This window comes from Mycobacterium sp. SMC-18 (assembly GCF_045310895.1).
Taxonomy (GTDB): domain Bacteria; phylum Actinomycetota; class Actinomycetes; order Mycobacteriales; family Mycobacteriaceae; genus Mycobacterium.
In genome coordinates this window covers 1-46,156 of record NZ_JBJIAL010000043.1, presented here as the reverse complement: position 1 = coordinate 46,156, position 46,156 = coordinate 1, and the positions used below count along the sequence as shown (strand labels likewise).

The following is a 46,156-nucleotide window of genomic DNA, read 5'->3' as shown; positions in this document are numbered from 1 at the left end:
CAACAGAACCTGGCAGCCCAACACGCCTCAGATCACCACTGCGGCGGCTTGACAGGCTCATTGAGAGTCCTTTCGGTGGAGGGGGTGAAGGCCGGCGCGGGGACGTCAACTGCAACCTCTTTCAGCGACGCCCCCGCCCGGCGGGAAGGGAGTCACGCCAGACGGCGCACTCCGAGGTATTGCAGCCAGGCGCAGCCCAGGCCGACGGTCATGACGGCCAGCACCAGAACGTTGCCCGCCGCGGTCAGCGGCAGCACTCCGGAAGCCAGCACGCCGAGCACCGCGACGGTGCCGATGAGATTGCCGATCAGCACGCCGGTCCCGACGCGCCGAATCCTGGGCACGGCGGCCATGACGTACAGAGCAAACCCCCAGACGACCAACACCGCGCCGATGATCCATTCGGATGTCGCCGAGAGCCCCGACAAGCGGGACAGCGGGTCAGCGGTGAACGCCATCAGCAGGCCGGTGAGCGAGCACAGCGTGCCGTCGACGCGGAGGGCGAAACGGAGCAGGGAATCGGAACTGTCGGACAGTGGGCGGGTGTGGAGCCCGGGATTGATTGCGGTCATGGCGGTCGCTCCTTGCGGTGCCGGTTGGGGACACCCACGACACTGCTCGAACCGGGCCGCCCGGTCTGCACCAAACGCTGCCGACTACTGCCAGGCACTGCCAACCGCAGGTCAGCGAGGTGAAGTGCCTAGGTCAGCGTCGACACCGGGCTACCGCGCAAGTCGGCGGCGATGACCCGCGCCGCCGCGTTCTGCCAGTTGTGCAGCGACCGCTGCGGCACTTCGGTGACGAACCACTGCCACGCCTGACGGGCCACCGGGTCGAGCCCGGCCGCGGTGGCGTTCTGCGCGTAGGCCCGTACCCCGACGACGTACGGGAAGTACAGCGAGTTGTAGTAGCGCCACTGCTCGGTGGTGCCGAAGTCGCCGCCGTCCCGCGGCTTGAGGGCCGCGATGCGGTCGGCCAGCAAATCCTTGAGTTCGTTGGCGCGCTCCAGCGGCTGGTCGGGTGCGCCACGGCGGGCCAGTCTTTCGTCGATCACGGGGAGGGTCGTCAACGGTGAGGCGACGAGCTTGGAGAGGTCGGCGTAGTGGCCGAGTGCCCGCCGGGTCAGGCGGACGAAGGTCTCGTCGTCGACGTGGTCGAGCGGGTTGGTGGCGCGCAGCGGCAGTGCCGCCTCGGTACGGCGCAGCGCGGCGCGGTCGGCCCGCAGATCGGGCTCGCGGGCGAAGGCCAGCCGGTCCAGCAGCCCGGACAGCGGATCGGCCAGCACGTTGATGGCGATCGCCACCGCGAGGCTGGTGAACAACAACACCATCAGTGCCAGATGCTCGCCGGTGACCGCCAGGCCGATCAGCACCTGGCCACCGAACAGCACCGCCACCGCCATGCTGCCGACCAGCGAGCGGCGCATCCCCGCGCGCAGCGCCTGGCCCTCGTCGAAGGCGTCCCACCAGGCCACCGCGATACCGAGCAGCAGCACGTCGAAGGCCGCCGACGCCAGCACCAACCAGCTCGGCAACAGCCCCAGCGGAATCAGCAGAATCGCGTTGCCGAGCCCGAAGAACAACGTCGCCGCCACCACCGGCGGGACGATCTTGCGCGACGACGCACCACGGCGCAGCCGTCGTACCGCCAGCACGAGCGCACCGAACGCCGACAGGGCGATGGCCCCGACCATGACCCAGTGCCCGGGGCTCAGCGGCGGGTGCACGCCACCGGAGATCCCGGCGCCCACCAATGCGATGGCTGCCACCGTCGCCACCGCGACGAAGCCCCACCGGCTCCGCGCCGAGTCGACGGGCCGGGACAATTCGAGCAGCACGGTGAGCCAGGCGATACCGGGCAGCACGGCCAGATACGCCTCGATGTGACTGAGCGGGCCGGTCGGTGCGTCGCCCGCCAGCCGGACGGCGTCGACCGCGACCACCACGGCGAAGCTGCACAACCCGACCGCGGACCACGCCAGGATGGGCTTGCGGGGATCGCGCGCCAGGAGATACAGCCCCAGCCACCAGCTCAGGGCGAAGACCACTGCCGACAGCGCAGCCATGGCTTCAGTCTGGCACGAACGCTATTTCCCGTAGCGGCGGTTCCGCAGCGTGTAGTCACGCAGGGCGCGCAGGAAGTCCACCCGCCGGAAGGCCGGCCAGTGCGCATCGGTGAACCACATCTCCGAATACGCGCTCTGCCACAACAGGAATCCGCTGAGCCGCTGCTCCCCCGACGTGCGGATGACGAGGTCGGGGTCGGGCTGGCCCGAGGTGTAGAGGTTCTCGGAGATGCCGTCGACGGTCACCGCCTCGATGAGTTCCTCGGCCGTCGCACCGTTGGCGAGCTCCTTGCTCAGCAGGGTGCGGACCGCATCGGCGATCTCCTGGCGGCCGCCGTAACCGACGGCGACGTTGACGTGGAACGAACCGTCACCGGTGTGCTCGGCGGTCGACTCGACGGCGTCGCGCAGCCGCTTGGCCGGTTCCTCACCGAGCAGCTCGAGGTCGCCGACGGTCCGCACGGTCCAGTTCTTGTCGGGCGCGCAGATCTCCTCGACGACGTCGGTGATGATCTCGATCAGCGGCGCCAGCTCCTGCGGGTCGCGCTGCAGGTTCTCGGTGGAGAGCAGGTAGATCGTCGCCATCTCGATGCCGGCCTGCTGGCACCAGCGCAGCACCTCGGCGATCTTGGCGGCACCCATGCGGTAGCCGTAGCTGACGTCGTCGTGACCTGCCTCACGGGCCCAGCGCCGATTGCCGTCGCACAGCACCGCAATATGGCGTGGCAGTTGCGCTTTCGAGTGCGCAAGCTCCTGACGCAGCCGCAGCTCGTAGAGCCGGTATGCCGGTTCCTTGAGGCGCGGGGGAATGATGTCCACGAGAAACCAGACTACTGTGGACTTCTGGGTATCCCATGGCTGTTAGTGGAGGAACGTTGACCGCTCCGAGCAATACAGATCCGGCTGCCTCCGAGCGGGCTGAGGCACCGTCGAACATGACCAAGCCGTACCGTGCCGCCGCGGTGCTCCGCCATTCGGAAACGCTTCCCGACGTGGTCGTGGAAAGCGTCGTCGAGTTTTTCGGCAAGCCACGCGCCCGCGGTTGGATCCACGTCTACTCGGCGGTCGTTGCGTTCTTTGCCGGCGCTGCACTGGTTTCCGTGTCGTGGGCCATGCAGGGCACGCGCGCCGGATTGGCGACGTTGCTGTACACCTTCACCATCGTGGCGATGTTCACCGTCAGCGGCACCTATCACCGGGTGAACTGGAAGTCGCAGAACGCCCGCATCTGGATGAAGCGCCTCGACCACTCGATGATCTTCATCTTCATCGCCGGCAGCTACACGCCGTTCGCGCTCCTCGCGGTCCGCACCGACGGCTGGCTGTTGTTCTGGATCGTGTGGAGCGGCGCGCTGGCCGGCGTGGCCCTGAAGATGCTTTGGCCGACGGCACCGCGCTGGCTCGGTGTGCCGCTGTACATCCTGTTGGGCTGGGTGGCGGCGTGGTTCATCGGCCCGATCCTCGACGGCGCGGGCGTCACGGCCGTCGTGCTGCTGATCGTCGGTGGCGCGCTGTACTCGATCGGCGGCGTGCTCTACGCGCTCAAGTGGCCCAACCCCTGGCCCCGGACGTTCGGGCACCACGAGTTCTTCCACGCCTGCACCGCGGTGGCGGCCATCTGCCACTACATCGCGATGTGGTTCGCGGTCTTCTCCTGAGGGATTTGTGCACGATTTTCCGCGGTAGGCGCGGAAAATCGTGCACAAATCGCTAGAGCTGAGTGACGTTCGCGGGGCCCCAGTACGCCTTCATCGACGTGATCTTGGCGTCGGCGTCGAAGTTCATGGTGCTGATGATGTCGATGCGCATGGCACTGTTGACGGTCAGGCTCCAGTAGAACGCGGCCTCGTGGCCGCAGACCCGCAGCGTGTGCAGTTCGTGGGAGTTCTTCGTGCCGGCGATGTTCGAGTAGAAGCCGTGAATCGTCTGACGGCCGACGTGCACCTCACCGCCGACCGGGTCCTCGATGGCGGCATCGACGGCGTACAGCTCCGCGATCCCGTCGGCGTCGGCGACGTCGACGAGGTCCAGGTAGCGGTTGACGTTTTCGGTGATCTGCTCAGCGCTGGGCATGCGCCGCACGCTACACGGCCACCCCGAGGGCAGCGGCGAGATCCCCCGCCGTCGTCACCGGCAGGTCGCACACCTGGCCGCGGCAGACGTACGCGGCGTCCTGGCCGTTCACACGGCCACGCCCGTCGAGCAGCACCGATGACCCTTCGGCACCGCCGACGACGATGGCGCCACCGGGCGCGAATCTGCGTGCCGCACCGAGCAATTCCGAATCCGGCCCGGTGCTCGCCACCGCGATCTGGATGGGTCCGCGGACGGCTGCTTCGGTGACCGCCAGCCAGTGGCCGCCGCCGCGCGGCGAGCGGGCCAGGATCGGGGTCGCCGCCGCCAGTGTGGCAGCGGCCGCATTGACGTACCGCTCGGGTTCGGCGGCGAGGTGGGCGAACGTCAGCAGCGCCTCGGCGACCAACGACGCGCCCGACGGCGTCGCCCCGTCGACCGGGTCGGCGGGGCGCACCAGCAAGGCCTCGGCATCGTCGGCGGTGTCGAACCAGCGGCCGCCACGGTCGGGATCGGTGAAGTGCGTGAGCGCGGTGTCGAGGAGGGAGTGCGCGGCAGTCAGCCAGGACGGGTCGCCCGTCACCTGATGCAGCGTCAGCAGCCCCGTCGCCAGCGCCGCGTAGTCCTCCAGGATTCCGGCGCTGTCGCCGACGACGCCGCCGAGGCTGGCTCGGCGCAGCCGGCCGTCGACCAGATGCAGTTCCAGCAGCCGGCGGGCGCAACCCGTTGCGGCGTCGAGGAATTCGAGTTTACCGAGCGCGATCGAGGCTTCCGCCAGCGCCGTGATGGCGAAGCCGTTCCAAGCCGTGACGACCTTGTCGTCGCGCCCCGGCTGCGGCCGCAACGCCCTTGCCGCCAGCAACTTCGCGCGAACCTGCTCGAAGCGTTCAGCATCGTCGGGGTCGGCCAGCAGTTGCAGCACCGAGCTGCCATGTTCGAACGTCCCGGCTTCGGTGACTTCGAAAAGCGCTGCGGCCCAACGGCCGTCGTCGCCGCCGAGCACCGACACCAACTCCGCCGGCGTCCACACATACGTCAGGCCCTCATGTCCCGCCGTGTCGGCGTCGAGCGACGAGACGAACATGCCACCGTCACCGAGGTCGTCGATGATGAATCGCGCGGTCTCGTCCGCCACCTTGCGCGCCAGCGGATTTCCGGTCAGTCGCGCCCAGTGTGCATATACCCGGAGCAGCAAAGCGTTGTCGTACAACATCTTTTCGAAGTGCGGCACCACCCACGAGGCGTCCACGCTGTATCGGGCGAAGCCACCCGCCAGTTGGTCGTAGATGCCGCCACGCGCCATCGCGGTGCCGGTGCGCTCCACCGCGTCGAGCGCGGACCCGGTGCGTTCGTGGTGTCGCAGCAGCGCTTCCAGCAACGCCGACGGCGGGAACTTGGGCGCCCGACCGAAACCGCCGCGTGCATGGTCTTCGTCGCGCAGCACCGCGGCGACAGCGTGGTCGCACAGTTCCGGCGACGGTGCCGGCCCACCCGAGGGCAGCCCGGCCGACATCTTGCGCAGCTCGGCGGCGATCTGGTCAGAAGCCTGCTCGACTTCGTCCCGCCGGTTCTGCCAGGTATTGGTGACGGCCGAAAGCAGCTGCAGGAAGTTGTCTTTCGGGTAGTAGGTGCCGCAGAAGAAGGGCCGGCCGTCGGGCGTCAGGAAGCACGTCATGGGCCAGCCGCCCTGGCCCGTCATCGCGACGGTGGCGCTCATGTAGATGGCGTCGAGGTCGGGACGTTCCTCCCGGTCGACCTTGATGCAGACGAAGTTCTCGTTCGCCACCGCAGCCACGTCCGAGTCCTCGAACGACTCGTGCGCCATCACATGGCACCAGTGGCAGGCCGCGTAGCCGATGGACAGCAGGATCGGCACGTCGCGGGCCGCGGCTTCGGCCAGTGCCTCCGGTGTCCACTGCTGCCAGTGCACCGGGTTGTCGGCGTGCTGGCGCAGGTAGGGGCTGGTGGCCGAGCCGAGGGTGTTCATCGGGCGCCGATCAAGCGGTGAGGTACGAGCCGCGATGAGAAGGCCGGTGCATCAGACGTTGCCATACCTGGAGTCTTACCCAGCTTCTGGCTTTGTAGTGCTGCCAGGCCCAGTGTCGCCCGTCGGCGCATCGTGCGGAACACCGCCGACGGTGCCGTCGTCGACCGCCTGATCTGGCTCGGGATGCGCGGGGTCGAAGGATTCGGGCAGCCTGCGTAGGTGCCGGTTCATCGACCAGACCAGCGCCACCACGGCGATCAGCAGGATCAGCGTGATCACCAGCCCGGCCGGGCTGGCCTTGCCGAAGTCGGGACCCGTCTGGCGCGGACCTTCGGCCAGCAGGATGGTGAGCGGAACAGAAATCACAGCGATACTCCCGTGAACAGATCGGTCTCGGGCAACGTCACCGGAACCCTGGATCGGGCCAATTCGTACTCCTCGGTCGGCCAGAGCCGCTGCTGCCATTCGATGGGCGCGCGGAAGAAATCGCCGTTCGGGTCGATCTGCGTGGCGTGCGCGAGCAATGCCCGGTCCCGCTGCTCGAAGAACTCGGCGCACTCGATACGGGTCGTCACCCGGTTGGCGAAGGGATCGTGCTCGGGGTCCCAGTGCTGCAGCCACTTCTCGAACGGCCCGACCTCCCCGTGCTTGGCGAACTCGTCCTGCAGCAGCTGCATGCGCCGGCGCAGGAAGCCGTGGCCGTAATACAACTTCGAGATGCTCCAGGGCTCGCCCTCGTCGGGGAACTGCACGTGGTCTGCGGCCGCCTCGTAGGCGGCCATCGACACCTGGTGGCAGCGGATGTGGTCGGGGTGCGGGTACCCGCCGTTCTCGTCGTACGTGGTGATCACGTGCGGCCGGAACTCGCGGATCACCCGAACCAGCCGACGGACGGGCTCCTCGATCGGCACCACGGCGAACGAGCCCTCGGGCAGCGGCGGCAGCGGATCGCCCTCCGGCAGTCCGGAGTCGACGAACCCCAGCCAGTGGTGCTCCACCCCGAGGATCTCGGCGGCCCGGGCCATCTCGTCGCGGCGGACCTCATGGATGCGGCCGTGCACCTCGGGCAGGTCCATCGCCGGGTTCAGGATGTCGCCGCGTTCGCCGCCGGTCAGGGTCACGACCATGACCCGGGCGCCGTTGGCCGCGTACTTGGCCATGGTGGCCGCACCCTTGCTCGACTCGTCGTCGGGGTGCGCGTGCACCGCCATCAACCGCAGTTCGCTCACGTGTGCCTTACCTACTGTCTCTACTCGGTGGGACAACTCGGTGCAGTCCAACCATGTCGCTGCGTCCTATAGTTCCAGTCCAAGCAATCCGAACCGACCGATGGGGCACCCAAAGCAGCCATGATCGAGCGTCCCACCGCCCGCTACGGGCAGCAGCGCATGTCCCGGCTGACCCGTCGCCGTATCGCGATCGGCCTCACGCTGCTCATCGTCGTCGCTGGTGTGGCGCTTGCGTTCGTCGGTTTTCAGCGCCTGGGGACGTCCCCGGTCAAGGGTGAGTTGAGCACCTACAAACTCATCGACAATGAAACGGTTGCGGTGACGATCTCCGTCACCCGCGAGGACCCGGCCCAACCCGCGGTGTGCATCGTGCGCGCCAGGGCTCTCGACGGCAGCGAAACCGGACGACGCGAGATCCTCGTCGCGCCGGCAGAGGCCAAAACCGTCCAGGTGACGGCGATCGTGAAGTCCACAAAACCGCCGGTCGTCGGCGACGTCTACGGCTGCGGCACCGACGTGCCGTCGTACCTCGTCGCGCCCTGATCGTCGGCCCGGTGACCAACCATCCGGCGAACTCCGAACTGCGAAATCATGACCGTTCGGAGACGGCCAAGTGGTACGCTTGCTCAGTACACGGTTCCGACTGGGGCCGTGTATTGCTGCATTAGCGGGCACCTGCTGGCACCTTCTGGGGGGACCTGGACCTGCCCTCGCGATCGCAGCACCGCCGGCCCCAAGCAACGGGGCAACCCCGGACAAAACGCCCGGGCATACACGCACGCTTACAAACGACAGGAGAGCAGCAGACATGACCGATACCCAGGTCACCTGGCTCACCGAAGAAGCATTCGAGCGCCTGAAGGCCGAGCTCGATCAGCTGATCGCCAACCGTCCGGTCATCGCTGCCGAAATCAACGACCGCCGCGAAGAGGGTGACCTCCGCGAGAACGGTGGCTACCACGCGGCCCGCGAAGAGCAGGGCCAGCAGGAAGCCCGCATCCGTCAGCTGCAGGAACTGCTCAACAACGCCAAGGTCGGCGAGGCGCCGAAGAAGTCCGGTGTGGCGCTGCCCGGCTCTGTCGTGACCGTCTACTACGACGATGACAAGAACGACACCGAGACGTTCCTGATCGCCACGCGCCAGGAAGGCGTCACCGACGGCAAGCTCGAGGTGTACTCCCCCAACTCGCCGCTCGGCCACGCACTGATCGACGCCAAGGTCGGCGAGGAGCGCAGCTACACCGTCCCCAGCGGCGCCACCGTCAAGGTCACGCTGGTCAAGGCTGAGCCCTATCACGCCTAGCCCTGCGACGGCCGGCGCTACCCCGCCGGCCACCAGCTGACATTCATGGCTCAGATCGCCGAAGACCTGTATCTGCTGCTCCTCGACAATTCGTCCGCACAGCCGGGTCTGGATCAACCACGTCGGCACCGGGTGTTGTCCGGTGCCGTTCTGCTGGACCTGGCGCTGGCGTGCCGTATTCGGCCCGCCGCGCCAGGTGACGGCGCACCCGACGGCCACCTGGTCGCCCTCTCCGGCGACGGCGCCGTCGACCCGGTGTCCGCGCCGGCACTGGAACTGCTCCGGCAGCGGCCGCGACGACCCGCGGCGGTGTTGTCCAAACTGCGCAAAGGCACCGAGGACAGCCTCATCGACCGGCTGGAGCGCGCCGGGCAACTACGTCGTCAACCGTTGGGCGGCAACAGGTTCCGGCCGCACTATGCCTTGCCGCTGACCGACCGGGGGCGAGTCGGCCAGGCCCGCGCGCAGATGCTGTCGGCCTTGTTCGACCGCAGGCCGCCTGCTCCGGCGACGGCGGCCATCGTGACCTTGCTGCACACCGTCGACGGCCTGGGCTCGCTGATGAGCCTCAACGACCGCGGCTGGCGGTGGGTGCATGCCCGCGCCGGCGACATCGCCAGCGGCCACTGGGTCAACGAGTACGAGACCGGCGTCGCCGAGGTGAACCTCGCCGTCACGGCCGCCGCGGTGCGGGCTGCCCTGGTCTAGCCCAGGGCCTGCTCCAGATCCCCGATCAGGTCGGCCACGTCCTCGATGCCGACCGACAGCCGGACCAGATCGTTCGGCACCTCCAGCTGCGAGCCGGCGGTGGACGCGTGCGTCATGGCGCCCGGGTGCTCGATCAGCGACTCCACGCCACCGAGTGACTCGGCGAGGATGAAAATTTCTGTGCGCGAGCATAATTCGCGTGCGGCCGGCTCGCCGCCGTGCAGCCGCACCGACACCATGCCGCCGAAGCCGCTCATCTGCTTGGCCGCCACCTCGTAGCCCGGATGACTCGACAGACCCGGGTACAGCACCGTCGAGACGGCCTTGTGGTCGTTGAGGAATTCGGCGACCCGCAAGGCGTTTTCGCAGTGCCGCTGCATGCGCAGCGGCAGCGTCTTGAGGCCGCGGTAGGTCAGATAGGCGTCGAACGGGCCGGGCACCGCACCGGCACCGTTCTGCAGGAACCCGAACTTCGCGTCCAGCTCTTCGTCATTGGTCACCAGCGCGCCACCGACGACGTCCGAGTGGCCACCGATGTACTTGGTGGTCGAGTGGAGCACGATGTCCGCACCGAGAGACAGCGGCTGCTGCAGCGCCGGTGAGGCAAAGGTGTTGTCCACCAACACCTTTACGCCCGATGTCGCGGCGATCTGCACGATGGCCGAGATGTCGGCGATGGACAGCAGCGGGTTGGTCGGGGTCTCCACCCAGATCAGCCGCGTCTTCGAGGTGATCGCCGCGCGCACCTCGTCGAGGTTCGACAGCTGCGCCGGCGTGTGAGTGATGCCCCACTGCGTGAAGACCTTGTCGATCAGCCGGAAGGTGCCGCCGTAGGCGTCATCGGGGATGACGATGTGGTCGCCCGGGCGCAGCACGGCGCGCAGCGCGCAGTCGGTGGCCGCCATGCCCGAGCTGAACGCGCGGCCGTAGTGCCCGCCCTCGACTGCGGCCAGCAGCGCCTCCAGCGCCGCCCGGGTCGGGTTGCCGGTGCGGGCGTACTCGTAGCCGCCTCGCAGCCCGCCGACGCCGTCCTGCGCGAACGTCGAACTGGCGTAGATCGGGGTGTTGACGGCGCCGGTCTGTGGGTCCGGCCGGAACCCGGCATGAATGGCCCGGGTCGACGGTCCGTAGGCGCGGTAGTGGTCTGCCTGGCTGCGCTGCTCACTCACAGGCGCCAGCCTAGTGCGATCACGTCAACTGCGAAGCGGGCGGCCTTGCGGGTCCTTGACTGAGCCGGTGAAGATCATGATCGCGTCAACAAGAGCCCACACACCGACCGCGAACAGCGGCACGAGCCCAATAATGAGCCATGAAGTGAGGAAGCCGATTACTCCCAGGCACAGCTGAACGACTGCGATTGTCGTCGTTCCGAGATAGAAACGACCGATTCCGAATGTGCCGAAGAACAGCTGCAGCAGCCCGGCCGTCACCTTGGACTTGTCCGACAGCGGCAGTCCCGTCAGGGGGTCGCGGCCCCACGGCGCGGACGGATCGGCCGCGTACTGCGGCACATAGCCGTAGCCCGGCTGCTGCGGGTACCCCGGCGGTGGGTAACCGGGCTGTTGGTAACCGGGCTGCTGCGGGTAACCCGGCGGCGGGTAACCGGGCTGCTGCGGATAGCCCGATTGCTGCGAGTAGTCCGGCTGCCCGAACTGCGGTTCACCCGGCTGTTGCTGGGCGGAACTGTCGCCGGGTTCGTATGCGTTCGACGCCGGCTCGTATGGATTCGTCATTGGTGGTGTCCCCGTCTAGTACGTACTCGTACCGCTGCTGCCCACGATGAGCGCGATCAGGCCGAAATAGAAGATGGCAATCAGCGCGAAGACGGCCAACCCGATGTAGCCGACGATCAAGCCCGCGAGAGCCATGCCCTCGCCTTCCTCACCGCTCTGCTTGATCTGCGACTTGGCGAGGTGCCCGAAGATCACGCCGAGGATCGAGGTGCCCGCACACGTCACCAGCCCCAGCAGCGAGCAGACCAACGACGCGATGGCCAGCCCGTTGGTCTTCGGCACCGGCGCGTAACCGAACGGCATCATGCCCGGCATCGGCGGCATACCCGGATATCCCTGGGCCGCAGGCGGATACGGCCCGACCGGCGGCGGGTAACCGGGGGCCGGGAAACCCGCGGCCGGCGGCGGGAACGGCTCGGGCGCAGGCATGGACGGGTAGGGCTCCGCGCCGTAGGCCGGGAGCGGCGGCATACCGTAAGCCGGGGTCGACGCCTCCGGCTCGTCCGCGCCCTGGTTGTGTTCCTGCTCAGTCATCGTCCACCCCGTCTGTCCCTGAGCGACCAGCGTAGCCGGGGCCTGCTCTCGCTTTACGCCGAACTCCCGGTGTAGAACTGCACCATGACAGCCTCGATCGACAATCTGCTCGGCACCGACGACCTGCTGAGCGCCGAGGACATCGAATTGCGCACCATGGTGCGCCAGTTCGGCGAGCAACGGCTGCGTCCCTACATCGCCGAGTGGTTCGAGAACGGTTCGGTTCCGGTGCGCGAGATCGCCGCCGAGGTGGGCAAGCTGGGTCTGCTCGGCATGCACCTCACCGGGTACGGCTGCAGCGGTTCGACGGCGACGGCCTACGGGCTGGTGTGCCAGGAGCTGGAGGCCGTCGACAGCGGCATCCGGTCCCTGGTGTCGGTGCAGGGCTCGCTGGCGATGTTCGCGATCCACCACTGGGGCAGCGAGGAGCAGCGCGAGCAGTGGCTGCCCGGCATGGCGGCGGGCGACCTGATCGGCTGTTTCGGTCTCACCGAGCCGGACTTCGGATCCAACCCCGGTGGCATGCGCACCACCGCGCGCCGCGACGGCGACGACTGGATCCTCAACGGGTCCAAGATGTGGATCACCAACGCCTCGGTCGCCGATGTCGCGGTGGTGTGGGCCCGCGCCGAAGAAGGCGTGCTGGGCTTCGCCGTGCCCACGGACACACCGGGTTTCAGCGCCCGCGAGATGACGCGCAAGATGTCACTGCGGGCCTCGGTGACCTCTGAATTCAGCCTCGACGACGTCCGGCTGCCCGAGTCCGCGCGGCTGCCCGGCGCGCGCGGCCTGTCCGGCCCGCTGAGCTGTTTGTCGGAGGCGCGGTTCGGCATCGTGTTCGGCGCGGTGGGCGCGGCGCGCGACTGTCTGCAGGCGACGCTGGACTACGTCGGCACGCGCACGGTTTTCGACAAGACGCTCGCGGAATACCAACTGACGCAGGCCAAGATCGCCGACATGGCCGTCGAACTCGGCAAGGCGCAGCTGCTCGCCCTGCAGCTCGGCCGGCTCAAGGACGCCGGGAAGATCCAGCCCGAGCAGGTCAGCGTCGGCAAGCTGAACAACGTCCGCGAGGCCATCAAGATCGCCCGGCAGTGCCGAACCCTGTTGGGCGCCAACGGCATCACCCTGGAGTACCCGGTGATCCGGCACGCCAACAACCTGGAGTCGGTGCTGACCTACGAGGGCACGTCCGAGGTACACCAGCTGGTGATCGGGCAGGCGCTGACCGGGGTCAGTGCGTTCCGCTGACGGGGGTGCGCGTGCGCGGCGGCGTCACGCAGACGGTCTCCATCACCATGTCGGCGAACGTCTGTCGCTTGGCGTCCCACAGCGGCCACAGATAGCCGACGATCGACAGGTCGGCCAGGTGTACCGCCTGCCGGAGCAGTGAACGCCCGAAACCTATTGGCGTGCCTGAGGTTTGACCGACGACCCGGACGCGCAGGGCCGTCTTGCCGAGGCTGGCGCCGGTGCGTCCCTGGCGGTAGCCGAAGTTCCAGACCAGATAACCGACCATGAGCGCCCAGGTGACAACCAGGCTGACGTAGCCCAGCGTCGAGTAGCCGTCACCGCATTGGGCGCCGCCGTCGAACGCGGAAGTATCGGTGTCGCACAGCCGGTCTCGCGTGAACCACACCAGTGCCGCACCGGCCGCGGTGAGTACCAGCAGAGGCAGCAGGTCGATGACCGCGGCAGCGGCCCGCCGCCACCACGGGGCGTACGCCATCATCGCGTCGACACGCAGACGGTCGACATGATCTTGTCGGCCAGGGTCTGCCGCTTGGCGTCCCACAGCGGGAACAGGTAACCGGCGAACACCGGGACGGCGTCGACGACGTGCGCCAGCTGCCGCACCACCGAGCGACCGAAACCGACGGGCTCCCCCGTCTTTTCGTCGATCACCTGGAAATGCAACACCCGCTTACCCAGGCTGGCGCCCGTGGTGCCCTGCAGATACCCGTGATTCCACACCATGAACAACACGGCGACGACGAGTCCGGCCAGCCAGATCAGCACACCGGCGACAGAGTTCCCGGTGGCGCAGTACGGGCCGATGCTGTAGTCCGCTTGGTCGGCAAGGCATTTCGTCACGCGCTGGGAGCGCTCGACCAGGCCGCCGACGATGATGACGAACAGCGGCGGGACCCGGTCGATCAGGCTGGCCACCACGCGGGCCCACCAGGGTGTGTAGTTCAAGTCGTCCTGTCTCATGGGGTGCTGCCGTCATGCCTGTTCGGGGGCCGCGACCGGCGTCCCCCGAACAGGCCACGGCGTTACGGCGTCAGCGGGGCGACCTGACCACCGCTGAGGCGACGGTACGTGTACACCAGCATCAGCGAGGCGACCGGACCGGAGACCAGGACACCGACGCCGCAGGCGAGGATGCCGGCCGCGGCGATCAAGCCGGCCACCAGCCAGACCAGGATCACCTGTCCGACATTGGCTTTCACGATCTCGATGCTGGCCTTCAGCGAATCGATCGGCGACAGGTTGCGATCAACCAGGATCGGGTGCGCGAATATCGCGAACAGCGCGACGATCAGACCGGGGATAACGCACAACACGTACCCGATACCGACGAGCACACCGACGATGAGCGTCAGGACGATCATCGGCCCGATGTAGCGCGGCTTGAAGAACGACCCGATGGTGGTCGGCTGCCCGTCGGCGATGCCGAGCAGGCCGACGTACTGGGCCGACGAGATGGCCGCCGCGACCACCAGCAACACGAGGTAACCGAGCACCAGGATGGCGATGCTGGCCGGTCCCAGTGAGGTGACGTTGTACGAGTAGCTGAAGCCGGCGTCGTCCGCCGAGTAGCTCGAAACGGAAGTGTCAGCCAATCCCAGTGCACTGAACTGCACGATGCTGGCGATGACACCGACGATGAGGCCGTAGACCAACACCGACACGATCAGCGGCGCCGGGTTCTTGGTGAACTTGTTCCACGCCCACGACAGCGCGTCGCCGACGCTGAACGGGGCGGCACCGCCCGGCGCACCGTACTGGTAGCCGGCCGGCGGGTATGCCCCTGGCGGCGGCGGCGCGAAGCCACCCTGCGGCGGCGGGGGCGGCGGGTAGGCACCACCCGGCGGCGGGGGCGGCGGGGCGTATCCACCTTGCCCCGGAGGAGGCGGGTAGCCGCCCTGCGGCGGGGGCGGGAATCCTCCGCCCGGAGGCGGCGGGTAGCCGCCCTGCGGCGGGGGCGGGTAGCCACCCTGCGGTGCCTGCGGAATGTATTCCGTCGGAGCGCCTCCCGGAGGTGGCGGCGGCGGGAACCCACCCGGCGGTGGCTGCGGAATGTACTCCGTCGGCTTATTGGCGTCCGGCGGAGTGCCGTCCGTCGGTTGGTCCGTCATCTTTCGTCCCTCCGAGCGATGTGGATGTGGCGTTTCTGATTACAAACGTGAACTACACGTACAACGAAATGAACGGCGCTATCGGCACATTGCGAATAACAAACCAAATGCACATTACCGTCAAAACGGCCGGAGCGGCCCAGCCCCGATGCTGCCAACTGGTGATTTTTCGGCCCACAACACGGCCGTACGTCCAGGCGCCATAGGACCAGACGAGTAATACCAATGCGACCAGGCCAACCGCGTTGAAATGCAACGCAGCCGAAAAGTCGCCGTGCATCAGCGAATACAGCATTCGCATGCTGCCGCAGCCCGGGCAATCGATACCCAGCAGCGCCCTGGTGGGGCAGACCGGCATCGGGCCACCCGGCACTGTCGGATTGCTCAGCCAAATCGCGCAGCACACCACGCCGGCGCCTGCCGCAACACCGAGCGGCCCAAGGAGCGGACTAACCGCCTTGGGCCGCTGGAGGTGTTGCATCTGTCCGACCTGACTAGCCGGAGTACGACGTGGAGACCGAGAACAGGCCGAGCACGACGGCGAAGATGATGTACAGCACGGCCACGACGACACCGGCGATGGCGCCCCACATGGCCCACTTCTTGGCATCGTCGGCGGCGGCCTGCGCGAGGTCGGGCCGGCCCTGCTCCCACAGCGTCTTGACCTGTGTCGCCTTCACGATCGAGACCACGCCGAAGGGCAGGCAGCAGAAGATGGTGACGAGGATGCCCCAGACCAGGTTGTTGTCCGGCGGGCCGCCGATACCGGGATATCCACCGGCCGGCGGGTAACCACCCGGCGGAGGCGGCGGGAAATTCCCCGGCGGGGGCGGCGGGAAATTCCCGGGCGGCGGGGGCGGGTACTCGGTCATTGCGGCCTTTCCAATGGTGATCCAGCGAGAAGCGAACGTCTCGCCCTATCGGAGAAGATAAGTCAATCTCCCCCGACTTACGCGGCTATTTACGCGAGCCGCCCTGTGACAGGAACCCCAAAAGATCGTGCCGCGTCAGCACGCCGACGGGCTTGCCGTCGTCGACGACCATCACGGCGTCGACCTCGCGCAGTTCCTTGGCCGCCGCGGAGGCCAGCTCGCCGGCACCGATGAGCGGCAGCGGCGGGCTCATGTGCTGCGCCACCGCGTCGGCCAGTTTCGCCCGGCCCTCGAAAACCGCTGAGAGCAGCTCACGTTCGGACACGCTGCCCGCGACCTCGCCGGCCATCACCGGCGGCTCGGCCCCGACGACCGGCATCTGCGAGACGCCGTACTCGCGCAGGATGTTGATGGCGTCGCGCACCGTCTCCGACGGGTGCGTGTGCACCAGGTCCGGCAGCGCGCCGGACTTGCCGCGCAGTACGTCGCCGACGGTGTGTTCCTCCGGCGTGCCGTCCAGGCGGGTGCGCAGGAAGCCGTACGACGACATCCACTCGTCGTTGAAAACCTTTGACAGATAACCTCTTCCGCCGTCGGGCAGCAGCACGACGACGACGGCGTCGGGCCCTTCGCGCTCGGCGACCTTGATCGCCGCGACCGCGGCCATGCCGCACGAGCCGCCGACCAGCAGGGCTTCTTCGCGCGCCAGGCGCCGGGTCATCTCGAACGAATCGGCGTCGGACACGGCGATGATCTCGTCGGGGACGCTGGGGTCGTAGGCCGACGGCCAGAAGTCCTCACCGACGCCTTCGACCAGGTACGGCCGGCCGGTGCCGCCGGAGTACACCGAGCCCTCCGGGTCGACGCCGACGACCTTGACCCGGCCGCCCGAGACCTCCTTGAGGTAGCGGCCGGTGCCGGTGATCGTGCCGCCGGTGCCGACGCCCGCCACGAAATGCGTGATCTTGCCGTCGGTGTCGGCCCAGATCTCCGGGCCGGTGGTCTCGTAGTGGCTGGCCGGGCCGTTCGGGTTGGAGTACTGGTCCGGCTTCCAGGCGCCGTCGATCTCGGTGACCAGTCGGTTGGAAACGCTGTAGTAGCTGTCCGGATGGTCGGGGGCCACGGCCGTCGGGCAGACGACGACGTCGGCGCCATACGCGCGCAACACGTTCTGCTTGTCCTCGCTGACCTTGTCGGGGCAGACGAAGATGCACTTGTAGCCGCGCTGCTGCGCGACGATGGCGAGCCCGACGCCGGTGTTACCGGACGTGGGTTCGACGATGGTCCCGCCCGGCTTGAGCAGACCGGCCTCTTCGGCGGCGTCGATCATCTTGACCGCGATGCGGTCCTTGGCGCTGCCGCCGGGGTTGAGGTACTCGATCTTGGCGGCCACCACCCCCGAACCCGCTGGAACAACCGAGTTCAGTTGGACCAGAGGCGTATTGCCGATGAGCTCACTGATGTGCCGGGCGATGCGCATGGGTACATGTTGTCAGGCCGCCCCCGGGTTGCGCATACCGGATTACCAGGTTGCCTCGCGGATGTACTCGCCGATCTGCTTCAGCGAGCGGTCGGCCTCCTTGACCAGCGGGGCAGCGAGTTGGAACACGTGCATCTGGCCGGGCCAGACGTGCACCTCGACCGGCACGCCGCTGGCGGCCAGCATGTGCGCGGCCTTGCGGGCGTCGTTGAGGAGCACCTCGGAGCCGGACACGTGGATCAGGGTGCGCGGCAGGCCGGGCTCGATGTGGTCGAGCGGCTCGTAGATCTCTTCGGGCTTTCCGTCGACGAGGTGGCGCGAGGCGGCGTGCTCGATGAGTTCGATCAGCGCGTCGAAGGCGTGTGCCGGGAACATCGCGTCGGACTTCATGTTCGGGTGCTGGGCCCGGCTCTCGTTGTCGATCTCGAACAACGGCGACATCGTCGTCACCGCGGCCGGCAGCTCACCCTCCTCCTGGAGCTTCTCGGCCAGTGCCAGCGACAGGTAGCCGCCCGCGGAGTCGCCGGCGAGCACGATCTGGTCCGGCTCGTAGCCCTTCAGGCGCAGCCACCGGTAGGCGTCGTGGCAGTCCTCGAGGGCCTCGCCGATCGAGTGCTTCGGAATCATCCGGTAGTCGACGACCAGGACGGGCGCGTCGGCGTACTTGGACAACGCGCCGACCACGCGGCCGTGGGTGTGCACGCCACAGGTCAGGAATGCCCCGCCGTGCATGTAGAGGATGACGCTGCGACGGCCGTCGGCCGGCAGCACGCCCTTGGCGCGGACCAGGTGCGCCGTACAGTTCGGCAAACCGATCGTGGCGCGGACGGTGCCCGGCTCGGGCCTCATGATCCGGGCGACGAAGTCCACCATTCCCCACGGCCAGGGGGCCTTCGGGGCGTAGCTGCCGATGGTCAGAGTTGACTTGATGGCGAGTGTCGCGGCTACCGACATCAAGCGACCGGCGAGGCTGGGACCGTCCTCGACGATCTCTACCGGTGCGCCGTCACTGACCGGATAGCGGCGTGGTTTCCGCCCCTTAACAGGACTTATAGCAACACTATGGGTTCTGACAACCCTGCTCGGTGCGGTCATCGCCACCACTCCTACGCCTTTGTAGTTCCGGTGCACTTCGTTATTTACGTCACTTAATAGACAACCCGCGTAACTTAGCTTGCCACTGCTACATAGATCAACAATCAAAGTCGCCGAATTGATGCCCCAGTCGATATGACTACGTGACCGGGTCGCCCGCGGTTCATCGACCTGCGAATCTGGGCAACCGACCTAGACTGAACGCCGTGGGCATACGTGCACCGCGCCGGACGACCATCGCTCTGGCGACCGCAGCCACCATCGCCTCGACGGGGTCGTTCTACGTCGGGGTCCGCAACCTCCTGAGCGGCCAGGCAGCCACTGCGCGCCGGGTCATCCCCAAGTCATGGGAAGTCCCGCCACGGGCCGACGGCGTCTACAGCCCCGGGGGCGGACCCGTCGAAAAGTGGCAGCGTGGCGTGCCGTTCGACCTGCACCTGATGATCTTCGGCGACTCCACCGCCACGGGATACGGCTGCCGCAGCGCCGACGAAGTGCCCGGCGTCCTGCTCGCCCGTGGGCTGGCGCAGCAATCCGGTAAGCGAATCCGGTTGTCCACCAAGGCCATCGTGGGCGCGACCTCGAAAGGCCTGTCCGGCCAGATCGACGCCATGTTCGTGGCCGGCCCGCCACCGGACGCGGCGGTCATCATGATCGGCGCCAACGACATCACCGCCGTCAACGGCATCTGGCAGTCGGCGCGCCGGCTGGGCAACGCGGTGCAGCGCCTGTGCGCCAGCGGCGCAGTCGTCATCGTCGGCACGTGTCCCGACTTCGGCGCCATCGCCGCCATCCCGCAGCCGCTGCGCTGGGTGGCCCGCAATCGGGGCCTGCGGCTGGCCCGGGCCCAGGCCGGGCAGGTGCGGTCGAACGGCGGCGTGCCGGTGCCGTTCTCGGACCTGCTGGCGCCCGATTTCCTCAAGGCGCCCGAGGTGCTGTTCTCCCCGGACATGTTCCACCCGTCGGCCGCCGGTTACTCGCTGGCGGCCCAGCAGTTGCTGCCGGCCCTGTGTGAAGCGTTGGGCGAGTGGACAACTGAGTCGCCGCCGGCATCCGCGCTGGTCTCCCGGACCGCGGACGTGACGAGCCTGCTGGCCCGCCTGGCCGGCATCGCGCGCCTGTGGCGGCGCACGACAGGCGTACCCGCGCCGATCGTCGCTCCTGTCACGGGATAAATTCGCCGGGAAGCAATTTTTGGATCCTTAGGAGCCCGTCATGCCCGAAGCCGTCATCGTCTCCACCGCCCGCTCCCCCATCGGCCGTGCCGTCAAGGGCTCGCTGGCCACCATGCGGCCCGACGACCTCGCCGCCCAGATGGTGCGCGCCGCGCTGGACAAGGTGCCCGCGCTCGACCCGCGCGATGTCGCCGACCTGATGATCGGCTGCGGACAGCCCGGTGGTGAGGCCGCCTACAACATCGGTCGCGCCGTGGCCGTCGAGCTCGGCTACGACTTCATGCCGGGCACCACCGTCAACCGCTACTGCTCGTCGTCGCTGCAGACCACCCGCATGGCGTTCCACGCCATCAAGGCCGGCGAGGGCGACGTGTTCATCTCGGCCGGTGTCGAGACCGTGTCCCGCTTCGGCATCGGCGCTGCCGACGGCGCCCCGAACAGCAAGAACTCGCTGTTCGACGAGGCTCAGGCCCGCACCGCCAAGCAGGCCGAAGGCGCCACCGAGTGGCACGACCCGCGCGAAGACGGCGTCCTGCCCGACGTCTACATCGCCATGGGCCAGACCGCCGAGAACGTCGTCCTGCACACCGGCATCAGCCGTGAGGACCAGGACCACTGGGGCGTCCGCTCGCAGAACAAGGCCGAGGAAGCCATCAACGCCGGCTTCTTCGAGCGCGAGATCGTCCCGGTCACGCTGCCCGACGGCACCATCGTCTCCAAGGACGACGGCCCGCGCGCCGGCACCACCTACGAGAAGATCAGCCAGCTGCAGCCGGTGTTCCGCCCGAACGGCACCATCACCGCCGGTAACGCCTGCCCGCTGAACGACGGCGCCGCCGCCCTCGTGATCATGAGCGACGAGAAGGCCAAGGCCCTCGGCCTGACCCCGCTGGCGCGCATCGTCTCGACCGGTGTCTCGGGTCTGTCGCCGGAGATCATGGGCCTGGGCCCGATCGAGGCCGTCAAGCAGGCCCTCGGCCGCGCCAACATGGCCATCGGTGACGTCGACCTCTACGAGATCAACGAGGCCTTCGCCGTGCAGGTGCTGGGCTCGGCCCGCGCCCTGGGCATGGACGAGGACCGCCTGAACGTGTCCGGTGGCGCCATCGCCCTCGGCCACCCGTTCGGTATGACCGGCGCCCGCATCACCGCGACGCTGATCAACAACCTGCAGACCCACGACAAGCAGTTCGGCATCGAGACCATGTGTGTCGGTGGTGGCCAGGGTATGGCCATGATCATCGAGCGGCTTTCGTAAGTCCCTTAAGCAGTCTCTGAAGCGGCGTCCCGCCGCCTCAGCGTTGACCCTGTACTCAGGGCGCATTTGTTCGAGTGACATGCGCCCCAGGTACAGGGTCAACGTGTTTCTGGGGGCATCTGGCGTTGACCCTGAACCCTTGGCCTAACTCGCGCGTCCGGCGTCGCGCGAGGGCAGAAACACTGCAGGATTTCGTCGATAGAGTGCCCGCGCCCAGGCCCGATTCACCCACGCGATGATCTCCGCCCGGCGATGTCCGGCGGCCACTCTGACCACCGTCCACCCGACGCCGGCGATGTACTCGCTGCGCACGATGTCGTAGCCGATCTGGCCCGCATGTTGCTCGCCGTCGTACTCGACAGCGAGCCGCATGTCTTCCCATCCCATGTCGAGGAAGTACTTGGCGCGGCCATCGGGGCCAGTCACCGGGATCTGAGTCTTCGGTCGTGGAAAGCCTTCGGCGATCAGCAATTGTCGAAGCCAGGATTCTTGCGGGGATTGGGCGCCCGGGTCGTAGAGAGCCAGAGCCTGCTCCAATTGGCGCAACCCTCGCGCGTGCCGGTGGCGGCCTGCCACCTCACGCACTGCGTCGACGTTGAATCCGGTGGCGGCACCGAGAGCGTCGAGTCGGGCAACCGCGTCGACGAGCGACCCGCGTCGTCCGAGGTCGAACGCCGTACGGTGCGACGTCGTCACAGGCAATCCGCCGAGCAACTGGCTCTCGTCGTCGAAGAGCAGGTCATCACGGGCGATGACGTTCCTGGGCGGCCTGGTATTGGCGTAGATGAGTTCAATCGGCGCGTCATCAGGCACCCACTTCGCCCTGTGAAGGGCTGCCGCGGCATGCCCGGCAATGGTGGCCTCGCGTCCAGACCACAGCCACGCGGCCTGCGTCCGCTGGTAGAGCGATGGGTCAATTCGCTTGTCCACGTAGATGTTCGGCAGCATCGCCCGGTAGTGGCGGCGCAGCTCGTAGCGGGTGAGCGATCGACTTGCGACAGCCTCGCTGCCGATGAACGGGTCCGATTCGGTGATCATGACGCAACCGTCTGCCGCCCCGCTGACAGAAAGGTCTCGATCGCGCCGACACAGCCGTGGAGTGTGGATCAACTGCGAAGTGTGGATAACTCACGTTGAGCCTGTATCCGCGGCGCATTCGTACGAGTAGCCCGCGCCACTAGTACAGGGCCAATGCGCCGATGGGCGATCAGGACTCTGAGCCTGAATCCATGGCGCAAGAGTGCGAGAAACCCACGCCCTCAGTACAGGATCAACCCACATAGAACCCCACCCCATAGACTTTCCGCCCAATGATCACCATCGGAACCCCACTGTCGCCGAACGCGACCAAGGTCATGCTGCTCGGCTCCGGCGAACTCGGTCGCGAAGTGCTGATCGCGTTGCAGCGCCTGGGCGTCGAGACCATTGCCGTCGACCGCTACGAGAACGCGCCGGGCCAGCAGGTGGCCCACCACGCGCGGACCATCTCGATGACCGACCCCGACCAGCTCAAGGCGCTGATCGCGGCGGAGAAGCCGGACCTCGTGGTGCCGGAGATCGAGGCCATCGCCACGCCGGCGCTGCAGGAACTCGAGGAGGCCGGTGTGGTGCGGGTGATCCCGACCGCGCGGGCCGCCCGCCTCACCATGGACCGCGAGGGCATCCGGCGCCTGGCCGCCGAAGAACTCGGCGTGCCGACGAGCCCCTACAAGTTCTGCGATTCGCTCGAGGAACTCCAAGCCGCCATCGATGGCGGCATCGGGTACCCGTGCGTCGTGAAGCCCGTGATGAGCAGTTCGGGCAAGGGCCAGAGCAAGCTCGACGGCCCGGACGACGTCGCGAAGGCCTGGGAGTACGCCATGGGCGGGGCGCGCGTGACCAACACCCGCATCATCGTCGAGGGCTTCGTCGACTTCGACTACGAGATCACGCTGTTGACGGTCCGGGCACGAGGCGCCGACGGCGAGGTCGAGACCCAGTTCTGCGAACCGATCGGGCACCGTCAGGTCTCCGGCGATTACGTGGAGAGCTGGCAGCCGCACCCGATGTCGGCCGCGGCTCTGGCCAACGCCCAGGACATCGCGCACAAGGTCACCGAAAACCTCGGCGGGCAGGGCGTTTTCGGCGTCGAGTTGTTCGTCAAGGGCGACCAGGTGTGGTTCAGCGAAGTGAGCCCGCGCCCACACGACACCGGCATGACGACGATGATCACGCAGTGGCAGAACGAGTTCGAGCTGCATGCCCGTGCGATCCTCGGGCTGCCGGTGGACACGTCTCTCAAGAGCCCGGGCGCCAGCGCGGTGATCTACGGCGGCGTGGAGGCCGAGGGCATCGTCTTCGACGGCGTCGACGAGGCCCTGCAGGTGCCGGGCACCGACATTCGCCTGTTCGGCAAGCCCGAGAGCTTCCGCACCCGCCGGATGGGTGTGGCCCTGGCGCGGGCCGCGGATATCGACACCGCACGCCGCAACGCCGCCGAAGCGGCCGGCCGCGTCAAGCCGCGCGCGGTCTGAGGCCGACACAGCACGACACGAAGAAGGGGCGCCCGCCGAAGCGGACGCCCCTTCTCTGTCAACGGAGCTAGTCGTTGTTGAAGTAACTCAGCAGTCGCAGGATCTCCACGTACAGCCAGACCAGGGTGACGGTCAGGCCGAGCGCGACGCCCCACGCCGCCTTCTCCGGCGCGCCGGCGCGGATCATCTGGTCGGCAGCGTCGAAGTCGAGCAGGAAGCTGAACGCCGCCAGCGCGATGCAGACCAGCGAGAAGATGATCGCGATGGTGCCGCCGCTGCGCAGGCCCATGCCCGCGCCGCCGTTGAACAGGCCGATGATGAAGTTGCCGAGCATGAGCGCGAGGACACCGAACATGCCGGCGACGATCATGCGGGTGAACTTCGGGGTGACGCGGATGGCGCCGGTCTTGTAGACGACGAGCATGCCGAAGAACACACCGAAGGTGCCGAGAATGGCCTGGCCGATCAGGGCACCGGCGTTGGCGCCGGAGACCGCGAAGTTGGCCATCACGAACGAGAAGGCGCCGAGGAACATGCCCTCGAGCACCGCGTAGGTGAGGACGATGCCCGGGTTGTCCTGCTTACGGCCGAACGTGGCGATGAGGACCATCACCAGGCCGCCGAGGGCACCGATCATGGCGATGGGCCCGGCCAGCGCCAGGTTCGACATGATCACGAAGTACGAAACGACCGCACTGACCGTCAGCACCGCCAGCGTGATGCCGGTCTTGGTGACGACGTCATCGATGGTCAGCGCCCGCGAGAAACCGGCCTGCTGCTGCGGGTACTGGGTGTATGGCTGGGCCATGGTCTGCTGGGCACCATATGCGGCGGCGCCACTACCGAATTGCGCGTATCCGCCCTGCGATTTGGGCAGGGAACGAAATATCGGGTTGCTGCTCTCGCGCACCGTCTGGGTTCCTCTCGTGAAGCTGTGGTCCGTCTGCTGACGAACACCCACTCAACGTACGGCTTCGGGTGTTGGTTCCCGGCGAGACGGAGAAACTGGGAACTTACTGTGAAACGGTACCTGGTCGGCGCAGCGGTTGCGCGACGATCTAGATTGCTTACCGTGGCGGAAAACGAGGATATCCTAGTAAATGTCGAGAACGGCGTCGGCGTCGTCACGCTGAACCGTCCGAAGGCCATCAATTCGCTCAATCAGGTCATGGTCACGGGCCTGGCCGAGGCGCTCACCGCGTGGGAGCACGACGACAGCGTGCGCGCGGTCCTGCTGACCGGCGCCGGCGAGCGCGGCCTGTGCGCAGGCGGCGACGTGGTCGCGCTGTATCACTCCGCCAAGGCGCAGGACGACAAGGCCAGGACGTTCTGGCATGACGAATATCTGCTCAACGCGCACATCGGCCGCTACCCCAAGCCGTACGTCTCGCTGATGGACGGCATCGTGATGGGCGGCGGCGTCGGGGTCGGCGCGCACGGCAACATCCGCGTCGTCACCGAGAAGACCAAGCTCGGCATGCCCGAGGTCGGCATCGGTTTCATCCCCGACGTCGGCGGTACCTACCTGCTGTCCCGTGCGCCGGGCCTGATCGGTCTGCACGCCGCACTCACCGGTGCCCCGTTCTCCGGCGCGGATGCCATCGCTCTGGGCTTCGCCGACCATTTCGTCCCGCAGGCCGACCTGCCCGCCTTCCGCGACCTGGTGATCAGCGACGGCCCCGACGCGGCGCTCAAGAAGTACGCCGTCGAGCCGCCCGCCAGCGAGCTTCTGGCACAACAGCATTGGATCGACGAGTGCTACGCGGCCGACACGGTCGCCGAGATCCTGGAGAACCTGCGGAACAGCGAAGCCGCGCCCGCCAACGCGGCAGCCGACCTGATCGCCACCCGGTCGCCCATCGCGCTGACGGTCACCCTGGAGGCCGTGCGCCGCGCCGCGAAGCTGCCCACCCTCGAGGACACCCTCGTGCAGGAATTCCGAGTCTCGATGGCGTCGCACAAGTCTCACGATTTCGTGGAGGGCATCCGCGCCCAGCTCGTCGACAAGGACCGCAACCCGCAGTGGTCCCCGGCTAGTCTTTCGGACTGCACCGCCGCCGACGTCGACGCCTACTTCGTCTCCGCCGACCCTGATCTCACCTTCTAGGAGAACCGATGACTTTCGAAACCATCCTGGTCACCCGCGACGACCGCGTCGCCACCATCACCCTGAACCGGCCGAAGGCCCTCAACGCCCTCAACAGCCAGGTGATGACCGAAGTCACCACGGCCGCAGCCGAACTCGACGCCGACCCGGGCATCGGCGCCATCATCATCACCGGTAGCGAGAAGGCCTTCGCCGCGGGCGCCGACATCAAGGAGATGGCGAGCCTGACGTTCGCCGACGTGTTCTCGCAGGACTTCTTCGCGCTGTGGAACAAGTTCGCCGCGACCCGCACCCCCACCATCGCCGCCGTCGCCGGCTACGCGCTCGGTGGCGGTTGTGAGCTCGCCATGATGTGCGACCTGCTGATCGCCGCCGACACCGCCAAATTCGGCCAGCCCGAGATCAAGCTGGGCGTGCTGCCCGGCATGGGCGGCAGCCAGCGTCTGACGCGTGCCGTGGGCAAGGCCAAGGCGATGGACCTGATCCTCACCGGCCGCAACATGGACGCCGAGGAAGCCGAACGCTGCGGCCTGGTGTCGCGTGTGGTCCCGGCCGACAAGCTGCTCGAAGAGGCCAACGCCGTCGCCAAAACCATTGCCGGCATGTCGCTTTCGGCGTCGCGGATGGCGAAGGAAGCGGTCAACCGCGCCTTCGAGAGCACCCTCGCCGAGGGCCTGCTGTACGAGCGCCGGCTGTTCCACTCGGCCTTCGCCACCGACGACCAGACGGAGGGCATGGCGGCGTTCACCGAGAAGCGCGCGCCGAACTTCACGCATCGGTAAAGTCGATCGGTGGCCGACACCGCACAACTGCCTGATCCCGCCCACGACGGCGCCGCTGTCGCGGTGGCCGAGCCGTCGGACGCGGAGTCATTCGTCGCGAAACTGGAAGAGCCACCCTCGGATTGGTGGGTCCGCCGCTACACGTTCTTCGGCACCGCAGTCGGCCTGACCTTCATCTGGCTCTCGCTGACGCCGTCGCTGTTGCCGCGCGGACCGCTCTTCCAGGGCATCGTCAGCGGCGCTGCCGGCGCGTGCGGCTACGGCCTCGGGGTGCTCGGCGTCTTCCTGGTGCGCTACATGCGCTCGAAGGACAGCAGCCCCAAGGCGCCCCGCTGGGCGTGGCTCGTCCTGATCGGGGTCGGCGTCATCGGCCAGGTGCTCGCGGTCATCTGGTTCCACGTCTGGCAGGACGAGGTCCGCGACATGATGGGCGTGCCCCGGATGAAGTTCTGGGACCACCCGCTGACGGCGGTGTACTCGATCGTCTTCCTGTTCGGCTTCGTCGAAATCGGCCAGCTGATCCGCAAATTGGTGCGTTTCCTGATGCGTCAGCTGGAGCGCGTGGCGCCCCCTCGGGTGTCCGGTGTGGTGGCAGTGCTCCTGGTCATCGCCGTGTTCGTCGAGGTGTTCAACGGTGTGGTCGGCAACTATGCGATGTCGTGGATCAACAACACCTTCGCCTCGGCCAATGACGAGGATGATCCCGACAACCCGCCTCCCACATCGCCATTGCGGTCGGGCGGCCCCGGCTCACTGGCCAGCTGGTCGTCGCTGGGCCGGCAGGGCCGCATCTTCGTCGGCAACGGACCGAGCGTCGAAGAGCTCGAGAAATTCAACGGCCGCAAGGCAATCGAACCGATTCGCGCCTACGCCGGTCTGCACTCCGCGGACGGCATCCGGGCGACGGCCAGGCTCGCCGCGCAGGAACTCAAGCGCACCGGCGGACTCGAGCGCGCGGTCGTCGCCGTCGCCACCACGACGGGCACCGGCTGGATCAACGAGGCCGAAGCCGCGTCGCTGGAGTACATGTACAACGGCAACACCGCGATCGTGTCGATGCAGTATTCGTTCCTGCCCAGCTGGATCTCGTTCCTGGTGGACAAGGACAACGCGCAGGAAGCCGGCCAGGAACTGTTCGAAGAGGTCGACGCCCTCGTGCGGCAGATGCCCGAGGGCAAGCGCCCCAAGCTCGTGGTGTTCGGGGAGAGCCTCGGCTCGTTCGGCGGCGAGGCTCCGTTCCAGTCGCTGAACAACCTGGTGGCCCGTACCGACGGCGCGCTGTTCTCCGGACCGACGTTCAACAACGTCATCTGGACCGAGCTGACCCGCTACCGCGACGCCGGGTCACTGGAGAAACTGCCGATCTACGACCACGGCCTCAACGCCCGGTTCGCTTCTCGCCCTGAGGATTTGGACCGCCCCGCCGACGCCACCTGGGGCCACCCGCGGGTGGTGTATCTGCAGCACGCGTCCGACCCGATCGCCTGGTGGAATCCCGACCTGCTGTTCGCCCGGCCCGACTGGCTGGAAGAACCGCGCGGCCGTGACGTCTCGCCGCGGATGGAGTGGATTCCCGTCGTGACGTTCCTGCAGGTGTCGGCCGACATGGCCGTCGCGGTCGACGTCCCGGACGGGCACGGACACGTCTACGTCAGGGACGTCGCCGATGCGTGGGCCGACGTGCTGCAGCCACCGGAGTGGACCAAGGAGAAGACGGAGCGGTTGCGCCCGCTGCTACACCCAAGCGCCGGCACGTAGCAGCACCGACGCGGCCGTCCCGCCCAGCAGTCCTTCATCGACCAGCGCCCGGTATCCGCCGATGACGTCGGTGGCGCGGTACAGCCCCAGGTCCTGCAGCGCGGCGGCGGCCAGGCTCGAGGTGTAGCCCTGCGAGCACAGCACCACCCACTCGACGTCGACTCCGGTGGCCTGCGGCAGACGGGCGTCACTGGTCGGGTCGCAGCGCCATTCCAGGACGTTGCGTTCCACGACGAGCGCGCCGGGAAACTCGCCCTCGATGGCGCGCTGCGCGGCCGGCCTGATGTCCACCAGCACGGCGCCCCGGGCCAGCGCGGCGGGGATTTCGGCGGCGGACAGCCGGACCAGCCGCTCGCGCGCCGCGTTCAGCATGGCGTCGACTCGGCTGACCGCGTTCCCCGTCGCTTCACTCGCCGTGGTCATCAGTCCCCCTCGGGCTTGTCGGTGAGTTCGGTGTAGACGCGCCGCAGCTTCTGGCTTTCGGTCACGTCGTAGTACGACATGGCGGTCAGCGGCGGCGAGTAGGCGTGCACACTCAGAGTGGGCGGAGCGGGCGATACTCCTGCGGCATCGTTGCTGCCCGCCCGCACCACGTCGTGGACCCAGCCCAGCGGGAACGCGGCCTGGTCACCGGCCTCCAGAGTGCGCTGCCGCAGCCCGCGGCCGTCCCAGCGGGTTTCCTCGAGCGCCCCGGACACCACGGTCAACGCACCGAGCGATCCGCCATGGTCGTGCAGCTCGGTGCTGCGCTCGGGGACCCAGCTGATCAGCCAGAGATCGAGTTCGTCGTCGCCGTACAACCGGCGGAACCAGCGTTCGTGAAGGGGCAGGCCGTCGGCCGGCAGCAGCCGGTCGTAGCGGCCGCTCAGGACGTCGTCGGCGCACCGATCAGTGGCGTGCAGCAGGTCGGGCAGCCGCAATCGGGTCGGGGCCAGGGAAGTGGGGCCAGAAACAGAAAACTCTGTCAGGACGGACATGACGGAACTCCAATGCAGAAACGAACGGGTGGGCTTGGCGCCCTCACAAGGCCGGGCTCAAGCTCGACAACATGTCGCGTTCTGCACGTTCTGCACTGCCATGTTCCCCATGGTGTCGGCGCCGCGGCCGCCGGGAAAGGGTTAGCGTCAGGGTGATCCTGAATGCCTACACCTCTAGATTGGCAAGCATGCAGATCAACGTCATCCGGGCAGCGCTGCTCACGACCACCGCACTGACGTTCCTGACAGCCTGCGGGCCGGACAAGCAAGCCGCTCCCGCCCACACTCCCGCCGAGCTGCCCACGCAGTCGCACGAACACCCCGCACCCGCCGGCGGCGCCGTCTCCCCGGGCGGCGTGACAACTGCTGTCGACGCCCCGCCGGCGGCGACCGAGTCCGAGTTCGGCCAGGCGTGCCACGCCGCGAAGGTGTGGATGGACGCTCAGAATGCCGACCCGGCGACGCTCGTCGAGCCGTACCTGGGTCTCATGCAGCGGCCGGAAACACGTGATCCCGGTAACTTCAACACCCCGTGGACCGAGCTCACCGCAGGCCAGCAGGCCGGCGTGATCATGGCCGCGACCAGCGCCTCCAAAGGTGAATGCGGCTGATACCCGCCGTTCACTGAGGATTCGCTGAGTCTGCGGCGTTGCCCTAAAATCGGTCGCACTGCCGTCCGATCGCTCTGACGCATACACGCGGGCCGCGGTGACAGCGAACTTTCCGACCGCCGGATCCGACCGGCGGTCCTCACGTACCCGCGAGGCCCGCCGAGATGACCGCCATGACCGCATCCCCTCGAGGTCGCAGCTGAGCACCTCCGATCTCCAGCGCAGCGATACCGCCCGCCACCGTCTTCCAGCCCGGCACCGCCGGAGCCGGCTGCAAAGCCTGCTCAGCGCCCGGGTGGGCTGGGACACCGTCGGGCGGGTGGCGCTCGCCCTGGTCACCACGGTGGCGGTGGCGACGACCGGCCTGGGCTGGTGGACGGTGCGCGGCGCGCTGCACGGCATCACGGTCAGCGATGCGCTCGGGGCCGACGCGCCCAAGTCCACCGGCGGGGCGATGAACATCCTGCTGATCGGCCTGGACTCGCGGAAAGACCAGCAGGGCAATGACCTGCCGCAGGCGCTGCTCGACAAACTGCACGCCGGGGATTCGGACAACGGCGGCTACAACACCAACACGCTGATCCTGGCGCACATCTCCGCCGACAACCATGTGGTCGCGTTCTCGATCCCGCGCGACGACTATGTGCGGGTCACCGGCATCCCCGGATACGACCACATCAAGATCAAAGAGGCGTACGGCCTGACCAAGGCCAACGCCATGCAGCACCTCATGGACAAGGGCGTCACCGACCAGGCCGAGCTGGAACGCAAGAGCCGCGAGGCCGGCCGCGCCGCCACCCTGGCCGCGGTCCGCAATCTGACCGGTGCGCCCATCGACTACTTCGCCGAGGTCAACCTCGCCGGTTTCTACGACATCGCCGAGAGCCTCGGTGGCGTCGAAATCTGCCTGAACCACCCCGTGTACGACGACTACTCGGGCGCCGATTTCCCGGCCGGCCGCCAGATGCTCGACGCCTCGCAGGTCGTCGCCTTCGTCCGGCAACGGCACGGCCTGGACAACGGCGACCTGGACCGGACCCACCGCCAGCAGGCGTTCCTGATCTCGGTGATGCACCAGCTGCAGAAGGACGGCTCGTTCAGCGACCTCGGCAAGCTCAATCAGCTGATCGGCGTCGCACAGAAGGACGTCGTGCTGTCGGCGGGCTGGGGCCAGGAGCAGTTCAAGCGCATGGGCGAGATCGCCGGCGGCGCAAACGTCCAGTACCGGACATTGCCCGTCGTGCGCTACGACAACATCGACGGCCAGGACGTCAACATCGTCGACCCCATGGCCATCAAGGTCGAGGTCGCCAAGGCCTTCGGCCTCAAGCCACCGGCCGGCGCACCGACGACCACGCCCAGCACGTCGACCGAGCCGTCGACGCTGGACAAGGCCGCCGACAGCACCGGTACGACGTCGAAGAACGCCAAGACCGCCGTCATCGACGTCATCAACGGTTCCGACGTGATGGGCCTGGGCCGGCAGATGTCCGAGATCCTGGGCGATCTCGAATACTCCATGGGCCAGACCCGGAGCTCGCAGGACGGCGAGCTCAGTTCGACGGCCGTCGACTTCGGCGCCGGTACCGACGCCGAAGCCAAGCACCTGGCAGAACTCTTGGGCATCGACGCGGTCCGCGCCGACCCGTCGGTGCCCGCCGGCCGCATCCACGTGACGCTGGGGCCGGGCTATCAGGTGCCCGACACGCTCGACAGCGTCTCCCTGGCCGCGGCCAAGTCGTCCAATTACGACACCACGTTGCCGACCCCGGAAGCCGGGCCGCCGGTGCGTGCCAACGACGGGCTGCCCTGCGTCAACTGACGCGCGCCCGCTTTTCCGTGCCGCCAGTGTGCGCACAGACCGTCGATCCGGCCGGTTCCGCGATCTGCACGCACACTCGCGATGCAGACGCCACCAGCTGCCGGCGCAAATTAATTAGATTAGTTCAACGAATTAAATTCGCCGCCCATCGAAGCGCGAAAAATGAGCCGCGACGCCATTCCCAGAACACAAAGCACATCTAACAAATTTGCCCGCCGACCAGGCAAAACGTCGCGAAAGCAATGAGATCAGCTAACGAATACGACGAATTTCCCAACTACTGGTCAGTAATTGTGCTTTGACTCACACAATGGTGCACACTATGGGGTGTCTCACTCATTGTCGAAGGGATGAGCTCAATGGTTGCTCCTCAGCACGTACCGGTCGCTCGGGCCCACAGTGGCGCGGTCAACGGGCGCCGGGTGCTCTTCATGGGCATCCTCCTGCTGCTCATCGCGGTCGCCGCGGTCAGCGGCATCCTCTTCGCCATGAGCAGCGGACAGCCGCAGGTGGCCCTCATCATCGGGCTCGTCTCGGCGGCGTTCTTCTCACGCATCCGCTGCTGACGCGGCCTCGTCTCGCCGCCGCCTGATCCGCACGCCAAAATAGGGCCATGCGGGTCGCACTGGTCCTTGGCAGCGGTGGCGCCCGGGGTTACGCACACATCGGCGTCATCGACGCGCTCCGCGAGCGCGGCTTCGATGTCGTCGGCATCTCCGGTTCATCCATGGGCGCACTCGTCGGTGCACTGCAGGCCGCCGACAAACTCGACGAATTCTCCTCCTGGGCCAGTGCTCTCACGCAGAGCGCGGTGCTTCGCCTGCTCGATCCATCCCTCACCGCCGCCGGTGTGCTTCGCGCCGAGAAAATCCTGGCCGCCGTACGCGAGATCATCGGCCCGCGGACCATCGAGAGCCTGCCGATCCCCTACACCGCCGTCTCGACCGACCTGATCGCCGGAAAATCGGTCTGGCTGCAGCGCGGCCCGATCGACGCGGCCATCCGCGCCTCCATCGCCATCCCCGGCGTCATCGCGCCCTATCTGCTCGACGGCCGGCTCCTGGCCGACGGCGGCATCCTCGACCCTCTGCCCATGGCACCGCTCGCCGCCGTCAACGCCGACCTGACCATCGCGGTCAGCCTCAACGCCAGCGACCCCAATCCCGCCCCGGAATCCCCGCGCCCCACCGCCGAGCTGTTGAACCGCATGCGGCGCAGCACGACGTCACTGATCGACCGGGCCGCGGCGAGCACCCTGCTCGACGGCCCCACCGCACGATCGGTCCTGAGCCGCTTCAGCAACGCGGTCGACGGCATCGACGCCGTCCCCGAGTCCGAGGTCGAGACCGAGGAAGACACGCACGTGCCGCGGCTCGGCGGATTCGAGGTCATGAACCGCACCATCGAAATCTCGCAGGCCGCGTTGATGCGACACACCCTGGCGGCCTATCCGCCCGACCTGTTGATCGAGGTGCCGCGCACGGTGTGCCGCAGCCTCGAGTTCTACCGAGCCTCCGAGGTCATCGAGATCGGGCACGAATTGGCTTGCGCCGCACTCGATTCTCTCGACCACGCCGACTAGGACAGGAACGCGGCGACCTCTGCCGCGACCTTTCTGCCCTGCACCCGGCCGGCCTGCGCCGACGGGATACGACAGGCCGGATCGAGCGGGTCGACGCCGAAGGCGGCGAGGGACTCAGCGTCGGCGAAGATGCCGCAGGCCCGGCCCGCAAAGCTCCTGACGTCCGCGCCGGGGCCCGCCCCGAACGGCGACGGCGAGTCCGACGGAGCCGGAACCAGCACGACGGCGGCATCACAATCCCTGACCGCGATCATGTTGACGCTGCTGCCCATGCCGCCGTCCATGTAGCGGCGGCCACCGATGGTCACCACCGGCCAAGCGGCCGGCACCGCGCAGCTGGCCTCGACGGCGTCGACAAGGGACACCCCGGATTCGCGGGTGAACACCACCAACTCGCCGGTGTCGATGTCGACGCCGGTGATGCGCAGGTCATGGTCGGGCCACTCGTGCGACGGCAACCGGCGTTCGATGACGTTGCGGCGCACGGCCGGACTGACGGTGTCGGCGGCCGCCGCCGCCTTGCCCAGGCGCTGCAACTGCTCGGCCCGGCTGCCGTGGTCCGCCGACATCGCGTCGATGAACGTGGTCAGGACGGCCTCGATGTCGATGCCCGGGCTGATCTCTGCCGATTCGGCGGCGACCTGGCGCTCGAACAACTCTCCGATGCTCAGGGCGCTGCCCAGCTGCGCACCGACCGCCGAACCCGCCGACGTGCCCAACACCACATCGGAATTCCGCACCGCCGCGGCGATCTCGGGGGCCTCGTCGGCGATGCCCTGCAGGATGCCGGTCTCCCACGCGATGCCGGCGATGCCGCCACCAGCCAGAACGAGTGCACGCTTAGTCATTAGTTCATCTAACCGGATTCGGCGTGCGCCGTGGGACCGTCATCCCACCAGGAGGTCAGAAAGATGCTCCAGCGACCGGCCGGCGTAGCCCTTCCACAGCTTGCCGAACACCGGCAGCAGCGGAGCGGTCAGCGAGCTGCGCGGGTGCAGGGTCCACCGCCAGGTGATCTTGGTGCGGCGGCTCTGCCCAGCGGAGACATCCTGGAACAGCCACATCCCTTGCACGCCGCCCACCAGCGGCGCCAGCGGGCCGTTGATGTCGGACAGCGTGTAGCCGAACGAGTGCGGCTCGTCGTACGAGGTCAGGGTCTCGGCCATGCTGCCGCCACCGGTCAGCAGGATGGTGCGGGTCTGCCCCACCGCATCCCAGATGCCGGTCTGGTTCCGCACGGCCTTGATCGGCGGGATCGGCCCGTACCAGCGACAGAACAGCTCATTGAGCGGGATCGGTGCGGTGCCGCTGAACGCGTCGGCCACCGCGACGGGGACTATTCGTGATTGCTCGACCACCAATGCCTGCGCCATGATGGCGATCGTAACCATCGATGCTGACCACTGGAGTGCCATGACCTCGACGATGCGGGCCCAACGGTTCTACGCCGACACCAAAAAGGTTGTGGTGGAAGATGTTCCGATTCCGGAGCCGGGCCCGGGCGAGGTGCTGGTCAAGGTCGCCTACTGCGGCATCTGCCACTCCGACCTCAGCCTGATCAACGGCACGTTCCCGTCGCAGCTCCCGGTGGTGACGCAGGGCCACGAAACGTCGGGCACCATCGCCAAGCTGGGACCGGGCGTCACCGGCTGGGCCGAGGGCGACCGCGTCGTCGTCGCCGCCGGCAAGCCGTGCATGGACTGCGTGAACTGTCTTCGCGGCGACATGTCGAACTGTCTGCGAATCCGGCTCATGGCGTTCGCGTACGACGGGGGTTGGGCCGAATACACCGTCGCGCAGGCCTTCGGCCTGACGCGGGTGCCCGACAACGTGCCGCTCGAGCAGGCGGCGATCCTGGCCGACGCGGTGTCGACGCCGTTCGGCGCCGTCGTGCGGACGGGCCAGGTGGGTATCGGTGAATCCGTCGGCGTGTGGGGCGTCGGCGGGCTCGGCACGCACATCGCGCAGCTGGCACGGTTGGTCGGGGCAGCCCCGATCGTCGCGGTCGACGTCAACCCGGCAGTACTGGAGCGCGCGCTGGAGGTCGGCGCCGACTACGCGTTTGACGCCCGCGACCCGGAGTTGTTGGCCCAGATCGGTGCGGCCACCGGCGGCCGGATGCTCGACGTCGCGTTCGACGCGGTCGGCAAGGGGTCGACGTTCGACCAGGCGCTGGCGGCGCTGACCGTGGGCGGACGGTTCGTCGGCGTCGGGATGAGCGCCGATGCCCCGTCGATCGGCCCGACGTCGTTCTTCAACCTGACCAAGAAGCAGGTGCGCGGGCACCTGGGCTACCAGAACGCCGACATCGGCACGCTGGCCACGCTGGTGTCCCGCGGCCGTCTGGACCTCACCCGGTCGATCAGCGAGATCGTCCCGCTCGAGGACGTCGCCGAAGGCATCGCGAAACTCGATCGGGCCGAAGGCAATCCGATCCGGATACTCGTGCAACCCTGATTACCGCGAGCGGCCGTGTTTGTACGCCGACACGCTGCCGCAGGCGTGCAAAAACGTCGCGCTCACCTCAGCCGAGGTGCCGCTTTCGCACTGAAGAGCGGCAGGTCCAGATAGGTGGCGATGCCCGGTTCCGCGGCACACACCGCCGGCACGGAGTTGACGCAGTGGGCGGCGGTGCCGACGACGCCGGGTTCGGGGCCGTCCTCTCCGACCAGTCCCTGAAAGCCCTTGATCGACACGGTGAAGTCCGGATTTCCCTTGACCTCCATCTCATAGCGTTGACCTTCGGGGCCGAAATCCCATGCCGGGTCGAGGTTTTCCTCACCCATGAACCAGTTGACGGTGACGCGCACGACAACCTCGTCGCCGACGACCGCCTCCCAGTGGAACTTGCGGGCGGCCACCTGGCCGGGCTGGATGGGCCCCAGCGGTGAGTCGATCGGCGCGGTCGCCACCGCAACCTCTTGGCGCGCAACGATCTTCGGATCGGCATTGAAGCCGAACTCGTCGACGCACATCCGCACGGCCTGGATGAAGCCACTGTCGAGCAGCTTCTGCATCGGACCGGTCAGCGCCTTGTCCGGGGTCTCACCGAACCCCATGACGTGCCGCAGCACGTCGGGCGCCTCATAGGTGCGCAGATCCGAAAATTCCTCGGCCCGAACGAAAGTCACGCCAGTGGACATCACCGAGAACAGCAGCGGGAACTTCTCACTGATGCCGCCGGGTGCGATGCCGGTGCCGTGCAGCGTGGCCCCACCTGCCAGCGCGGCTTCCCGCATCGGCGCGCCCTGCTTCTCGCTCGGATACACCCACCCGACGGGCGTCACCACGTTCTTGCCGGACCGCAGCAGGGCCGCCACCTCGTCGGGGTTGGCCATCAGCGGGGCGTAGATGACGGCGTCGGCCTCGAGCGCCAGGATGTCGTCGATGTTGTTGGTCGCAGTGACACCCAGCGGCTCGGCGCCGATGATCTCGCCAACATCCTTGCCGTTCTTGGCTTCCGAATGCACCCAACAACCGACCAGTTCCAGGTCCGGGTGTTCCAGCACGCCCTTGATCGCGGCGACGCCGACTCCGCCGGTTGCCCACTGCACGACCCGCAACGCCATGAAACCTCCCGAGCACCGCCCGAACTAGAACACGTTCTAGGTTGTATACCACCGGCCCGGCGCCGGAGACCAGACCTTTGGGGTCTTGACTAAAACCGCCGGGCGTGACTGAACTACAGGTAGTAACGAAAGGAAACCCATGGCCAAGAATCGCGTGTTCGTCGTCGGTGTCGGCATGACCAAATTCGAGAAGCCCGGCAGCCGCGAGGGCTGGGACTACCCGCAGATGGCCAACGAGTCCGGCAACAAGGCCCTGGCCGACGCCGGCATCTCGTATGACCAGGTGGAGCAGGGTTACGTCGGCTACTGCTCCGGCGACTCGACCTCGGGCCAGCGCGCCCTGTACGAGCTGGGCATGACAGGCATCCCGATCGTCAACGTCAACAACAACTGTTCGACGGGTTCGACGGCGCTTTACCTTGCCGCACAGGCGATCCGCGGCGGCCTCGCCGACTGCACCATCGCGCTGGGCTTCGAGAAGATGCAGCCGGGTTCGCTTCAGGCAGGTGCGCAGGACCGCGAATCGCCGCTGGGGCGGCACGTCAAGGCCCTGGCCGAGATCGACGAGTTCGCCTTCCCCGTGGCGCCGTGGATGTTCGGCGCGGCCGGCCGTGAGCACATGAAGAAATATGGAAGCACTGCAGAACATTTTGCAAAAATCGGCTACAAGAACCACAAGCATTCGGTCAACAACCCGTATGCGCAGTTCCAGGACGAGTACACGCTCGACGACATCCTGGCCGCCAAGATGATCTCCGACCCGCTGACCAAGCTGCAGTGCTCGCCCACCTCCGACGGGTCGGGCGCGGCGATTCTCGCCAGCGAGGCGTTCGTCGACAAGCACGGGCTGGCGTCGCAGGCCGTCGAGATCGTCGGCCAGGCCATGACCACCGACTTCGCCTCGACGTTCGACGGCAGCGCCGCCAACATCATCGGCTACGACATGAATGTCCAAGCCGCCCAGAAGGTTTACGACCAGGCGGGCCTGGGCCCCGAGGACTTCCAGGTCATCGAGCTGCACGACTGCTTCTCCGCCAACGAGCTGCTGTTGTACGAAGCCCTGGGCCTCTGCGGCGAGGGTGAGGCGCCGCGCCTGATCGACAACAACGACACCACGTACGGCGGCCGCTGGGTGGTCAACCCGTCGGGCGGCCTGATCTCCAAGGGTCACCCGCTGGGTGCGACGGGCCTGGCCCAGTGCTCCGAGCTGACGTGGCAGCTGCGCGGCACCGCCGACAAGCGTCAGGTCGACGGTGTCACCGCGGCCTTGCAGCACAACATCGGCCTCGGCGGCGCCGCCGTCGTGACGGCCTACCAGCGCGCCGAGCGCTAGTCACCTCCCCCGCGAGCTGGGGGTACCCCTTCTGCCGAGCCGGGGGTACCTCCAACTTGCGAGCAGACGTAAAACTGTCGTTTTCGCTTCGAAAACGACAGTTTTACGTCTGCTCGCCGAGCCAGCTAGCCGTCGAACATGGCATCGACGAGGCGGCGCAGTACCTGACGGGTCTCGCGGCGCGCCTTCTTCGGGTCGTCCGCGGTGGCGATGAGCATGGCCGCCTCGTCGAGGGCACCGATCAGCACATGCGCCAACGCCCGCACCGGCTGACGGGCCAGCTGGCCGGCCTTCATGGCCTCGCTGAGCAGCTGCTCCGTCATGCCCAGGCTGTAGCGCTGGGCGACGTCCCGGAAGCCCGCCCAACCCAGGACACTCGGGGCGTCGAGCAACACCAGCTGGCGCACCTCCGGGTCGCCGGAGACTTCCAGCCAGGCATCGACCGCGGCGCGAACGGCATCGGCCGGTGACGTCGCCCCCGATGCCGCCACCATCGCCCCCATCCGGGCCATCACGTCCTGTTCCACCACCTCCACCACAGCGAGGAAAAGCGCTGCCTTGTCGGCGAATTGGTGATACATCGCGCCCCGGGTCACGCCCGCGGTCGTCGCGATCTCCGGCGTGCCCACCTCGGCATAACCACGCTCGCCCCACAGTCGCCGCGCGGCAACGATCAACGCTTCGCGGGTAGCCGCGGAGCGCTCCTCCTGAGTACGCCTCTTGTTTTCCATACACCCTGTTGGTAAGTTGCGGACAGCCTGTTTGTAAATGAGTATCGAGCTAGGAGTCATCCATGTCGATCATCGAGATTAACGCCGGAACCATCCATTTCGAGGAATTCGGGCCAAAGGACGGCAGGCCCGTCGTCTTCGTGCACGGATACATGATGGGTGGCCAATTGTGGCGCGGGGTCGCCGCGCGCCTGGCCGAACGCGGCCTGCGGTGCATAGCCCCCACCTGGCCGCTCGGCGCGCATCCCGAAGCGCTGCGCCCAGGCGCCGACCGGAGCATCCACGGCGTCGCGCGCATCGTCGCCGACACCCTGGCCGCATTGGACCTCGACGACGTCGTCATCGTCGGCAACGACACCGGCGGTGTGGTCACGCAGCTGGTCGCCGTCCACCACCCGGAACGCATCGGCGCCATGGTGCTGACGAGTTGCGATGCGTTCGAACACTTCCCGCCACCGATCCTCGAGCCGCTGATCCTGGCGTCGCGTTCCAAGGCGCTGTTCCGGGCGGGCTCGCAGGTGTTCCGGGTCCCGTTGGTCCGCAGGCGCGCGTACGCCGGGCTGGCATACGCGGACTTCGACGCCCTGACCCGGGAGTGGGTACACAACACGCAGTCCAAACCGGCTGTCGCCGAGGATCTCCGCGTGTTCACCAGCTCCCTGCGCACCGAGGTCACCACCGGAGTCGCAGCGCGGCTGCACGAATTCGACAAGCCGGCGCTCATCGCCTGGTCGGCTGACGACGAGTTGTTCGAGATCGGCGACGGCGAGAAGCTGGCGCAGATCATCCCGAACGCCCGCCTCGAAATCATCGACGGCGCAAAGACATTCTCGATGCTCGACCGCCCGGACCGCCTCGCCGACCTGATGTCGACCGTCGCGGTGCGCGCCTAGCTCGCGAGAACTAGATGGTGACGACGTCGTAGGCGCCGTCGGCGTACCGGGCGCGGATGGTCTTCTTGTCGTACTTGCCGACGCTGGTGCGGGGCACCTGGTCGACGAACGTCCACCGCTCCGGCAGCCACCAGCGAACCACCTTGTCCGACAGGAACTCTCGAAGTTCATCAGGTGTCGCCGAAGCGCCCTCGTGCAGCACGACGGCGACCAGCGGGCGTTCCTGCCAGCGCTCGTCGGGCACCGCGACGACGGCGGCTTCCAGCACCGCGGGGTGCGCGATCAGGTGGTTCTCCAACTCGACCGACGAAATCCATTCACCACCGGACTTGATGACGTCCTTGGCCCGGTCGGTGAGGGTGACGAACCCGCAGTCGTCGATGCGCCCGACGTCGCCCGTGCGCAGCCAGCCGCTGTCGAACTTGCTCGAGTCATAGCCCAGGTAGTAGCTGCCGGTGATCCACGGTCCGCGAATCTCGATCTCCCCCACCGCTTCCCCGTCGTGAGGCAGCGGGGCGCCGGCGTCGTCGACGATCCGGATCTCGACACCGCACAACGCCCGCCCGGCGGTCGCCCGACTCTTCCAGTACTCATCCTCGGACGCGCCCGGGAATGGCTTGGCGGTCGTGGCCAGCGGCGAGGTTTCGGTCATCCCCCAGGCCTGGCGGATGTGGACGCCGTACCGCTCCTGGAAGATGCGCATCATCGACAACGGCACGGCCGAGCCGCCGCAGCCCACGATCCGCAACGACGAAATGTCGTGTCCCGGATTCTTTTCCAGGCAGTTCATCACGTCGTTCCAGATGGTCGGAACCGCGCCGGCGATGGTCGGGCGATGCGTCTCGATGAGGTCGATCAGCGATGCGCCATCGAGGAACCGGTCCGGCATCACCAGGTCGGCACCGGCCATCAGCGCGGCGTACGGCAGCCCCCAGGCGTTGGCGTGGAACATCGGCACGATAGGCAGCGTCACGTCCTCGCTGCCGACGTCCAGCGCATTGCTGGTGCACGTCGCCATGGCGTGCAGGAAGCTCGAACGGTGGCTGTAGACAACACCTTTCGGATTTCCGGTGGTGCCGCTCGTGTAACACATCGCGGCCGCGGACCGCTCATCGATCTCCGGCCAGTCGAAGTTGTCGGGCTGGGCGGCCAGCAGTTCGTCGTACCGCAGCACGGTCTTGCCGGCGCCCTCCAGCGGCGCCAAATCTCCTGCGCCGATGGCGATCACCGTGTGCACCGTCTTCATCTGCGGCAGCACCGGTGCCAATTGTGCGGTCAACGAGAGATCCGCGATGACGACGGAGTCCTCGGCCTCATTGGCGATGTAGGCGATCTGCTCCGGGGACAACCGGATGTTGAGGGTGTGCAGCACCGCGCCCATGGACGGAATGGCCAGGTAGGCCACCGTGTGTTCGGCGTTGTTCCACATGAACGTGGCCACCCGCTGGTCTCCGGTGATGCCGAGCCCGCGCAGCGCATTGGCCAGCTGCGCGGATTGCCGGCCGACTTCGCCATAGGTCATGGTGCGGTACTGGCCGCCGCCGAGCGCCGTGGTGACGGTTCGGCGATAATTCTGGCCAGTCGCGTGCCGCATGATCGTGGCGATGGTGAGCGGGGCGTCCTGCATCGTACTGAGCATCGTGAATTTCGCCTCTGGGTTGCTGCCGCTGGGATGTCGAGATGCTAGCCGACCCTGCGAGGTAGGAGGATGATTAGCGTTGGTACGACAGGAGAAAATCATGCGCAGGAATTGGACGCTCGCCGCGGCGACAGTCGGCGGGGTGGCCACGATGCTGGCGCCGGCCGGATTGGCCGCGGCCGAATCGGCGCAAGACACGATCAACCGGCTGCAATCCGAGGGCTATGTGGTGACGATCGACAAGCTCGGGACGGCGCCGGTGTCCGAGTGCACGGTGACCAGTGTGCGCAACCCGCAGCAGACGACGCAGTTGGTGCCGTGGGTCGGCCCCGGCCTGGGCCGCAACAGCAATTCCATCCTGCTGCCACAAACCAGCCGGACCATTTCGGTGTCGCTCGACTGCACGGGTACGCACTAGGTCCCCGGATGCCAAAACGCCCCCGCCGGCCGGCGGGGGCGTTTTCTTTGGACTGACTAGACGGTCGCGGGCTCCAGCGCGCGCACCTCGTTCATCGTGACGGACTTGGTCGCCATGAACTGCGAGTAGAGCAGCGGCTTGGGGGCCTCGACGGCGACCGCGGTGACGTCACCGACGACATCCGCCACGTACAGGCGCGAGCCGTCACGGCTGACGGTGACGCAGGACGGCTGGACATCGGCCGCGATGGTGTCGACCACCGCGTTGGTCTGGGTGCAGAACACCGAGACGCGATCGTAGTCGACGACGTAAGCGCGGGTGCCGTCGGCGCCGAGCACCAGCTGGGTCGGGGCGTCGCCGACGGGGAAGCGACCGGTCACGCGGCCGGCGGCCAGGTCGACTACGTGCACCTCACCGCGCGCGGTCAGGTCCGAGGTCAGCACGTAGGCGGTGTTGTCGGGGCCCAGCGCCAGGCTGCGGATCGGGGCACCGATGACGATGGTGTTCCGGATGCGCGCGGTCTCGGTGTCGACGACGACCAGCTGGCTGCCCATCTCGTCGGTGGTGGCGACGTACAGCCGGCGACCGGTGTGGTCGACCGCGAGGGCGTCGATGCTGATGGCGGCGCCGGTGGCGATCTCGATGGTGCCGACGCGGTCGGCGGTGATGTCGATGACGGCGACGTCGATGTAGGTGTCGCCGGCGCGGCCCGCGAACACGCGCTTGCCGTCGGGGCTGACGGCGAGGGCGCTCACGCCCGAGGCCAGCGGGTAGGCGGCCAGCTCGGCGCCGGTGGCGACGTCGATGACGGCGACGCCGTCGAACTCGGCACCGGACACGGCGACGTACGCCCGGTCAGCGGTGGCGACGACCGCGAACGGCTCACCGTCGACGGCGATGTCGCGGATGCTGCGGGTGCGCGGCTCGATCAGCGACACCATGTTGTCGGCGTAGCTGGTAGCGACCAACTGCCCCGCGCTCTCGGCGATGTCGGCGATGGTGCCGCGGCCAACCTGCGCGATGTCCATGGTTCCGCGCAGCGCCTGGGCGCCTGCCCGCTTCGCTTTTGCACGAGCGTTATTATTTGCCACGATCTTCGGTACCTCCGCCAGCGCGGCAACGCGCCGGTAGTCGATTGCCCGTCCGGGTGCGCCCGGATGAGCGCTGCTTTCAAGAAGTGTAGTGATCCCCACCGACATTCCGGACGGCTTCAGCGACGCCTCGTCACGAATTGATCAGAAGCTCTTAGGAGTTACTTATGTTGTGAATTGTTATGCACTTGTTACCAATGGCGATCGATGCTCCGACCTGCGTAAACAACGCCTGAATTCAAATTGAGCAAACATAGGTCCGCCTCATTCCTGAGGGTTTCCAAGCAGGGTTTCCCGGCATTCCCTGGCAAAGTGAGCGAAACATCACACCGCGACACGAACGCATAGAATCTCATCCGCCTCACCCGCACGATAGAACCCAGGTTCCACTTCTGTTCATCGAGATCGCAACAGCGTCGAGGCCCGCCTGAGCGGGCCTCGAGATTCGCTGTTATCGACGAATTCACATTTTGTTCATGATGTGAGGGCGGTCACACCCGCGTTGCCGGACGGGTGCTCGACACTCGAGTCGAGCATCGTCAGTTCGTCGAACGGATCGGCGCCGTGCAACACGGCCGCGGCCTTTGCCCGGTCGAGTGTCCCGGTCCACGATCCGATCAGCACCGTGGCGACGGCGTTACCCGAGAAGTTGGTGACGGCCCGCGCCTCCGACATGAACCGGTCGATGCCGACGATCAGCCCGACACCGTCCAGCAGGTCCGGCCGGTGGCTCTGCAGGCCGCCCGCCAGCGTCGCCAGACCCGCGCCCGTGACGCCGGCAGCACCCTTGGAGGCGACGATCATGAAGGCCAGCAGCGCCAACTGCTCCCCGATCGCCATCGGCCGCCCCATGGCGTCGGCGATGAACAGCGCCGCCATGGTCAGGTAGATCGCGGTCCCGTCGAGATTGAACGAGTAGCCGGTCGGCACCACGACGCCGACGGTGCTGCGATCCACGCCCAGGTGCTCCATCTTGGCGATCAGCCGAGGCAGCGCCGACTCCGACGACGAGGTCGAGAAGATCAGCAGGTACTCGCGGGCCAGGTAGCGGACCAGCCGGAAGATCGACATCCGGGTCACCGACCACAGCAGCACCCCGAGCACACCGAAGACGAAGACGACGCAGGTCACGTAGAACCCGAGCATCAGGGTCAGCAGCTGGGTGACGGCGCGCCACCCGGTCTGGCCCACGACGCCGGCCATGGCACCGAACGCGCCGATCGGCGCCAGCCACAGGATCATGATCAGCACGCGGAACACCAGCTTCTGCAGGTGCTGGACGCCCCGCAGGATGGGTTCGCCGGCCGTACCCATGGCCTGGACCGCGAAGCCGACGAGCAGGGCGATGAACAGGGCCTGCAACACGTTTCCGCTGGTCAGTGCCGACAGCAGGGTCTCCGGGATGATGTGCGAGACGAAGTCCATGAGACCGCCGGCCTCGTGCGCCTTCTGGGCCAGTTTCGCGCCCTGACCGGTCGCCTGTGCCGACAGGTGCAGGCCCGATCCCGGGCTCAGCAGGTTGCCGACGACCAGGCCGATCGCCAGCGCCACCGTCGACATGGCGAGGAAGTAGCCGAGCGAGAGGCCGCCGATCTTGCCGACCGTCGCGGCTTTGCGCACCGACCCGATGCCCAGCACGATCGTGCAGAAGATGACCGGGGTGATCATCATCTTGATCAGGTTGACGAACAGGGTGCCGAGGACCGCGATGTCCTTGCCCACCCCGGGTGCGATCAGGCCGACGGCCACACCGCCGACGACGGCGACGAGCACGGCGATGTACAGCCAATGGGTGCGGTCGCGACGGGGCGCTTGATCAGTCATGTCGGGCAGTCCTCCGGCCTCGTTGTCGAAAACTTCTGCAAGGATGTTTGTCCAGAACGTGAGGCACGTCACGCATATGTTCATTTTGTTCGCATATGCGGCGTACTAAAGCCGTGAAATCCCAAGTGGGCCAACACCGCAACCGCGCCAATATGTGTAACTGGCGCGCAGAGGTGGAACAGCGGAGCGGGTGGGCCTACTCGGCTCGGCGCTTCTCCCGAACGGCCAACTCGATGGCACTGCGGTCCAACTTGAAATGCTCGGTCGCTAGTTCGAGTTGCGCCCTTCTCCGCCCGTACATGGTCTTCCACGTTTCCGACAACACCGTTGTATCTGGGCGCCGACCAGTGTTGGAGATGGCCACATCTCTGATCTCGGGCAAGACTTCGTTGTTGATTCGGGCCATGTCGATGCTGATGGCTTCCATGTCTTTTTGCATCGGCGTTCCCTCAAGCAGGGTTCGCGCGGTGAAGAGCGGCGGCTCGACCACCTGAGTCCACCGGGTAAGGAAAGCCTGGAGACGGCCATAGATTTCGTCGCCAAGCGACTCGCCGGGCGGAGCCGCAGGGCTTCGTCCGGAGCGTGGCATCTCCGCATTGAAAAACGCCGGGAGCTCATCCAGATATTCACGGAACACCACAAAGTCCATGGACACCTGCATCAGGGCTGCCCAGACTTCGCCCAGCGCTTTCAGGCATTCACGACGGCGACCCAATTCGTAATCCACCTCGCGGGCGCGCTGACTGCGCGCAGACTCGCGCAATGCGACCGAGATAGCGCCCACCGTTGCCGTCCCGGCGAACCATCCGGAGAGCGGACCCCATTGGGACGCACCCCATTCTGCTCCTACGCCGTAGCCAGCCCAGAAAATCATGAAGACACCGACCGCAAGAACGGCGACGAGCGGCCAGCGATGACGAAGGTCGGTTGCCATGCTCTCCAGGAAGTTGCGCACGCGCCGAGGGTAATCGGCGGCCCTGCCAAATCTGAGGTGTTCGGCCCGACGCCATCGGCGTTGTGCGCAAGCAGTCCCCAGCCCTGGGGACAGTTTGTGGATGGCCTAGCGCGCCGGTTTGGTGCTTACCCAGAGCCAGATGGATCGCCTTGCCTCCTGGTGCATCTCGCGCACTGCCTAGCCGCGCCGACGGCACCGGCCTACACTTGCGGCAGGCGTCCCTGCAGTACCGAGGGCGATGTACATGGCGGGCCAATCGGGTCCTTCTCACGGAGCAGTCATTTCGGCTGCGGTTCCGGTTCATGGCGTGGTGCGCGAAGGCGAGTGCTTTCGCGTTGCTTTGTGATGCGCCATGAAAGGAAAGTCGATGAGTACAGAACAACAACCAGAGACGGCCAGCGGCGAGGCCTCACTAAGCCGGGCCGATGCCCAAGCACTAACCGCCAGTATCAGAACAAGCCTCAACCAGACCTGGGAACTCGTTGTGCAGGCTTGGAATGGTCGTGCCTACAAGGCACTTGGTTACGAGAGCTGGGATGTCTACTGCATCAAGGAATTCGGCTCGTGCCACTTGAAGTTGCCCCGCGAGGAACGTGCCGAGGAGGAATTGTCAATACCTGTGGATCGGCTTGTTTCAGGCGACCTCCGTTCCAGTTGATTCGGTCGGTGCCGAGTCC

49 protein-coding genes are annotated in these 46,156 nt (G+C 67.1%); 20 read left to right on the top strand and 29 right to left on the bottom strand.

Going from position 1 to position 46,156, the window contains the following annotated elements; translation table 11 throughout:
• Positions 1–152 precede the first annotated feature (152 nt).
• The 3 genes from ACJH6J_RS25585 to ACJH6J_RS25575 form a co-directional block, all read right to left on the bottom strand.
• Entirely contained in the window at positions 153–572 is a 420-nt protein-coding gene (locus tag ACJH6J_RS25585; protein WP_133425514.1) for a hypothetical protein, read from the bottom strand.
• 128 nt (positions 573–700) lie between these two features.
• Complete coding sequence (locus tag ACJH6J_RS25580; RefSeq protein ID WP_406804724.1) at positions 701–2,065, bottom strand: hypothetical protein; 1,365 nt, start codon at positions 2,063–2,065, stop codon at positions 701–703.
• A gap of 21 nt (positions 2,066–2,086) precedes the next feature.
• Complete coding sequence (locus tag ACJH6J_RS25575; RefSeq protein WP_346415204.1) at positions 2,087–2,884, bottom strand: (2Z,6E)-farnesyl diphosphate synthase; 798 nt, start codon at positions 2,882–2,884, stop codon at positions 2,087–2,089.
• A 116-nt stretch (positions 2,885–3,000) separates the two neighbouring features.
• On the opposite strand from ACJH6J_RS25575, the gene ACJH6J_RS25570 reads away from it, so the two are divergent.
• A complete protein-coding gene (locus ACJH6J_RS25570; protein WP_020099204.1) occupies positions 3,001–3,723 on the top strand; it encodes a hemolysin III family protein in 723 nt (240 codons plus the stop codon).
• Positions 3,724–3,775: 52 nt separating this feature from the next.
• Here ACJH6J_RS25570 and ACJH6J_RS25565 read toward each other — a convergent pair whose 3' ends face one another.
• From ACJH6J_RS25565 to mca, 4 genes are all read right to left on the bottom strand, one after another.
• The gene (locus ACJH6J_RS25565) at positions 3,776–4,138 is read right to left on the bottom strand and encodes a nuclear transport factor 2 family protein (protein WP_133425511.1); all 363 of its coding nucleotides are present in this window, start codon (positions 4,136–4,138) and stop codon (positions 3,776–3,778) included.
• 10 nt (positions 4,139–4,148) lie between these two features.
• On the bottom strand, positions 4,149–6,125 hold the full coding sequence (locus ACJH6J_RS25560; protein ID WP_406804723.1) for a thioredoxin domain-containing protein: 1,977 nt from the start codon (positions 6,123–6,125) through the stop codon (positions 4,149–4,151).
• A 75-nt stretch (positions 6,126–6,200) separates the two neighbouring features.
• Positions 6,201–6,491: a hypothetical protein gene (locus ACJH6J_RS25555; RefSeq protein WP_406804722.1), complete on the bottom strand. Its 291-nt coding sequence runs from the start codon at positions 6,489–6,491 to the stop codon at positions 6,201–6,203.
• The gene (mca, locus tag ACJH6J_RS25550; RefSeq protein WP_318986892.1) at positions 6,488–7,354 is read right to left on the bottom strand and encodes a mycothiol conjugate amidase Mca; all 867 of its coding nucleotides are present in this window, start codon (positions 7,352–7,354) and stop codon (positions 6,488–6,490) included. The genes ACJH6J_RS25555 and mca overlap by 4 nt, the downstream gene beginning before the upstream one ends.
• A gap of 120 nt (positions 7,355–7,474) precedes the next feature.
• On the opposite strand from mca, the gene ACJH6J_RS25545 reads away from it, so the two are divergent.
• The 3 genes from ACJH6J_RS25545 to ACJH6J_RS25535 all read left to right on the top strand — a co-directional run bounded on the left by ACJH6J_RS25545 (position 7,475) and on the right by ACJH6J_RS25535 (position 9,365).
• The gene (locus tag ACJH6J_RS25545) at positions 7,475–7,897 is read left to right on the top strand and encodes a DUF4307 domain-containing protein (RefSeq protein ID WP_406804721.1); all 423 of its coding nucleotides are present in this window, start codon (positions 7,475–7,477) and stop codon (positions 7,895–7,897) included.
• Positions 7,898–8,162: 265 nt separating this feature from the next.
• Positions 8,163–8,657: a transcription elongation factor GreA gene (greA, locus tag ACJH6J_RS25540; RefSeq protein ID WP_267315433.1), complete on the top strand. Its 495-nt coding sequence runs from the start codon at positions 8,163–8,165 to the stop codon at positions 8,655–8,657.
• Between the two features lie 45 nt (positions 8,658–8,702).
• On the top strand, positions 8,703–9,365 hold the full coding sequence (locus ACJH6J_RS25535) for a GPP34 family phosphoprotein (protein WP_406776235.1): 663 nt from the start codon (positions 8,703–8,705) through the stop codon (positions 9,363–9,365).
• Here the strand turns inward: ACJH6J_RS25535 and ACJH6J_RS25530 are convergent.
• The 3 genes from ACJH6J_RS25530 to ACJH6J_RS25520 are packed head-to-tail and all read right to left on the bottom strand — an operon-like array spanning position 9,362 to position 11,632.
• A complete protein-coding gene (locus ACJH6J_RS25530) occupies positions 9,362–10,534 on the bottom strand; it encodes a cystathionine gamma-synthase (RefSeq protein ID WP_406776234.1) in 1,173 nt (390 codons plus the stop codon). The genes ACJH6J_RS25535 and ACJH6J_RS25530 overlap by 4 nt on opposite strands.
• Positions 10,535–10,558: 24 nt before the next feature.
• A complete protein-coding gene (locus ACJH6J_RS25525; RefSeq protein ID WP_406804720.1) occupies positions 10,559–11,098 on the bottom strand; it encodes a TM2 domain-containing protein in 540 nt (179 codons plus the stop codon).
• A 15-nt stretch (positions 11,099–11,113) separates the two neighbouring features.
• Complete coding sequence (locus ACJH6J_RS25520; protein WP_346415208.1) at positions 11,114–11,632, bottom strand: DUF4190 domain-containing protein; 519 nt, start codon at positions 11,630–11,632, stop codon at positions 11,114–11,116.
• An 84-nt stretch (positions 11,633–11,716) separates the two neighbouring features.
• Here ACJH6J_RS25520 and ACJH6J_RS25515 point away from each other — a divergent pair, with 84 nt between their 5' ends.
• The gene (locus ACJH6J_RS25515; protein ID WP_318986898.1) at positions 11,717–12,883 is read left to right on the top strand and encodes an acyl-CoA dehydrogenase family protein; all 1,167 of its coding nucleotides are present in this window, start codon (positions 11,717–11,719) and stop codon (positions 12,881–12,883) included.
• On the opposite strand, the gene ACJH6J_RS25510 is transcribed toward ACJH6J_RS25515, so the two are convergent.
• The 7 genes from ACJH6J_RS25510 to ACJH6J_RS25480 all read right to left on the bottom strand — a co-directional run bounded on the left by ACJH6J_RS25510 (position 12,867) and on the right by ACJH6J_RS25480 (position 18,441).
• Entirely contained in the window at positions 12,867–13,364 is a 498-nt protein-coding gene (locus tag ACJH6J_RS25510) for an RDD family protein (protein WP_234789747.1), read from the bottom strand. The genes ACJH6J_RS25515 and ACJH6J_RS25510 overlap by 17 nt on opposite strands.
• The gene (locus ACJH6J_RS25505) at positions 13,361–13,846 is read right to left on the bottom strand and encodes an RDD family protein (RefSeq protein ID WP_064860354.1); all 486 of its coding nucleotides are present in this window, start codon (positions 13,844–13,846) and stop codon (positions 13,361–13,363) included. Before ACJH6J_RS25505 ends, ACJH6J_RS25510 begins: the two co-directional genes overlap by 4 nt.
• 62 nt (positions 13,847–13,908) lie before the next feature.
• On the bottom strand, positions 13,909–14,994 hold the full coding sequence (locus ACJH6J_RS25500; RefSeq protein WP_212812771.1) for a hypothetical protein: 1,086 nt from the start codon (positions 14,992–14,994) through the stop codon (positions 13,909–13,911).
• 52 nt (positions 14,995–15,046) lie between these two features.
• A complete protein-coding gene (locus ACJH6J_RS25495; RefSeq protein ID WP_406804719.1) occupies positions 15,047–15,475 on the bottom strand; it encodes a DUF2752 domain-containing protein in 429 nt (142 codons plus the stop codon).
• Positions 15,476–15,488: 13 nt separating this feature from the next.
• Positions 15,489–15,866 carry a CD225/dispanin family protein gene (locus ACJH6J_RS25490; RefSeq protein WP_406804718.1) on the bottom strand — a complete coding sequence of 126 codons (378 nt, stop codon included), beginning with the start codon at positions 15,864–15,866 and terminating at the stop codon, positions 15,489–15,491.
• Positions 15,867–15,951: 85 nt separating this feature from the next.
• Positions 15,952–17,346: a cystathionine beta-synthase gene (locus ACJH6J_RS25485; protein WP_135355218.1), complete on the bottom strand. Its 1,395-nt coding sequence runs from the start codon at positions 17,344–17,346 to the stop codon at positions 15,952–15,954.
• Between the two features lie 42 nt (positions 17,347–17,388).
• Complete coding sequence (locus tag ACJH6J_RS25480; RefSeq protein WP_135355219.1) at positions 17,389–18,441, bottom strand: alpha/beta hydrolase; 1,053 nt, start codon at positions 18,439–18,441, stop codon at positions 17,389–17,391.
• A 206-nt stretch (positions 18,442–18,647) separates the two neighbouring features.
• Between ACJH6J_RS25480 and ACJH6J_RS25475 the strand changes: the two genes are divergently transcribed.
• Together ACJH6J_RS25475 and ACJH6J_RS25470 are read left to right on the top strand one after the other, a co-directional pair.
• On the top strand, positions 18,648–19,616 hold the full coding sequence (locus ACJH6J_RS25475) for an SGNH/GDSL hydrolase family protein (protein WP_135355220.1): 969 nt from the start codon (positions 18,648–18,650) through the stop codon (positions 19,614–19,616).
• Positions 19,617–19,656: 40 nt separating this feature from the next.
• On the top strand, positions 19,657–20,874 hold the full coding sequence (locus tag ACJH6J_RS25470; RefSeq protein WP_135355221.1) for an acetyl-CoA C-acetyltransferase: 1,218 nt from the start codon (positions 19,657–19,659) through the stop codon (positions 20,872–20,874).
• Positions 20,875–21,018: 144 nt separating this feature from the next.
• On the opposite strand, the gene ACJH6J_RS25465 is transcribed toward ACJH6J_RS25470, so the two are convergent.
• Positions 21,019–21,912, bottom strand: coding sequence for an endonuclease domain-containing protein (locus ACJH6J_RS25465; RefSeq protein ID WP_135355222.1), 894 nt, complete (start codon positions 21,910–21,912; stop codon positions 21,019–21,021).
• A 272-nt stretch (positions 21,913–22,184) separates the two neighbouring features.
• On the opposite strand from ACJH6J_RS25465, the gene purT reads away from it, so the two are divergent.
• Positions 22,185–23,387, top strand: coding sequence for a formate-dependent phosphoribosylglycinamide formyltransferase (purT, locus tag ACJH6J_RS25460; protein WP_406804717.1), 1,203 nt, complete (start codon positions 22,185–22,187; stop codon positions 23,385–23,387).
• A 67-nt stretch (positions 23,388–23,454) separates the two neighbouring features.
• Here the strand turns inward: purT and ACJH6J_RS25455 are convergent, their stop codons facing one another.
• Positions 23,455–24,297: a Bax inhibitor-1/YccA family protein gene (locus ACJH6J_RS25455; protein WP_406804716.1), complete on the bottom strand. Its 843-nt coding sequence runs from the start codon at positions 24,295–24,297 to the stop codon at positions 23,455–23,457.
• 162 nt (positions 24,298–24,459) lie between these two features.
• Here ACJH6J_RS25455 and ACJH6J_RS25450 point away from each other — a divergent pair, with 162 nt between their 5' ends.
• From ACJH6J_RS25450 to ACJH6J_RS25440, 3 genes are read left to right on the top strand one after another with little or no spacing between them, the layout of a single operon-like run.
• Complete coding sequence (locus ACJH6J_RS25450) at positions 24,460–25,494, top strand: enoyl-CoA hydratase/isomerase family protein (RefSeq protein WP_318986907.1); 1,035 nt, start codon at positions 24,460–24,462, stop codon at positions 25,492–25,494.
• An 8-nt stretch (positions 25,495–25,502) separates the two neighbouring features.
• On the top strand, positions 25,503–26,276 hold the full coding sequence (locus ACJH6J_RS25445) for an enoyl-CoA hydratase (RefSeq protein ID WP_135355226.1): 774 nt from the start codon (positions 25,503–25,505) through the stop codon (positions 26,274–26,276).
• Between the two features lie 9 nt (positions 26,277–26,285).
• Positions 26,286–28,034, top strand: a complete 1,749-nt coding sequence (locus ACJH6J_RS25440) for an alpha/beta hydrolase (protein WP_406776226.1) — start codon at positions 26,286–26,288, stop codon at positions 28,032–28,034.
• Here the strand turns inward: ACJH6J_RS25440 and ACJH6J_RS25435 are convergent.
• Together ACJH6J_RS25435 and ACJH6J_RS25430 are read right to left on the bottom strand one after the other, a co-directional pair.
• Positions 28,011–28,457 carry a rhodanese-like domain-containing protein gene (locus ACJH6J_RS25435; protein ID WP_133425503.1) on the bottom strand — a complete coding sequence of 149 codons (447 nt, stop codon included), beginning with the start codon at positions 28,455–28,457 and terminating at the stop codon, positions 28,011–28,013. The two genes, ACJH6J_RS25440 and ACJH6J_RS25435, sit on opposite strands and share 24 nt — an antisense overlap.
• A complete protein-coding gene (locus tag ACJH6J_RS25430) occupies positions 28,457–29,011 on the bottom strand; it encodes a cysteine dioxygenase family protein (RefSeq protein ID WP_133425502.1) in 555 nt (184 codons plus the stop codon). The genes ACJH6J_RS25435 and ACJH6J_RS25430 overlap by 1 nt, the downstream gene beginning before the upstream one ends.
• Positions 29,012–29,199: 188 nt before the next feature.
• On the opposite strand from ACJH6J_RS25430, the gene lpqV reads away from it, so the two are divergent.
• From lpqV to ACJH6J_RS25410, 4 genes are all read left to right on the top strand, one after another.
• Positions 29,200–29,622 carry a lipoprotein LpqV gene (lpqV, locus tag ACJH6J_RS25425; protein ID WP_406784770.1) on the top strand — a complete coding sequence of 141 codons (423 nt, stop codon included), beginning with the start codon at positions 29,200–29,202 and terminating at the stop codon, positions 29,620–29,622.
• 199 nt (positions 29,623–29,821) lie between these two features.
• Positions 29,822–31,444, top strand: a complete 1,623-nt coding sequence (locus tag ACJH6J_RS25420) for an LCP family protein (protein ID WP_371824595.1) — start codon at positions 29,822–29,824, stop codon at positions 31,442–31,444.
• Between the two features lie 350 nt (positions 31,445–31,794).
• On the top strand, positions 31,795–32,010 hold the full coding sequence (locus tag ACJH6J_RS25415) for a hypothetical protein (RefSeq protein WP_133425500.1): 216 nt from the start codon (positions 31,795–31,797) through the stop codon (positions 32,008–32,010).
• Positions 32,011–32,057: 47 nt separating this feature from the next.
• Positions 32,058–33,026 (top strand): patatin-like phospholipase family protein, encoded by a 969-nt coding sequence (locus ACJH6J_RS25410; RefSeq protein WP_133425499.1) that lies wholly within the window; start codon positions 32,058–32,060, stop codon positions 33,024–33,026.
• Here ACJH6J_RS25410 and ACJH6J_RS25405 read toward each other — a convergent pair.
• Positions 33,023–33,874 carry a patatin-like phospholipase family protein gene (locus tag ACJH6J_RS25405; protein WP_406804715.1) on the bottom strand — a complete coding sequence of 284 codons (852 nt, stop codon included), beginning with the start codon at positions 33,872–33,874 and terminating at the stop codon, positions 33,023–33,025. The two genes, ACJH6J_RS25410 and ACJH6J_RS25405, sit on opposite strands and share 4 nt — an antisense overlap.
• A 39-nt stretch (positions 33,875–33,913) precedes the next feature.
• Positions 33,914–34,399, bottom strand: a complete 486-nt coding sequence (locus ACJH6J_RS25400; RefSeq protein ID WP_135355230.1) for an SRPBCC family protein — start codon at positions 34,397–34,399, stop codon at positions 33,914–33,916.
• Positions 34,400–34,439: 40 nt separating this feature from the next.
• On the opposite strand from ACJH6J_RS25400, the gene ACJH6J_RS25395 reads away from it, so the two are divergent.
• Complete coding sequence (locus tag ACJH6J_RS25395) at positions 34,440–35,483, top strand: zinc-binding dehydrogenase (RefSeq protein ID WP_406804725.1); 1,044 nt, start codon at positions 34,440–34,442, stop codon at positions 35,481–35,483.
• 62 nt (positions 35,484–35,545) lie between these two features.
• Here ACJH6J_RS25395 and ACJH6J_RS25390 read toward each other — a convergent pair whose 3' ends face one another.
• Positions 35,546–36,595 (bottom strand): dihydrodipicolinate reductase, encoded by a 1,050-nt coding sequence (locus ACJH6J_RS25390; RefSeq protein ID WP_133425496.1) that lies wholly within the window; start codon positions 36,593–36,595, stop codon positions 35,546–35,548.
• Between the two features lie 139 nt (positions 36,596–36,734).
• Here ACJH6J_RS25390 and ACJH6J_RS25385 point away from each other — a divergent pair, with 139 nt between their 5' ends.
• Positions 36,735–37,928: a lipid-transfer protein gene (locus ACJH6J_RS25385; protein ID WP_212812779.1), complete on the top strand. Its 1,194-nt coding sequence runs from the start codon at positions 36,735–36,737 to the stop codon at positions 37,926–37,928.
• A gap of 125 nt (positions 37,929–38,053) precedes the next feature.
• Here the strand turns inward: ACJH6J_RS25385 and ACJH6J_RS25380 are convergent, their stop codons facing one another.
• Entirely contained in the window at positions 38,054–38,659 is a 606-nt protein-coding gene (locus ACJH6J_RS25380) for a TetR/AcrR family transcriptional regulator (protein WP_212812781.1), read from the bottom strand.
• Positions 38,660–38,721: 62 nt separating this feature from the next.
• Between ACJH6J_RS25380 and ACJH6J_RS25375 the strand changes: the two genes are divergently transcribed.
• Entirely contained in the window at positions 38,722–39,552 is an 831-nt protein-coding gene (locus tag ACJH6J_RS25375; protein ID WP_133425492.1) for an alpha/beta fold hydrolase, read from the top strand.
• A gap of 10 nt (positions 39,553–39,562) precedes the next feature.
• Here ACJH6J_RS25375 and ACJH6J_RS25370 read toward each other — a convergent pair whose 3' ends face one another.
• Positions 39,563–41,191: a fatty acid--CoA ligase gene (locus ACJH6J_RS25370; RefSeq protein ID WP_212812783.1), complete on the bottom strand. Its 1,629-nt coding sequence runs from the start codon at positions 41,189–41,191 to the stop codon at positions 39,563–39,565.
• A gap of 100 nt (positions 41,192–41,291) precedes the next feature.
• Between ACJH6J_RS25370 and ACJH6J_RS25365 the strand changes: the two genes are divergently transcribed.
• The gene (locus tag ACJH6J_RS25365; protein ID WP_166427956.1) at positions 41,292–41,609 is read left to right on the top strand and encodes a hypothetical protein; all 318 of its coding nucleotides are present in this window, start codon (positions 41,292–41,294) and stop codon (positions 41,607–41,609) included.
• A 56-nt stretch (positions 41,610–41,665) separates the two neighbouring features.
• Here the strand turns inward: ACJH6J_RS25365 and ACJH6J_RS25360 are convergent, their stop codons facing one another.
• The 3 genes from ACJH6J_RS25360 to ACJH6J_RS25350 all read right to left on the bottom strand — a co-directional run bounded on the left by ACJH6J_RS25360 (position 41,666) and on the right by ACJH6J_RS25350 (position 45,479).
• Positions 41,666–42,700, bottom strand: coding sequence for a YncE family protein (locus ACJH6J_RS25360; RefSeq protein ID WP_244872650.1), 1,035 nt, complete (start codon positions 42,698–42,700; stop codon positions 41,666–41,668).
• A 474-nt stretch (positions 42,701–43,174) separates the two neighbouring features.
• Positions 43,175–44,524: a cation:dicarboxylate symporter family transporter gene (locus ACJH6J_RS25355; protein ID WP_212812784.1), complete on the bottom strand. Its 1,350-nt coding sequence runs from the start codon at positions 44,522–44,524 to the stop codon at positions 43,175–43,177.
• 196 nt (positions 44,525–44,720) lie between these two features.
• Positions 44,721–45,479 (bottom strand): hypothetical protein, encoded by a 759-nt coding sequence (locus ACJH6J_RS25350; RefSeq protein WP_406804714.1) that lies wholly within the window; start codon positions 45,477–45,479, stop codon positions 44,721–44,723.
• Between the two features lie 367 nt (positions 45,480–45,846).
• Between ACJH6J_RS25350 and ACJH6J_RS25345 the strand changes: the two genes are divergently transcribed.
• On the top strand, positions 45,847–46,137 hold the full coding sequence (locus ACJH6J_RS25345; RefSeq protein WP_406804713.1) for a hypothetical protein: 291 nt from the start codon (positions 45,847–45,849) through the stop codon (positions 46,135–46,137).
• Positions 46,138–46,156: the final 19 nt, after the last annotated feature.

What these genes read in the sequence shown, in the direction of transcription:
- ACJH6J_RS25585 (WP_133425514.1), bottom strand. Translation starts at nt 572, where the DNA reads ATGACCGCAATCAATCCCGGGCTCCACACCCGCCCACTGTCCGACAGT.
- ACJH6J_RS25580 (WP_406804724.1), bottom strand. Translation starts at nt 2,065, where the DNA reads ATGGCTGCGCTGTCGGCAGTGGTCTTCGCCCTGAGCTGGTGGCTGGGG.
- ACJH6J_RS25570 (WP_020099204.1), top strand. Translation starts at nt 3,001, where the DNA reads ATGACCAAGCCGTACCGTGCCGCCGCGGTGCTCCGCCATTCGGAAACG.
- ACJH6J_RS25565 (WP_133425511.1), bottom strand. Translation starts at nt 4,138, where the DNA reads ATGCCCAGCGCTGAGCAGATCACCGAAAACGTCAACCGCTACCTGGAC.
- ACJH6J_RS25560 (WP_406804723.1), bottom strand. Translation starts at nt 6,125, where the DNA reads ATGAACACCCTCGGCTCGGCCACCAGCCCCTACCTGCGCCAGCACGCC.
- ACJH6J_RS25545 (WP_406804721.1), top strand. Translation starts at nt 7,475, where the DNA reads ATGATCGAGCGTCCCACCGCCCGCTACGGGCAGCAGCGCATGTCCCGG.
- greA (WP_267315433.1), top strand. Translation starts at nt 8,163, where the DNA reads ATGACCGATACCCAGGTCACCTGGCTCACCGAAGAAGCATTCGAGCGC.
- ACJH6J_RS25535 (WP_406776235.1), top strand. Translation starts at nt 8,703, where the DNA reads ATGGCTCAGATCGCCGAAGACCTGTATCTGCTGCTCCTCGACAATTCG.
- ACJH6J_RS25525 (WP_406804720.1), bottom strand. Translation starts at nt 11,098, where the DNA reads ATGACGAATCCATACGAGCCGGCGTCGAACGCATACGAACCCGGCGAC.
- ACJH6J_RS25520 (WP_346415208.1), bottom strand. Translation starts at nt 11,632, where the DNA reads ATGACTGAGCAGGAACACAACCAGGGCGCGGACGAGCCGGAGGCGTCG.
- ACJH6J_RS25515 (WP_318986898.1), top strand. Translation starts at nt 11,717, where the DNA reads ATGACAGCCTCGATCGACAATCTGCTCGGCACCGACGACCTGCTGAGC.
- ACJH6J_RS25510 (WP_234789747.1), bottom strand. Translation starts at nt 13,364, where the DNA reads ATGATGGCGTACGCCCCGTGGTGGCGGCGGGCCGCTGCCGCGGTCATC.
- ACJH6J_RS25505 (WP_064860354.1), bottom strand. Translation starts at nt 13,846, where the DNA reads ATGAGACAGGACGACTTGAACTACACACCCTGGTGGGCCCGCGTGGTG.
- ACJH6J_RS25500 (WP_212812771.1), bottom strand. Translation starts at nt 14,994, where the DNA reads ATGACGGACCAACCGACGGACGGCACTCCGCCGGACGCCAATAAGCCG.
- ACJH6J_RS25495 (WP_406804719.1), bottom strand. Translation starts at nt 15,475, where the DNA reads ATGCAACACCTCCAGCGGCCCAAGGCGGTTAGTCCGCTCCTTGGGCCG.
- ACJH6J_RS25490 (WP_406804718.1), bottom strand. Translation starts at nt 15,866, where the DNA reads ATGACCGAGTACCCGCCCCCGCCGCCCGGGAATTTCCCGCCGCCCCCG.
- ACJH6J_RS25485 (WP_135355218.1), bottom strand. Translation starts at nt 17,346, where the DNA reads ATGCGCATCGCCCGGCACATCAGTGAGCTCATCGGCAATACGCCTCTG.
- ACJH6J_RS25480 (WP_135355219.1), bottom strand. Translation starts at nt 18,441, where the DNA reads ATGACCGCACCGAGCAGGGTTGTCAGAACCCATAGTGTTGCTATAAGT.
- ACJH6J_RS25470 (WP_135355221.1), top strand. Translation starts at nt 19,657, where the DNA reads ATGCCCGAAGCCGTCATCGTCTCCACCGCCCGCTCCCCCATCGGCCGT.
- ACJH6J_RS25465 (WP_135355222.1), bottom strand. Translation starts at nt 21,912, where the DNA reads ATGATCACCGAATCGGACCCGTTCATCGGCAGCGAGGCTGTCGCAAGT.
- purT (WP_406804717.1), top strand. Translation starts at nt 22,185, where the DNA reads ATGATCACCATCGGAACCCCACTGTCGCCGAACGCGACCAAGGTCATG.
- ACJH6J_RS25445 (WP_135355226.1), top strand. Translation starts at nt 25,503, where the DNA reads ATGACTTTCGAAACCATCCTGGTCACCCGCGACGACCGCGTCGCCACC.
- ACJH6J_RS25435 (WP_133425503.1), bottom strand. Translation starts at nt 28,457, where the DNA reads ATGACCACGGCGAGTGAAGCGACGGGGAACGCGGTCAGCCGAGTCGAC.
- ACJH6J_RS25430 (WP_133425502.1), bottom strand. Translation starts at nt 29,011, where the DNA reads ATGTCCGTCCTGACAGAGTTTTCTGTTTCTGGCCCCACTTCCCTGGCC.
- lpqV (WP_406784770.1), top strand. Translation starts at nt 29,200, where the DNA reads ATGCAGATCAACGTCATCCGGGCAGCGCTGCTCACGACCACCGCACTG.
- ACJH6J_RS25415 (WP_133425500.1), top strand. Translation starts at nt 31,795, where the DNA reads ATGAGCTCAATGGTTGCTCCTCAGCACGTACCGGTCGCTCGGGCCCAC.
- ACJH6J_RS25410 (WP_133425499.1), top strand. Translation starts at nt 32,058, where the DNA reads ATGCGGGTCGCACTGGTCCTTGGCAGCGGTGGCGCCCGGGGTTACGCA.
- ACJH6J_RS25405 (WP_406804715.1), bottom strand. Translation starts at nt 33,874, where the DNA reads ATGACTAAGCGTGCACTCGTTCTGGCTGGTGGCGGCATCGCCGGCATC.
- ACJH6J_RS25400 (WP_135355230.1), bottom strand. Translation starts at nt 34,399, where the DNA reads ATGGCGCAGGCATTGGTGGTCGAGCAATCACGAATAGTCCCCGTCGCG.
- ACJH6J_RS25395 (WP_406804725.1), top strand. Translation starts at nt 34,440, where the DNA reads ATGACCTCGACGATGCGGGCCCAACGGTTCTACGCCGACACCAAAAAG.
- ACJH6J_RS25390 (WP_133425496.1), bottom strand. Translation starts at nt 36,595, where the DNA reads ATGGCGTTGCGGGTCGTGCAGTGGGCAACCGGCGGAGTCGGCGTCGCC.
- ACJH6J_RS25385 (WP_212812779.1), top strand. Translation starts at nt 36,735, where the DNA reads ATGGCCAAGAATCGCGTGTTCGTCGTCGGTGTCGGCATGACCAAATTC.
- ACJH6J_RS25380 (WP_212812781.1), bottom strand. Translation starts at nt 38,659, where the DNA reads ATGGAAAACAAGAGGCGTACTCAGGAGGAGCGCTCCGCGGCTACCCGC.
- ACJH6J_RS25375 (WP_133425492.1), top strand. Translation starts at nt 38,722, where the DNA reads ATGTCGATCATCGAGATTAACGCCGGAACCATCCATTTCGAGGAATTC.
- ACJH6J_RS25370 (WP_212812783.1), bottom strand. Translation starts at nt 41,191, where the DNA reads ATGCTCAGTACGATGCAGGACGCCCCGCTCACCATCGCCACGATCATG.
- ACJH6J_RS25365 (WP_166427956.1), top strand. Translation starts at nt 41,292, where the DNA reads ATGCGCAGGAATTGGACGCTCGCCGCGGCGACAGTCGGCGGGGTGGCC.
- ACJH6J_RS25355 (WP_212812784.1), bottom strand. Translation starts at nt 44,524, where the DNA reads ATGACTGATCAAGCGCCCCGTCGCGACCGCACCCATTGGCTGTACATC.
- ACJH6J_RS25345 (WP_406804713.1), top strand. Translation starts at nt 45,847, where the DNA reads ATGAGTACAGAACAACAACCAGAGACGGCCAGCGGCGAGGCCTCACTA.